Raw genomic sequence first — 57671 nt, 5'->3', positions numbered from 1 at the left:
TGCCGTTGTACTGATGTCAGGTAAAATATCCTTGATCGAACTGAGAAAACGAAACCCCGGTTCGCCCGGTAATACATGCCTTTCCCAACGGGCAGAATAGTTGATCATTTCCAGTAACAGATCATTTACCGGATAAATGCCCAGTTTATTGTAAAAAGGAGTGAGGTGGTCGTCCTGACTATAGAAATAAAGGTTTCTGGTAGTGGTAGACTTGGAATGCCTGATCTGCATATAATGTTCCTGTTGTTTTGGAATCCATATATAATGGCGTGCAGGTATTACATAAGATTTGTCAGGCATGTTGCAAAATGCGATACCTCCCTCTACATAAGTCAGCTGTCCTTTTATATGAGAGTGCATCAAAAACTTCCGCTCTACTTTCTCATGCATCACATATACTGAGTCAGGATGTACATCTATTTCGTTCAGATAGTCTGCCAGTAAGTGCATAGCGTCAAATGGCTTGAATGGACAAATAATTGGCAATTTAGATAAAAGCGTTCATATCTCCTCACAGTACCTTTGCTTCAGAATAAAGATTATGTGTACTGATATAAGAAAGGTGGTGTTGATGCTACCTTTTATGTTTTTGACAATGTGCGTAACGGCACAACAACCTCATGACACTACCAAACCGTTACATTTAACGCTCGCGCAGATATGGGAACAGGCAGAACTAAACAACAAAAGGATAGCTATGTCCCGTTTGCACGTGGAAAGTAGTGAAGAAGCATTGAAAGATGCAAAGGCAGAACGCCTGCCTGAAATCAACGCTGCAGGCGCTTATGCGCGTGTTACAAATATGCCTGTCTACGAAGACGGTCTCTTTCATACACCAGATCAATTTCCCGTACTACACAACTTTTACAAGGTAGGAGGGGAAGCTTATTTTAACATCTATAATGGTAATAAGACGAATCTTGAAATAAAGAAGGGAGCAACGGAACATGCAATAGCAGAAGAACAAAAGAACCTGACCGTATCAGAAGTAAAATTCAATGCGGCAGTCTGTTACCTGGATCTGGCGCGCAGTTGCCGGTTTAAAGAACTGATAGCAAAGGATATTGAAGAACAGGAAAGGCAACTGGCCCACATTCAGGAATTACAGAAAAATGGTGTCGTACTGAAAAGCGACGTATTGAGAGCTAATCTGAAACTGTCCCGCCAGAAAATGGGTATGATTCAGATAGAAAATGACATCGCTATTGCAAGTCAGAAACTGGACTTAATGATCGGCATTGATGAACATGTACTGATTCAGCCTGATAGTACGATGACCGCAGATTTCGCTGTACCGGGTACTTATGATGATTACCTTGCAGCTGCCGCAGAACATGCACACGAATACAAGATATCTGAAGGAGAAACCGCATTGAGAGAACTGTCATTAAAACAGGTGAAAGCCAATGTATCTCCTAAGATCGGTTTGTTCGCAGAATACAATTGGTCGTATCCGCAGATCCAGTTTTATCCTTATGGTGATGCAGTGTACGGATTAGGTATGTATGGCGTGAAAGCCTCTTTTCCTATATCCTCCTTCTATCATAATAAACACAAAGAAAAAGCTGCAAAGCTGCAACTGGAAAGACAGGAAGTAGAGCATAAAGAAACAGGCGATGTCGTAAGACAACAGGTAAACGAAGCTTACCTGCGTTATAAAGAAGCTCTTACGCGTATCGATGTAGCAGAAACCAATATCAAACAGGCCACAGAGAACCTCAGGATTGTAAATAATACCTATTTCAATCAGCTCTCCCTCGTTACAGATCTTTTAGATGCAGATACACAAATGCTGCAGACAAAATTTGACCTGGTATCAGCCAATATCGCTGCCCGCGTCAGATATTACCAGTTACAAAAAGTTATAGGCAATTTATAAATTAGTATGACAGCTAAGAAGAACAACCATGCCCGGACAGACAGGTTAATTACCACCATCACAGGATGGGTGGCAGGTATTATCCTGATAGCGCTGGCTATATGGGGAATAAGCACATTATTCGAACTGCGTAAATATGAAGAAACAAATGACGCGCAGGTAGAAGAATATATCAACCCAATCACCGCAAGGGTGACCGGTTATATCAGCAGGATCAATTACGAAGAGAATCAGGATGTAAAGAAAGGTGATACCCTGCTTATCATTGATGACAGCGAATACCAGCTGCAACAACAGGAGGCTGACGCTGCCCTGTTGAATGCACAGGCACAGGTAGAAGTGTTGCAAAGTAATGTAACGACTACTGCAAAAAATGCTGATGCGACTCAGTCACAAATCGCCGCAGCCAAAGCAAAGCTCTGGAAACAACAACAAGAGTATGACCGTTATCAAAAGCTGTATGAGGCAGAATCCGCTACCAAACAACAGCTTGAAAATGTTGAGACAGCCCTGAATGTTGCAAAAGCAGACTATCAGACTGTTATTAACAACTATGATGCTGCGCTCTCAAAAATAAACGATATCAAATCTCAGAAAGCTGTATTAGCCGCCGAAATAGAGCGCAGACAGGCAATGCTCGGACGCAATAAGTTGGATGTGTCTTATACAATTATCCGTGCACCATATGATGGAAAGATGGGACGTCGTACCATTCAGGAAGGACAATTAATACAGGCCGGACAGACATTAGCGTTTATCGTAAATCAGGCTACCGGAAAATGGATCATCGCTAACTTCAAAGAAACACAGGTCAGTCATATGCACATCGGACAGACCGCCAATATCGAAATTGATGCCTTCCCGGGTAAAACCTTCAACGGCACAATAGAATCCTTATCACCCGCTACAGGTTCAAGGTTTTCACTATTACCTCCTGATAACTCCTCAGGCAACTTCGTGAAGATCGTACAACGTATACCCGTGCGTATAAAACTCACCAGCAACGTAACAGAAACTGCTTTACTACGTGCCGGTATGAATGCGACTGTAGCAATCAGTAAGAAAAATGGCTAATAATATTCCCATATTCAAACCATGGGCCTCTGAATGGCTGATCAGAATAGTGATATTCCTGAACCTGATGCCATCCATGCTGATGTTCGGTATCTCTACCGCAAGCGGCTCCAACGCCGCTGGTTACTATGGTATAGAACCAGCAGATGTACAATACTCCATGGTGTTGTTTTATGCATCTCTGGCCGGTTTCTTCGCATTGGAAAGAAGATTCTTCATCTATATTGCCAGTAAAGAATACCTGCTGATAGGCGTTATTATACAGATTGTCACCTCTTACGGATGTTTTATTACCCGCGACCTGTATGTACTGCTACCGTTACGTTTCATTCAGGGAATGGCGAACTGTATCACCACCAGCGTGTGTATCACCCTTGTATTCAGCCGGCTGAGAACAAACCGCGCACGTGAGGTAGGCTACTCACTGTTTTATGGTGTATTGCTCGGTATCACAGCTTTTACCACATTGGTAACAGCACCTATCATAGATGCTTTTGATTTCAATGTGCTGTACAAGTGGATGATCTTTACCTATATCCCCGGTGCTATATTACTTGTTATCATCATGAACAGAATACGCCTGAACAGGAAAATACCCTTGTATCAGCTGGACTGGGCCAGTTATGTGGTATATACCACAATGCTTTGTTTAATTGGTTACATCTTTTTATACGGACAGCAATATTACTGGCTACAGGATGAAAGGATTATGGCCGCAGGTATTGCTGTAGTGGCATTACTGGTGATCCACATTATCAGACAACGGTCTTTAAAAGACCTTATCTCAGTCTGGAAGTATTCCGTTATCGTAACTATGTTATCGGCGTCAGTCTTATCACAATACTGTATGTGTGCAGAGGCGCATTCAATATCACTACAAACTACTTTATAACAGTCCTCGGACTGGATCCGAGACACCTGTCCTATATATTACTGGCGAATATTGGTGGTATAATATTGGGTGTACTCTATTCCTCCAGATGGATATTGATGAAACGTTCCGTAAGATGGATCTGGATGGCCGGATTCTCACTGCTGCTGATATTTCATTTATGGATGCATACCCTGTTTGCCACGCAGGCCGATGTGCCCACATTTATCATCCCATTGATATTACAAGGTATAGGCGTAGGACTGCTAATGGCGCCGATGATCATCTATACCATTTCGTCAGTGCCTGCACATCTGGGAGGTACTGCTTCTGCTACAGGGGTACTATTCCGTTTTACAGGATTCTGTATCTCTATTGCGCTGATCAATTACTTTCAACTGTTTTCCAGAAAAGTTCACTACAACCGCTTTCTGGACCTGGTCACTTCGCTGGATCCCCTGGTGACAGCCAAACTGGTAAACTACAAAACAGCTGTTGCTGCAAAAGGGATTCCGGCCGATCAGGCAACAAAGATTGCCAACGGACTACTATATCGCTCCGCCGATATACAGGCACAGATAAGATATTCTATGGACTATTACTATCTGATCAGCTGCGCATTGGTAGTGATCATACTGATGATTGCCTTTGTGCCTTATCTGAATAGAACGGTCATCAATCTCAGGAATAATCAACCGGCACCGGCATCTTATTAGATAAGGTGAGGATTGATATAATATAGGTTAGCTGTCAATGTGTATATATAGAGGGAAAGAAGCGCTTCAGAAATGAAGCGCTTCTCATTTTTATACCTGTCTGAGAGTAATTTAATTCTTCATCTTTTCCTGTAACACTGTTCCCAGCGATTTTCGCTTCAACTTCGCTTCTATCCACGCACTGAAGTCAAACAATTTCAGTTGTTGCCGCTCATATTTGTCTGCTCTTATTTTATCAAAACTGGCATTGATCTTCTTCCATAAAGCGGTGCGGAAAGAAGTAACTGCTGGTATTTCTCCACTTCCCAGAAATTTGATAACAGTGCGTTCAAGCATATAGGAGCGTCTGGCATCTGGCTGTAAATGCCGGCGAAAAGCTCTGGTCTCATAACGTATGTATTCGAAGTTGCCCAGCTCATATTGTATCAACAGGTGTACCAGACGACAGGTACGATATATAGGCAATGTACTGTATAGGTTACTTTGTAATACCTGTTCAAGACTGTTATGTGCATTGTTAATATCCTCATTGCCCAGATAGATAAGTGCCATATAGAGATATATTTCAGCCTGCTTGCTGATATCCATTAATGCGATATTCTTTCTGATACCAGGGGCATACTGTTGTAATAATTTTAATGCAAAACCAAAATCTCCACTATCAATATAGGCCCCTGACTCATAAATAAACAGCAATCTTTGTTGCATGATCTCAAAATAGACACCATCACTTTTCAGACGTTTGATCTTGTCGATAAAAGAGAATAGTTCTTCATAATGTTTCCCTGCACGCAAACTGTCCAATATCCCTTCAATGATGAGTAAATGATCCGCGGGTGTATCCTCAAAGAGTGCCGGATGTGTTTCCAGTAATTGATTCAGTTGATGAAAGACCTGCAATGCCGCGGGATGATCGCTGGTAGCGAGATGATAGTGTGCCTGAAAGAGCAGATGTGTTTTCAGACTGATAGCAGAATCAGATACAGGAGGTGGCATCTCCGCATGTAATACGTCTACTGATTCCTGTTGACGGATAGTACGTGCACTGCCTCTGTATAGCAGTGTATGCCGCAAAGTTTCGTATAAGGATGTCTGCTGACGCACCTGCTGCATCACATCCAGCGTATGCTGAATGGCCGATTGCTTATTAGAAAGTTCCTCTGCGGTGATACCTGAAAAGTTCAATTGCTGCAGAAGTTGGATCTCCTGTTGCTGTGCCCACAACAATAACAACTGCTTTTCATTTGTAGCAGACGTTGCCTGTATTTTTTGTAGTTGTTTCAATGCATCTTCATGCAGGGAACGTTCAAACAGAATATCACATTTTAGTATGCCCGCAGTCAGCATAGCGGTAGACTGCTTCTGCAATCGCAGATGCAGCAGGCAATCCAGCAAGACTTTATAGAGATACTTACTACATACATCATAACTACATCCTGCATACTGTTGTTGAAAAGCGAGTTTTACTTCCGCTGTACTTTTAAATGATTGGTGTTCCATCAGGTCAAACAGATTCACATAATCCTTGTTGCCTTGCTGAAGCGCAGTGTACATACGGAAATACCTTTTTTCAGCCTTCGTAAGTGTATTTATAAGTCTGCTAAGCATGTCAGCTTTAGCCATAGTCCTAACGGTTTTAATTTATAAGGCCCCCAAACTTTCCATTTTTTCAATAACAGATCTTGGTTGATATGGAACAAAATAAGTTAAATAACGAATAGTAAGTAGTGCACTGTCAGATGGCATATTTATGCTTTTGGATTATCTGAAATGTATGTAAATTATATTTTATTTATCTGGTCTATATAATACTAACTAGTTGATTGTTAATTATAAAAGCGTGAAGTGAATTATTTCAGAATTCAGCATTACTTAAATTGGGAATGTCTATTCTTTATAAAAAAAGGTTAAAAAGTTATCAGACGGCTCATTATATTTGAATCGTAATGAAGGCACAAATGCAAACAGCATTGTCCGGTATGTTATAAATTCCCGTTAGCGAGCCCTGATGAAATTGAAGAAGTTTAGTTAATCGCACTATATTCAACCTAATAATCACCGTAGAAAAATTGTAGCAGGATCTAAAAAATTTGAATTAACAGGAGTATAAGTAACCAGCAACTTCGCAAAGCATCAACAGCCAAAATCATTTTTTTCTAAAACCTAAACACAATTTATTTTAATGAAAAGCACTAGCTAAAACGTTTTATACAACAGTTAGGAGATACTATCCCAATGCAGAAAAACTGCATCATCATCTATTTCACGTTATAGTTTCCACGGGTCCGGAGCGTATTGTTCACCCTGATCTCTAGTATAAACACCTCTTTTAGCACATGCTGATGGAAGGCTCAATGACTTTGGTTGTGCGCTTCCGGCAATCCAGTTTATAATACATGATGTAATCGATTACTCATCGCTATGCGCTGATGTGATCAACTCTGCCTGTCTTAAATTATTTACCTTATGCGTGTACTTGTACGGATCTTCATTTCGTGCCTGGCACTGTATTGCCCAAACCTTTTGTCAGGGCAGGATACAGCGAAATTACACAGACCACAGGTCCGTGTAACAAAGGCCGATTCTATTTCAGTGGAGCGTGAAAATACTTATCCATATTCCTCACTACATCAGTTGCTGAAAGGCAATGCAGCGGGTGTGTATATACAGGAACCAAGTGGAGAACAGGGCGCTTATAGCAGTATAGCATTGAGGGGTGCTGCCATCCCCTTCATCAGTAGTAAAGATATTTATGAGTCGCAACCTACAGTTATACTCGATGGTATTCCATTGATCATGGACCATCCCTTTACTTTTGATATCCAACTGTTTGGTTATAATCACCTCGGACCTAATACCAACCTGCTTTCATCTATAGATCTGAACAACATCGAAAAGATCGAAGTGGTGAAAGACTTTGGACGCGCAGCCATGTACGGACCGCGTGCAGTGAATGGCGGTGTCATACTGCTTACTACAAAAGCTCCGGTAGTAGGTCGCCGGAGAATAAGTTTCAACACCTATTTTGGTATGGTGCAGCGGCCGCATGTCTACACCACCAACGCTAAATTTGAAAACGATTTCCGGCAGCGTTTCTATGATAAATATGCGACTACAGAACAACTGCAGACATATCCACTCTATCTGCGCGATTCCACCAATAATGCCTACTATGGCCCGTCCAACTGGACAGACCTCTATTTTAAAAACAGACCGGTATATGGTGTAAACGCCAGTCTTTCCAGTGGAACAGACCGCGCTAATTTCATGTTCGCAGCAGGTAACCAACGTTCCGCCAATACAGCCGATGACAGCAAGATGGATCGCTACAATGCCATGTTTGAAATAAACATGGTCCCACTGAAAGGATTGACCATATCATCTATGATCAGTGCCTCCCGGTTGGAAAGAACCCGTAGCTCATGGTTGCGTGACCGCTTTGCAGAAATGCAATACATACCTGATCTCAGCAGTCCTTTGCCTCCCAATAAAAACTACTACAGCCAGTACCTGAATGAGTTTCAGAAATCATTCGATGACAATAAAACCAATGAAGTAAATGGGTATTTCAAAGTAAATGTTAAACTGGGCGATAGCTGGCAGGTGAACTCCATGTTCGGTTTTGATTATAACGAAGGACTGCGTGATCTCTTCTATCCAAGCACCTTGCTGGAGAAAGTGAATTATCTGTCTAACTACTTCGGATATAATCAACGGGTGTTCTTCAATAACAATATCCAGTACAATCATACCTTCAATGAGAAACATCGCCTCAGCGTAGAAGCTGGTCAAGGCTTTCAGGCAGATTATCATCGCTACAACTATGCATACGCATACAAAGGTCCGAATGACCTGATCCGTATCAATCTGCTGCATTCCGATATCCTCAAGTCAGAATATCTGTCTCCAAAATCCTTCAACCACGCCCTGATCTTCTCTTTTCTGGATAAACAACGCGCGCGTTTGTTGTCATTCTACGGTCGTGCCGCTTACTCCTACAACGATCAACTGGATGTCTCCGTATTGGTCCGCGCAGATGGTTCTTCCAGTGCACAGCCGGACAACTGGTGGTTATACACACCTACATTCACTGCTGGTGTCAATATCAGGAATATCTGGCTGAAAGAACAGAACAGCATCGATGCCCTGAAAATGCAAGCCAGCTGGGGAAGAATCGGGCGCCTGATGCCTGATGATCGCTTCGGGGAAGGCTCACAGTACACGTCAGATATGTCCTTCAGCAACAATCCGGTTCGTTTCTCCTATAACGGTTTCCCCGGAATCAGCAGAGCATATTCCTCCGGATATATCGGTTATGGTATTACCTGGCCTTACGCAGATCAGTTGAATGTAAACCTGACGGGCGCATTCCTCAAAAACAGATTACAGGTTTCACTTGACCTCTACAACAAGGAAGATCATAACATGTTGCTTGGTGTACCATTCGCCGCCGAATACGGATACAACTTCCGCTACAAAAACGGTATGGACGTCCGCAACCGTGGTATAGACCTCGGGGTAAAAGCCAGTGTACTGCCTGCAACAAGCGCTTTGCAATGGACACCCGGTATTACCCTCAACTATAATAAAAATACCTTGCTGGCTTTACCTGATGGCAGGGAAGAACTGGTTGTAGCCAACGGCAGTAAACTACTGCGTGTGGGGCATGCGATCGATCAGTACTGGGTACTGGAAAACGATGGTATCTATAACCGCGATAGTGAAATTCCTGTCAGTGCAGAAGGAAAGAAACTGAATTATAAAGGTATTACCCTACAGGCGGGTGATCCTCGCTGGAAAGACAAGAACGGAGATTACATCATTGATGACAAAGACAAAGTGCTAAAAGGACATGTGCTACCGGTGATTTCAGGCGGCTTTAACAGTGACTTCTACTGGCGCGGGTTTACACTTGGCTTGTCCTTCTACTATACTCTGGGCCGTAAAGTAATGAATGCCGAAGTCGCCGACCGTTTCGACTTTATTAACAGAGAAGGAAAGATCGATATGAGTGCTGTAAAAGAAATTACCTTCTGGAGTAAAGTGGGCAACTACGACAAATACCCCCTGTATAATCCATGGAGCACGGTAGATGCCTATCGCATAGATCAGGATCTTTTCCTTGAAAATGGCTCATTCCTGAAACTGCGCAACCTCTCGCTGCAATATGACCTGACCACCGCAAAATGGTGGAATAAAAAAGGCAAAATCAACGGACTGGCTATCTACGCTACCGCTACCAACCTGTTCACCATCACTCCTTATACTGGTGGAGATCCTGAACTGGTGGACTTCAACGGCTTTGATACCGGCTATTCACTGCCGCTTTCCAGGACATATACCATAGGACTTAAAATGGATCTCTGATGAAAAGACTATTGCTTATAACAATTTGTTGTTGCACGACTGTGCTCACAGGATGTAACAAGTTGCTCGATATTCACTCTTCTCACGCAGTATCAGAAGAAAACTTCTGGAACTCGCATGAGGATACCCGTACAGCGCTTATTGGCGTATACGGACTCTTACGTGCCGCTATGGCAGATAATAATGCGTGGTGGATGTATGGTGAATTCCGTAAAGGAGATTTCTTCGCTATACAACGACAGGATATGAAAGCCCTCATTCGTAATGATCTTCGGGCCGCCTATCCTTTGCTGGAACAATTGTCTAACTGGCGTCGCTTCTATGCGGTGATCAATGCGGCAAACATGTTTCTCGAACATGTAGGTGAAGTCAAAGCCCGCGACCCCAAATACTCGGATGAGAATATGCGGGTAGATATCGCACAGATGCGCTGTATACGTGCCTATGTTTATTTCTTCCTCGTGTCTGTATGGGGAGATGTACCTCTGATCACCGCTTCTCATGATGGTGAATTTGCCAATAAGGCAAGAGAAAGTAAAGAAAATGTATTGGCATTTGTAGAGAAAGAACTGGTACAGTCAGCTGCTGATCTGCCTTATAAATACAGCGCCAATGATCCTCAGCAATCCGGTAGTTATTACAACGAAACGGATACCCGCTGGTCAGGTGTATTGGCCCGTAAGCATACTGCTTACGCTATTCTGGCGCATGTGGCAGCGTGGCAGGGCAAGTATGTGGATGCATCCGTATACGCGCAGTTCGTACTGGATAATTATTCAAAAGGTGGCAGCTATTATATCAATACAGATGAACTGGTTAACAGTAACGGGTTTTTCAAATGGAAAAAAGACAATCACATACTGGCTTTCAACTTTGACTGGGGACATGTAGACGCTACCTTCTCCGGACATCTCGAAGAACTGACGCTTGCAGCCCCTGTGGTGAATAAAGCACTGCCGGATATCTATGTACCCAAAGACACCATCCTTTCTGTCTTTGATCGGCCATCGGATGAACGTTTCAGTCTGGATACCCTTACCGGTGTACCCACCTCCCAACGCTACTTTGCCAACTTCAACAGCCAGATACCCATTTTCAATAAAATAAAAGTGATTCAGGATGGTAATACTTCGGATCCTTCTTTCAGGATCTATTCCAGTACGATCATCATCACCCGTCTTGAAAATATAGCCCTCCTGCAGGCAGAATCACTGGCCGTTATTGGCGAACAACAAAGAGCGATTGACCTCCTGAATACCATCAGGGACCTGCGTAAAATCAAAAGATATGATGCTGCAAGAGAAGGTGATCTGATTGACGCCATTTTCCGGGAACGTCGGAAAGAACTGATGGGAGAGGGCTGGCGCTGGTTTGACCTGATCCGCTATAACAAGATCAAACAGAATGATCCTGCTTTCATGGAACTGATCGCTAAAGGTGGCATCTATTGGCCGGTGGCAGACGATGTTATAAAACAGAACCCATTGATCACCCAGAATCCTTATTGGCAATGATTAAAAAAATAAAACACATGCTGAACATCCAAAATCTGCTGGCTCTGTGTATCTGTATCGTGCTGCTCTATGGCGGATGCAAAAAGGACAGTGGGTACTATGGTTATGAGAATCAGCTGCAGGAGTTTGATGGTACCACTTACGATTTCCTGAAAAGTCAACATCAGTACGATTCATTCCTGCTCGCAGTCGAAAGGGTACACCTGACAGATACACTGAAGAACGGTTTATATACAGTATTTGCACCTACCGATGCCAGTTTCAGACAGGCTATCGAGAATATGAATACCCTGCGTACCATACAGGGAAGAGCACATATGTTTATCAACACAATACCCTATGAACAGCTGGACACACTGGTATGCCGGTATTTTGTAAGAGATACATTCTCCTCGCACGTAATGACTTTACAGGATGGTCTCGGATTAACAACTATCCGATACAACTATCCCATGCACGGTAAGTTTAAACGCACAGATGCAGAAGGGCACGTCAGCGGCGGACCTGGTATCATCACCTACAGCGATACAAAAGGTGTGATCTATACCAATCGCTGGAGCAATGCAACTACAGTGGCGCTTGATATCGTTACTAAAAATGGTTATGTCAACGTGCTGGAAAAGGACCACATGTTCGGATTTGATGAATTCATCCCCAGAATGAACCCAACAGTTTCTTCTCCATGGAATGATTATCCATTCTATATACCGGGAGTAGTAGGATTGGAACAATACAACCGCGGTGGTAATAAAGTTGCCTATCTGGATTTCTCCCTGAATAATCAGGGTGGCCAGTATCGCCCTGCCGATCAGGTAGATATCACAACTGCCGGCGAGGGCGGACTGAAAGTAGGATGGACCGAAACCGGAGAGTGGATGGATTACACTGTAGAAGTAACAGAAACCGGCGCATATGATATGACTTTACGTTATGGTAGCGGCGGTGATGATGGTCGGGTGCATCTGGAAATGGATGGGCGTCCTGTCGTAGGTAGTTCTGTCGTGATGCCCGGTTCAGGTGGCTATGATAACTTCCGGGATATTACCACTACTGTTCAGCTGACAGCAGGCCGGCATCTGATGAAGGTCTATTTTGACTTTGCCAACTTCGACCTGCGCTTCCTCAAATTTGTATTAAAGAACGCACCCATGCCTATACCGGGAGTTATTGCTCTGGAAGATTATGACCCGGGTGGAGAAGGCGTTGGCTACCACGATACCAACACAAAGAATGAAGGTAATAAGTACAGACAATCTGAAGGTGTGGATATCGATTTCGCCAAGAATGAAGGCGGAGGTTATCAGGTGGGATGGAACTCTACCGGCGAATGGTTGAACTATACTGTCAATGTAAAAGAAACGGGTACCTACAACACATTTATACTCGTCGGTTCTGAAGGCACCAACGGCATATTCCACCTCGAATTTGATGGCAAAGATGTGACCGGACAACTAAAAGTACCTAATACGGGTGGATACCACAAACGGCAGAATATCGCTACCAGCGTCTTCCTCACAAAGGGAGTACATGTGATGCGCTTCTTTGTAGACCACGACGGCTTTGATGTGAAGTCTGTCACTTTCCGGCCTTTAAACTAAAATATCAACACCCATGCGGAAAAGCTTACTATTTTTATCATTGCTCCTGTTGCTTTTCGCCTGCCGGAAATGGGCGGCAGACGATCTCGACTTCCTCAGCCAGCGGGCAGTATATAATCAGAAGGTATTTGCTCCCATACTGGGAAGAACCACCCTGTATTCCCAGATCTTTAACACAGATAATTCAACTACACCTATCGGTTTCCGTATCCTCAATGTGCGGTATAAAAAAGATGGTAAACCAGCCAGCGATTTCGAGCAACAGGCAGATGTGCTGGTCTGGAAATCCGCTTATACCGGTGAGGAAAAGTCACTGGCAGAAATAGAAAATAAACGCGCTGTAGAGCGTCATCCCATATTTGAAATCCGGCCCACTTCCGGCGACTTCGTACTATGGGCAGAAGCTATCCAGTCGAATATGCGTCACCAGCCTGACTCCGGTTACCTGTTTGATGTAGAAGCAACCAATTCCGGTGGTACGAATACCTATAAGAATCTCTCGCTGATGCCGATGAGAGAACAGCCTTATGCGCCTTACGAGTATGATGCGGTGACCGGCATACATCGCGCCAATTACCCCAATCCCAATGACTCATCTCAGTTTGAGCTGATCTACAATCATCCGGGTGTGTATAGTATGGTGGATGATGATACCAACCTTGACCTGAAAGGCGATAGTGTAAGGGTGTTCTTCCATAAAAAAGGCACTGGCAACTCGCTGTCATTCAAGTTTATGGATAAAGACTCATTGCCTATAGATCCGGCGAAATTCAACCTGACTCCCTGGGATTCTCTGATGCATGGTTTTGATAAAAAAATGACAACAACAGAAGTCACCTATCAGGTTGCCTATCCAATACCGGCAATGCGGTTCAGAACAAGATATACCAACGGCGACGGTTCTCAGGCTTATGTGAAATTCAGTTTCACACGCGTAGCATTTGGTAATGTCCGTCAGACAGGTGTACTGGATCTCAACTTCAACATCTATCAGAAAGGTGACTGGGAAATCATTTTCTATTTCAGGAACAATCCCCGGTTCAGGGATGAATGAGTTATCAACACAAAAATCTATCGCTATGCAAGGTAAGCGTATGTATAAATTTTCAGGATGGATACTCCTGTTGCTGTTGCCGATCTTATTAAAGGCACAGGAGAAAGTGCAGATCAAAGGTATAGTAAGGGATGCCCAGACAAATGAACCGCTGGTAGGGGTGAGTATCATGGCAGGTACACCTCCCAAAGCGGTGGGTGTAACCAGTGCAAATGGTTCATTCTCTGTAGCTGTTCCGGCGGATGCCCAACTGGTATTCCGCTATATCGGCTTCTCTGATTATAAGATCAAAATGAAAGATAAACGTGATCTGGTGATCCGTCTGGTGGTAACAGAAAACAAGCTGAATGAGGCGATCGTTATCGGTTATCAGAAAAAGACAAGAGAGGTAACCACCGGTTCTGCGGTGATCGTAAGTGGTAAAGAATTACAGGACGTTCCCGTATCCAACGTAGAGCAATTACTACAGGGTCGTGTGGCAGGGCTGAATATCCAGAATAATACCGGTACTCCCGGTGGTCGCGGTCTGATACAGATCAGGGGTTTATCCAATATCAGTGTATCTGGTAATGGTAATGACGCATTTCTGTCACCAACCTCGCCGTTATATGTGATCGATGGGGTACCCGTAGAAGCGGATGCTAACTTCGAATATGGATACCAGTCTGCAGGTCCCGGTGTAAGTCCGCTGTCCCTCATCCCTCCGGAAGACATCGAAAGCATGGAGATCCTGAAAGATTCTCAGGCGACCGCATTGTATGGCTCCCGGGGTGCTTATGGTGTGATCCTGATCACCACACGTCGTGGTAGTTCTCCGATCCCACTGGTAAGATATACCGGTAACTTCTTTGTGAATAACCCACCGAAATTACGTCCTACCATCGGTGGTAAAGAAGAAAGAAGGATCCGCCTCGGTATGATCAATGGTGGCAGCAATATGGAAGACATCTACCAGATCTCTACCAAACCTTTTCTGGCAGACAGTCTGAATCCTTACTATAATAATTCTACCAACTGGCAGGATGTATTTTACGCTACTACCGCCAACCAGACGCATAACGTGAACATCAGCGGTGGTGATCCTAAATTCAACTATAAAGTGGATCTGGGATACTATCATGAGAATGGTGTGATCCGCAATACAGGCTTTGACAGGTATTCCATCAATACCAATATGCTCTATCAGCCTAATACCAAACTGCGTGTATTCACTACTTTATCCACACAGGTAGGTAGAAGAAACAAAGGGAATGGGAATGGCCTGACACAAAGTGGCGTCTCTTCTAATGCATCGGCTTCCTCATTGTTGCCCGGTCCATCATTTTACCAGAGTACCGCCGGCGTTTTAGCTGCTTTGAATACGCGTAATGATAATAAAACAGGTAACGTGCGTAGTAGTCTGGATGTCAGCTATCAGCTGGTGCCGGGCCTGAATCTCGGATCCAGTGTGAGTTATGAATACGCTTCCAATACGGAAGACCGCTTCACACCGGCGGAAGCCAATAATGACTTCTCCCAGATCTATGCGTATAACGACCGCAAGTTTACCTTGTACAACCGTAACACAATTTCTTATAACCGTGTTGTAAATACAAACCATAACTTCTTTATCTCCGCATTTAACGAATTCTATAACCGTGGCTTCCAGGCGCAGGTGATCCGGCAGGAGAAAACGCCGAATAACCAATACGAAGGACCACTCGGTTATGATGGATATGCTTCCCGTGGAGGGGGCCTCCTGGATAACTACAGCAAACAGCATGTGGCCTCCTTTGCAGGAACATTTTCCTACAACTACAAACAGAAGTATGTAGTGGACTTCAGTTACAGAATGGATGGTACATCCAGCTCCGGTTTTGAAGATCCATACTCTAAGAATCCCGCCATTGGTATCAGATGGAACTTTAACAAAGAGGCCGCTTTGAGCGATAAAAGCTGGCTGACCTATGGTTCGTTGCGCGGTAGCTGGGGACAGAACATCGTTCCGTCCGGCGACATATTTTCTATCTATGGTACCTACGATCCGAGAGGTACGTACAATGCCAATCCCCGCCTTGGTATTAACTTCAATCAGTTGCCTAATACATACCTGCAACCTACAGCGACTACACAGTATAACGGCGGTTTTGAGGCCGGTTTCTTTGACAGCAGGATAGAGGTGATCTTCGACGCTTATTATAAGACCGTGAAGAACCTCCTCCGTACAAAATCGCTGTCCAATATCACAGGTTTCAACGAGATCACCACCAATGAAACTTCACTGATCAACTACGGATATGAACTGACCCTTACTTTCCGTCCGCTGCCCCGTACCAGTGAAGTTCAGTGGACGCTCTCCCTGAATGCGGCGTTGAACAAAGACGTACTGACCAGTCTCCCGAATGGGGCAAGACAGCTGGTACAGTATGACAACTCCACCAGTCAGCATACACTCTTCCGGGTGGGCAGAAACAGTCTGACCAACTATCTGCTGAAAACGGAAGGTGTGTATGCCTCAGACGCAGATGTTCCTGTTGATCCTGCTACGGGTCAGCGTTACCGTACTTCCAATGGTACCTATTTCAAAGCGGGTGATCCTATCTGGAAGGATGTGGATGGTAACTATATCCTCGATGCAAACGATTATGTAGCTGCTGGTAATTCACAACCCCTGATCACCGGTGGTATACAGTCCTATGTGAACTGGAAGAATTTCTCCCTGAACATCAGTACCTCTTTTACCCTTATCCGCGACATTCTGAACAATGCATTTGCTGAAAGAATGCAGTTTCTGGGAGACCCTTACAATCCTAAAGCAATGGTTGATTTCAGTGATGTGGATTATTGGAAAGGCCCCGGTTCTACCGCACATTATCCGAATCCTTTTGACTACAAACGTTACAATGATATCAGGCCTTACCGCTATGACCAGACACTCATACAGGAAGACGGCTCGTATTTCAAGGTCAATACCATGACGATTGCTTACCTCGTGAACAGGAAATTTACCAACCGCTATGGTATCAATTCTGTGCGCATGTATATGTCAGGCAATAACCTGATCACCTTCTCGCCATACAGCGGCCCTAATCCGGAGAACGTATCCGCAATGGGACGCGATCAGTCAGGAGGTTATCCGATTGCCCGCAGTTACAACGTGGGATTGAATGTAGAATTCTAAAGTTTTAAATGTATTGCTATGATCCGGAGGTTTATTTATATCACGACCTGTTTACTGCTGATCAGTCAGTACGGGTGTAAAAAATTCCTGAATGTAGAGCCACTGGACCGGCTGTCAGGAAATACCTTCTTCAAAACAGCGAAAGATGTAGAAGACAATGCCTGGGACATCTATGGCCTTTTCAGAGATGTAACGGGTTCCTGTCCTCTGTTCGCTATGGCAGGAGAAGCCCGGGGAGGTATGCTGGCGATGTCGCCCAAAGGGGATGGAGCTGACAGGACCTTTGTGGAGTATATCGCCAAGAATGACCTTATTTCCGTTATCTACAGACCCGCAGGGAAGGAATTCTGGGACATTTTCGATCTGTATAATATGGCAGACTGGAAGCCCTATTATCGTGTCATACAGGCCTGTAATATCCTTATTTACGAAGTAGACAGGCGTCAGATACCTGATCTGACAGAAGCCCGTAAAAAGGCTTATAAAGCAGAAGCAACATTCATGCGTTGTCTGAGCTATTTCATCATGGTGAGAATGTGGGGCGATGTGGTTTATTATACAGACGCCTATCATGAAGCACCCTTGCCAAGGGAGAAAATGGTCAACGTTGTTAATAACTGTATCTCTGAGCTGACTGCCGTGCTGGATGATATGCCATGGTCATTTACAGAACCTGCCTATCAGGGAGCAAGAGCCAGTAAAGGTGCAGCTATTGGTCTGCTGATGGAATTACACATGTGGAACGCCGGATTCGATAAAGCCAACGCACAACAACATTATCAGGCTACCGCCGATCTGGGTGATCAGATGATCAAAAGTGGTGCTTATACATTGCTGCCTATTGAAGAGTCATTCACCATCTTCAAAGGCCGCTCAAGAGAAAGCCTGTTTGATATCGTGATCAGTTCCAACTACGGAGAAGGACTGGCAGAAAAATGGAATGATCTGTCTGAGTTTGTCGTGCATTACCCGTATAAACGCCCGGCCTACAATCACCAATACAGTTTTACCTACTTCCGCGCAGAGTACCTGCGACGCCTCTATCCTTCAGGTATACCTGATGCAAGAATAGAGATGTGGTTTGACTCACAGATGTTTGCCAATGACGGCACTTTCATGTTCCTCAAGTATAACAGCCTTTATGAACAGGGTAATTCAGACGTGAATGTGGATAACAACCTGATCGTATTGCGGTATGCAGGGGCCATTCTGCTCAGAGCTGAAGCACTTGCAGAACTGGGCGAGACACAGACTGCCGAAGCCATCAGGATGATGAATATGATCAGGCAGCGTGCCAAAACACCTGTATATCAGGGTGGCGGCGGACAAGCACTCAAGGACGCCATCTTCACAGAAAGAGCAAAAGAACTGATGATGGAAGGTCATTACTATTTCGATCTGGTACGTACTGGTCGTGTTATGAATCAACAATGGTGTTACTATCCGCTCACACAGGCGCAGTTTGACAATGGTGGCTGGACATGGCCTATCAATACCAGCGCACTGGATAATAACCCTTATATGCAACTGAACAACTATTGGTTAAGATAAAAACTGTTTTATGCGGACAATACTCTGTTTAATGACAGCCTTTTTTATGGTATTCACTGCCTGTAAAAAAGATGAATACTTTCAGGATTCAGGCAAGCATGATCCTGCTTTTAAAGGAACAACCATGGATTACCTCGATGCGGTTCCGCTCTATTTTGATTCACTGGCCACAGTAGTGAGACTGGCAGGAATGGAAGAGGTATTCAAAAGTGATACCCTGACCTTTTTTGCCCCGACCGATAGAAGCATACTCCGGTTGGTACGTGAACTGAATTACAACCTGTATTATCAGGGATATGACACAATAAAAACGCTCGCTGATGTACCACAGCGCATCTGGCAGAAGTATCTGCAGATGTACATGTTCCACGGTGCCAATGAGCTGAAAGATTATCCACAGATAGATTACAACCTGTTGAATACCTATCCCGGACAAGGATACCTGTCATGGTTTGGTACACCTATGAACATCGGTGTTATCTATAATGATGATAATGGGGTGAAATATGTTGGCTACCGCCAGTTGACGCTTGCATGGATACCGGATCCGGCAAAGCCAAAGGAAAACTGGATCATTGAACGTATTGCTTCCTGTAATATCACCACCTATAATGGTGTGGTGCATACGATCAATGACAATCATCTTTATTTCGGTTTTAGCTCATATCTCTTTGTCTCCGATGTGATCGCTGCAATGGAAAACGGAGGTTAATAAAAAAGTCAGTATCACATGAGAAGAATAACAACAGCAGTGCTGCTGATGCTTGCCATTGGCGCCTGCAAGAAAGATGAAAAATACGAAGATCCTTATGCTGGTGGAAAGGAACCACTGGGTGTACAACTCAGTACGGAAATACCAGCGCCTTCAGAAGCAGCACCGGGTACGGTGATCACCTTTAAAGGGAAAGGACTCGTAAAACATAAGGATGCCCTGCTTTTCAATTTCAATGGAGAACCGGGTGAAATTGTGAAAGTAGATTCCGCCGGCATACAGGTAAAGGTACCCGTTGCCGCCAGTACAGGCGTAACTTCCGCTACCATCGGAGACCAGATTTTTTGGTCCGCTCTTCAGAGTAAGAGGTAATCTGGATATTGACCCTAACTACAAAGTAGTGGTAGGCGCCAACAACTGGGTGAATGATGTGTATCGTTATGCAGACGGCCGGCTTTTACTGATAGGAGATTTTCTGGATTATGAACGTAAAGGCATTGTAAGACCTATCAGCCGGATCGTACTCACTTCCAGAGATGGAGAAATGGATCGTAGTCTGCAATCAGGAAGAGGCGCCGATGGTTCCCTGAATAGTATTGCAGCTTTGCCTAGTGGTAAACTTGTAGTGGGCGGCAATTTTGCCTCTTATGATATTCATCAGGCGGAGATCCATAATATCACAGTACTAAACAGCAATGGCTCAATCGATTCTGTGAGCGTGACCACTTTTACAGGCAAAGACACCGTGCCAGCTTTCAACGGTGGTACTGACGGCCGTATCTCTAAACTGTTTGTCCATAATAACCGCATTACCGCAATAGGTGGCTTCAATTACTACCTGCAGTTTATATATGGTAAATCTGATTACCTGAAAGAAAGAGATTCCCTGATCACAGACAGTGTGCTGGTACGCCAGCTGGTTCGTTTCCTTCCGGACGGTTCTCTGGATTCATCCTTCAATTATGACCTGACGCGCCATAGAAGTTTTGATGGCCCTAACGGCCCTATTGCAGATGCTTATCAGCAGGCAGACGGGAAGATCATTATTGTAGGACGTTTTACCCGCTATAACGGGCAACCGGCGCCATATATCGCCCGCATCAATGTAGATGGAAGTCTGGATCCCGGCTTTGGCGGTGGTGGGGCAGATAACTCTATTCTCTCTATCCGTTTCAATGAAACTACGCAGCGGTTCATCCTATCCGGCAGTTTTATCAAGTTTGATAATGCGCCTGCCAGTGGATTGGTTATGCTGAAAGCAGACGGTACACCTGATCCGCAGTTCAATGTGCGGGGTAAAGCCAGTAATGAAAATTATTGGTGCGCACAGCAGCTGAGTAATGGCATGGTGATCGTCAACGGTAATTTCAACCGCTATGACGGTGTGCATCGCAGTGGCTTCATGGTATTGGATAATACGGGCAAACTGGCTCAGGGTTACAACAATACCGGTGACTTCTCCGGCAACCTTTCCAAAGTATTCGAGACAATCAACTCTTCCGGACAAACACAGGCATTGCTCATGGGACGATTCAACCGTTTCAATGAAAAAGAGATCAGTAATGTAGTCCGCCTGTTATTTAAATGATAAAATTAACCGCATATATGAAGAAGCTCAGATGGCTGACCATCATCATCGGTGTACTTTGTGTAGCCTGTAACAAAGGCTATGACCGGATGCTGGAAAACAGGGAATATGAAGATACAACCGGTGTGACAGGCAGACAGCCTAAAATACTGTTTCTGGTCGTAGACGGAGCACGGGGTGAATCTGTAAGAAGTGCACAGGCGACTCATTTACAGATGCTGGGAGATAATGCAATCTATTCATGGAATAGCATCAGTGATACACTGAATCTGTCTGCTACCGCATGGGCAGATCTGTTGACAGGTGTGCGCAAAGAAAAGCATGGTGTGGTAAAAAGTGATTTCAGTGATAACCGGCTGTCACAGTACCCGGTGTTCTTCAAATACATCAAAGCCCGTATGCCCGATTTTCGTATTGCAGCATACAGCGCTTCCGACTCATTGGGTAAAATGCTGATCACCGATGCAGATGTGAACCGCACTTTTGCAAATGATGATGACGCGACAGAGTTGGCAATAATAGATGAATTGAAGATCGATACCGCCGGTCTCATATTCGGTCAGTTCGGACAGGTTGCCTCTGCTGGTAAAGCATATGGTTATGATGTAAGTGTACCGGAATACAAAGCCGCTATCCAAAGAGTAGATGATTACATCGGTAATATCATGAACGCATTGAAGCAGCGTAAGAACTATGCACATGAGAACTGGCTGGTGATCGTTACCTCCGGTAATGGCGGTCCGCACGAACTCAGACCGGAAGAAGATGATGGTACGATTCTCAGCAATCCTAAGATCAATACTTTCACAATCTTCTATTCTCCGCGTTATGTGCCCAATTTTATTGACCGCCCTTACACAGGTAACCGTTATACCGGTAAGTCTGTCAGACTGTATGGTAAAACTGCTGCTACCGCCGTATATGCAGATATCAATCAGGGGAAAGAAGATCTGAATCTCGGTAAGACCAATGAAATGACCATTGCTCTGAAGATCAAAAAGAACAAGACGATCTATGGCGACTATTCCTATACTTATCCTAATATCATTGGTAACAACCTGTCTGATGACTGGTGGAAGAACACCGGCTGGAGTATGTCTCTGGAAACAAATGCATGGGGTGTACACTACGGACAGAATGGTGCCGGTTTCAATATGGTGACCGGCGCTAATATCAGTGATGGTAAATGGCATGACCTGACTGCAGTATTCCTGAACAGAGATAATAAACGTTTCATCCGCCTGTTCACTGACGGTAATTTCAACACAGAACAGGAAATTACCTCTTATGGCAATTTCGACAATGGTTCGCCGCTCACATTGGGTTGGGTACCGGCTAACGTGGTGGATGATAATCGCTGGCTGAATGCCAATGTTACTGAGATTCGTTTCTGGCGCGCCGCTTTACCGGATAGTGTGATAAGGACCTATGTGTGCGCGGAAGAGCTGCCATCTTCTCATCCTTACCGGGATTACCTGATCGGATACTGGCCTTGCCGGGATGGCTTTGGCGGTGTCTTCAAAGATCAGTCGGAATACCAGCATGACTTTGTCATACATGGTGCTTATCAATGGGATGATTTTAATGATCTGATGTGCCCAAGTACCGCCACCAATCTCGCACAACTGGTGCCACAACCGGTAGATGTAGCGCGTCAGGTGCTGAACTGGCTGCAGATAGCCGCAGATACAAAATGGCAGATGGATGGAAGGGTATGGGTCACCTCTTATGCCAGCCTCTGAACATTTATTTAAAAACCGCAAATACGTTGATATGAGTCGCAATATATTCCCTGTGCTGTTGCTGCTATGTCTGTCAGGATTATGCTCCTGCAAGAAGAATGAAAAGTTTAACGACGAACAACTGTCGCCGGTAAATGTCTCCATCCGTAGTACCAACGGACGCATCACGGTGCCGTCGGGTAATAATTACACCCGGACTGTTGATAACGTCTCTATACCTGTCGGTATCGTGCTGTCTGCCACCGCGCCTAAGATATTCACAGTAGATGTACATGTGAATAATGATACGATCCGGCATATGATTGACGCCGGACAACTGGGAGACGCTGTATTACTGGAAGAGAGTTATTATCAGCTGGCTAAAACCGCTGAAGTCAGGTTTGGTATCGATACACTGTCTATTCCTTTGCAGGTTAGCATGCAGGCGATAGAAAAGTATTACGGTAAGACACTGGCGCTGGCTGTCAGCCTCGCAGATGTGGGAAAACACAATACATTGGACGCCAGCGGAAAGATGGCAATCATATTGATCAATACAACAGAAGTGATCAGACAGGAGGATATACATTATCTCTTCTTTACAGGTGGCGGTAGTGTATTGCAACAGCCTTCCGGTACGGATCACACGTTGGGTACCAGCTTTGTAGTATTGCCGGTAAGTGTAACGCTTGGTGGTGTAGCCGGAGGATCTTTTGCGGTGAATATCAGTACCAGCGCTGACACTGCGCAGGCTTTGATTGACGATGGTACACTGGCAGGATCTACATTGCTGAAAGAAGGAGATGATTATACCATTCCTTCTACTCTGAACTTTCCTGCCAATAGCAATACAGCAAGATTCGATCTGGTAGTAAAAACAGAATCACTGAAAAAGTATGAGTTGAATAAACCTGTACTGGCCTTAAGTCTGAGTAACCCTACCCGTCACCTGCTGGATGAGACACGTAGCAAAGTGGTAATGAAACTGGATCCTTCCAAACTGATAGAAACGGATATTACCAACACCAATATTGGTTATAAGACACAGTATGAGAATACCAGCAATGCAAACGAAACCTCTGGTAAATTGATTGATAACAATGTGAACTCCAAGTTCCTGTTGTTTGATTTCTCTACTTTATGGGCACAGCTGGAATTCGCTACACCGATAACTACAGGTGCTTATACCATGACTTCTGCTAATGATGCACCAGAACGTGATCCTAAGAACTGGACGCTGGAAGGGTCAGACAATGGTTCTGACTGGACAGTGTTGGATACCCGTACAGATCAGTCTTTTGGTTCCCGTTTCCTGACGGTAAAATATACTTTTTCCAATCAGGTAGCTTTTAAGTTCTATCGCCTGAATATTACAGCGGTGAAGAATGCCACCTTATTCCAGATGGCCGAGTGGAGACTTTTAAAGCGACCATAAACTTTTTCCTGTTCCCTCGAAATCAGGAGGTTTTAGATCCGCAGGCCGGCAAGTTTGCCGGCCTTTCTTTTTTCTGAATATTAAATGAATTTGCCTTCTTTAAAATTATACGTTCTGGCTTTACCGTCACTCAGGGATAGTATCAGTATTTTTCCGGCTTCGCCGTTACTGTTATCTGATCCGCCGGAAAGGATAAATAACTGTTCTTTTATCTGCAATACCTTACTGATATTACGGAAATTGGTAGGGATATGCCAGCGTTTGTTGCCACTTGTATCGACGGCTGTGATCATAATGGTGGCATTGGACGCAATAGACGCTTTGTGCAGTATGATATGACCGTCATCCGGCAGGCGCAATGCTGTCTGTGTATTTTGATTACCCTGCTGATCAGTTCATAGGCACCTTCATAAAAACCAGGTTCATTCTTATTAAAAATGCTGCTGTCAATACCTGTCGCCTTCAAAAACCACCAAAAAGAAATACATCTTCACTCATTTGTTTCAGGTCAGTAACCGGATTGGAAGCTGCTGTGGTATAGAGTGAGCGTCTTGGTGCTTCTTTGGTGCCATAAGGTGGGGCTTCGCCCTTCTGTAGTAGTGCAAGATCATTGTCATCCATAAAGGCATACAATTGCCCATTCTCTTTAGTGAACGTTACCAGTTGCCGGTGGTAATTGCTAATGGCGGTCTTACTGATCAGTTGTTGTTTCTCATTGAAGTACTTAACAATATTAATACCCGGTGCCGGACGCGTTTGCAGGGTATTTCCATCCAGCAGATATGCCAGTCCGTCGGAGCCTTTTATAACAACTGCCTGCAGGGAATCATCGTAGAGGTAGTTACTGATGAAATCAGGAAATAGTGAGCTTTCGTTCATTAACTTATCTGCTATACCTTTCAGGTCTTTATTACCGGCCACCAGTTGGCCATCTTCTTTATTGATCACATACAGTTCGTTCCGGGAGAAAAAAAGATATTTAGCAGACTGTCCCAGCAACACTGCATCTCCCCAGTTCTTCCCCAGATTATTCTTTGCGTTCAGCTTAATACTCCATAATTTTTCTCCTTTTTCCAGATCGAATGCACAGGCATAATAACTGGAGGAACCGGATACACTGGTTGTGCCGCCACCCTTACGTACAGCATGTGCGTTAAATTCTTTCAACACGGCAGCCAGCACTGTTTTACCTTCCTGTGTATAAATGACGGCATCACTTTGTATAGTTTTTCTGCTATGTTCATGCATAGTGGAAAAGATGATGTACAGTAAACCGGCGGTAAACAGAATAACCACTAAAATCGATAGAATAATTAAGAGCCTGCTGTTTTATTCATATTTGTATTTAAAAGTCGCTACAGGACCACAAGTTATTAATTTTATTAATTTGGGTGTGTTTTAAAGTATTATATCTATGTTTAGAATCATACTGCTACTGTTAACGCGAATGCCTGCAATGGCTCAGACTGACAGTCTGCGGGAGCATATCAGGGAACAGAGTCAGACGGTGAATGAGCATATCAATCAGTACAGAAAGACGGCGGTGAATATGGAGGGAACCAGTACCAGCAGAATAGTCTATTTGTGAAGACAGAGACAGATTATCTGAAAACGGCTGTAGATTTGCGTAAAGTTATAAAGACGGGCCCTTACATTCAACGGGACTGGCAATAAAACATATGACAGACATATGAAGATTACATTAATACAGGGAGATATCACCCAGATAAAAGCAGATGCCATCGTAAATGCCGCTAATTCTTCTTTATTAGGCGGAGGTGGTGTTGACGGTGCGATACACAGGGCGGGTGGTCCTGCAATACTGGAAGAGTGCCGGAGGATCAGAGATAAACAGGGTCGGTGTGCAACTGGTGAGGCTGTGATTACTACGGCAGGTAAACTGCCTGCAAAATATGTGATCCATACGGTAGGGCCTGTATGGAATAAAGGGAATGAAGAGGAAAAGAGATTACTGAGAAACGCTTATATCAATAGCCTGCTGCTGGCTGTAAAGAATGGTGTAGAGACAATTGCCTTTCCGAATATCAGTACCGGCGTATATCATTTTCCAAAGCAGATTGCTGCTGAAATTGCGGTAGCTGCGGTAAAGGAATTTCTGGCACAGGATAACAGGATCACTAATCTGATATTTGTGTGTCATGAGAAAGAAAACTATGATATTTATTCGGAGTTATTATCGAGAAATTAGGCGGGTATTGGTGTTTCAGATAACCAGTGCCCGATAAGTATAGCGCGCAGACAGATAAAAATGTCTGCGCGTTTTTCTTTTTACCACTTCATTTTGTACTTTATATATTCAAAGCAAAAGATGATGAAAAAATTCCCGTTATTATTACTTGTACTCTGCTGTTGCATGCCATTGTTTGCGCAGCAATTCAACGGTCTGGATATGAACATGGGTAACCTGTACCGTTTGTCCGATGCGAAGACCCGCTCTATCAGCCCTGAGAATTTTACCGGTGAAAAAGGAAAAGGTGGAATGGCAGTACCGCAGAAGGATGGTGCACCAAATACCGCTAATGCTTCCGGTCCGGCACGTGAACTGGGGCAGGGATGGAAGGTGAATCCTTTTGTGATCATTAAACCCGGACAAACCTTTACGATGGCCGAAATAACAGGTCCGGGCGCGATCCAGCACATCTGGATGACGCCGACCGGTGTATGGCGTTATTCCATCTTAAGGGTATATTGGGATGATGAAAAGGAACCTTCTGTAGAATGTCCGGTAGGAGATTTTTTTGGAATGGCCTGGAATGAATACGCACCGTTGAACTCAATGGCGATCACCGTCAATCCGGGAAGTGCTTTCAATAGCTACTGGATGATGCCTTTCCGGAAGAAGTGTCGTATTACCATGGAAAATATCAATACAGAGCAGATGACGTTGTATTATCAGGTTGACTATACATTAACCGAAGTACCCGATGATGCCGCTTATTTCCATGCGCAATTCCGTCGTACCAATCCGGATACAACATCAGATTATATATTAGTCGATAATATCAAAGGAAAAGGGCAGTATGTGGGTACTTTTATGGCGCTGGGTGTGAATAATTCCGGTTGGTGGGGTGAAGGGGAGATTAAATTCTTTATGGACGGAGATAACAAATTTCCTACTATCTGTGGTACGGGTACCGAAGACTATTTCTGTGGATCATACAACTTTGACCGGGGAGGAAAGTATACTGAGTTCTGCACACCATACGCCGGCTTACATCAGGTAATACGCCCGGATGGTACTTATCGGGCGCGTCAGCGATTCGGTATGTATCGCTGGCATATCATGGATCCGGTGCGTTTTGATAAAGATCTGAAAGTCACTATACAAGACCTCGGTTGGCGGGAAGGTGGCCGCTATCTGCAGCAGCATTCAGATATTTCTTCTGTGGTGTATTGGTACCAGACGGAACCGCATCAGCCATTTCCGAAACTGCCTGTAAAAGACAAACTCGAAGTTTATTGAGCCAATGCTTTGGCTAATACCAATTCCAGTTGCTTGCACAATTCACCAAAACTGGAAGGTTTGGTAAGAAAATGAGCAGCGCCCATCTCAGCAGTTTCTATACCGTCTTTTTCTCTCAACGAAGTAGAGAAAATAACAACAGGGATGTCGCGGTAGGCGTTCTTCTTTTTGATTTCAGCGAGGAACTGTTTGCCATTCATTTTAGGCATATTCAGGTCCAGAAAGATAAGGTCACATTCCAGGCTTTCATTCTCCAGCATGCGCAGTCCTTCTTCTCCGTCAGAAGCAAAATAGCAGGTGGCGTCACTGTCAACTATAGACATTGCCTCTCCGAAAAGCTCCTGATCATCCAAATCGTCGTCTACCAGTAAGATTACTTTTTTAGCCATATGTGCCGCAAAAGTAGCGATATTCCCTGTACTAATATGTATATTGAGCAGATTGTTTGTGTTTATTTGATATTACATAAATAAAATATAAGTATGTAATTTGCTACCATTAAAATTTCCTGGTGCCTTTTATATGACTACCTATTTCAGCGCGGAACAACGGCGGATATTGCGATATTCCTGGATACCTATGATCATTGTATTGTGTTGTTTTCTCTGGGTTGACCTGCTTCGCCCGAATACTGAAACAAAGGATAGTACTGCTAATTATCTCTTATCGGTATTGGCATTGTTACCATCGGCATTATTACCGGCATATGAGTTTTTAATGAGGGGAAGATACCGGGATATGATTTTGATGATACTGCTTGCCGGAGTGAGTGTAGGGATAAGATCCGTGGAATTCTGTCAACGTATGCAGCAGGGGCAGATATTATATGGCTTTAGTACATTGCTGATAGTCTTAGGCCTTAGTTTCATTATTTTAAGTCTGCGTGCATGGTTGCTGGAATTACGCAATATATGGCTTACTACTCTACTGGCTGTGTCAGCGACTTATTTTACGCAGTCTATATTCACACAGATTAATCTTTTCACTGACAATATCGTTATGCCATTTTATATGCGGGAGCTGATAACATTGCCTTTTAAAATGGCATTGCCCGTACTCTACTTCGCTGTACTTTTTCTTACAGATAATGTAACGCAAAATGCCGGTTACTGGAATAAACTCCAATCTAAATTGCAGGTGATCAATGCAAAAGAGTATTTGTTGTTGTCGCTTTGCTGTATCTATACCGGTTTCTTTGGTCCCGTGGCGCTGGGGTGGAGCCTGCTGGCCGTTTATGTTAAAATGGTGGGTGGCATTATGCCTGATATGGACTATTTCAGCATCTCTGTATTGGTTATACGAAGTCTCGTTTTTCTGGTTGCTTGTCTGTCAAAGGGATATCTGTTTCGTAATATCGTTATCAGCAGAATGATGACCACCGGCAGGAAGAACGCGTGGTGGTTCGTACTGCATTATTTGCTACCGCTCAATATCTTTACTATAATAACACTTGCAACAAAAAAGACGATACATACTACGACTGAAGAAAACCTGCAATGCTATCTTTCAGAGAGAAAATCATCTGTTGGTACAGTGCTCATGTATACAGGTTGTATAGGCAGGTTAATCATAGCAGGTTTATTGGGCATACAGGTATTCAAAAACCCTGATTTTTCCATGATGGCGATCGCTGTCACCTTGTGCTGCTGCGCGCTGCTTTATCCCTTTCTGCGCCGTCATAGCTCAGTTTTCATCACCGTTACTGTCGTAAACACTGTGCTGCTTTGCTTACTTTGTATTGCGGCAGGCTATGACACTATTGTCGGCCTCTTTTTTATGACTGTTTATCAATATGTTTTTGTGTTTCAGGAGGTTTTCTACCCCACGCCGGATAATATTGAAGGAGGAGAGGAGCAGTTTGCGCTTGTTAAATAGAGAATAAGTTTAATATAAGTATGTAACTTACACTATCAAAAATCCCTATAACCTACTTTTATGACAACCTATTTCAGCGCTGTCCAGAGACGCGTGCTCAAATTTATCTGGATTCCCGTACTCATTTATCTGGCTTTTCATCTTCCGGCCGACATTCATCAGCAGAATTTTTATAAAAGCCATTCTGGCGGGCCGGACTACCTGTCTTCTGTGTTGTTTTTTCTCCCCTTTTCATTCGCTGCAGGGTATGAATTTCTTATGCGGAAGAAGTACAAGGAAATAGCATTCATGATACTGCTCGCACTTGCCGTGGGTGGACTGGTTACGTTCGAGTTTTTTTTCCGGTTTAAGGCGAAAACTCACTCATATGGTCCCTTATCCTTAGCGCTGGCTTTGTCTGCCAATTTCTTATTGCTGGCAGTACGGGCTTATTTGCTTGGCGGTTCGAAGCTGTGGCAGCGGGCATTGGTAGGATTGGTCATTACCTATTTTACTGCTGCATTGTCCAGTCACATTTTTTCCTTTACAAATCCGTTTTATGGTATGGATTTCTGGCTGCGGGAAGTGCTCACTTTGCCATTCCGGGCCTTGTATCCTGTTTTGTATTTCACTGGTTTATTCCTTGCTGATAATCTGGTATCGGAAGAGGGTTATCTGGAAAAACTGAAGTCAAAACTGGAACGCATCAACAGTAAAGAGTATCTGGTATTGTATCTCTTTCTGTCAATGGTATGCCTTTTCGGTGCGACCGCCTTTGGCTTTAACCTCAATATGTTTCTTAATAAGGTCATGGGATATCGCTCATTTGAAACCGGCTATTATTCGGTATATGTAGTGATGGTCTTTGTAGTTTGTTATGGCACTGTATGTGCCGCTGCGGGCTATCTGCTGCGTAATATCATTATCAGCCGTATGAACACTATCGGTAGTGATAATGGCTGGCTGTATGTACTGCATTATTCTATCATATTGAATATCATTCCCGTAATAGTCTGGAGTAATGCCGCATCCGTTCATGAAACAGAAGAAGAGAATGCAGTTTTCTATCTGACCAAAACACCTTCTTCCATAGGTATGGTAATTATGTGTATAGGTACTGTCTGTGCGTTTGCGACTGGTTTTTACCTGCTGTCGGCAATGAGTAAATATCATTCTTCCAATGGTTATGCACTGGGTTTTGCTGCACTTTGTATTTTCAGTTCCCTGTTACATCCGATGCTGAGGAAGTTTAAAGAAGCCGTATATCTGGTATTGGCATTAAATGGCATCTCGATATTGTTATTTACACTGATTTCCAGAGGAAAAGAGGGTATGTATGTGGGCAGTATGATCATGGCCGTTTATCTCTCCTTTTATGTATTGATGGAAGTGTTTCATCCCAATCTGGATAAATATCAGTTGCCGGAAGAAACTTTTATGGATGAAAAAAATCCCGGTGAAGTCAGTTTTTAAGAGGCACTTAGATTTTACTGAGTCAGGAAGGTGTCTTGTACATAAGCCGTAGATACCCCGTAGATAACCCGTATATAAGCCGTATCTATAGGAATGGCTTATATACGGCTTATATACGGGATATCTACGGCTTATCTATGAAAAATCTACCTGATCAGGTAAAATGCGCACCGGATTGATGATAGCGTTTGTTGATCCCGTTTTACAATAGGAAAATTTTCCAGCCGGTGCATGAAATGCAGCAGTAGCTTTACAGGGTAGAAATTGTTGCAGCGGAAGTGTTACTATTTTAGTGCGGCATTAGCTGGCACATGATGCCTCAGCTCCTGATATTACAAATGTTAACAGCTTATAACTATTATTAATAGTTGTAACTTTTATTCGTAGAAATTTTGTAAATTCAATCGTCACATTCAGCACTGAAAGTGACCACTGCATGTGTTTTGCAGTAATGTACAAGGGACCGGCGGTATTAGTACACATGGGCATATTAAGTTAACCTGAAATGAAATGGAAGACAGTTTTCAAATACGCTTATCTGGCGTAGTGTCTTTAAACTACCTGAGTTATTTCACTTTTCAAGGTGTTCCGCTAAATGATCATCAACATGACTGCACCTTATCTGCAGTACAACCCCTAAGCTGGCTGAACCCACCTCCCGGATAGGACGGTTACAACTTATTTCAGCTCCCCTCTTCACTTTAAATAACTGACTGACATGAAACTTGATGTTAACTTTAATTCTTTACTACCTTTTCAACAATCCGAACACGTACCTGCATCTTTTGAACATTATTTGTCTTCAGAGAAGCTGCCACTATATTATACCACGCCACAATGTAGTGTGCTGATACAACAGATGCAGCTTTTTGAAAGAAGTTTCTGGTATACAGTCATTAACGCCACAGAGGATAATCTGTTATTACGATTTGATCTCACACCCGGACTAAGTAAATTATTGATTTACACCATTCAGAATGATAGCGAGATGATGTTTTTGCATCAGGATATAGGAATTGATATCGGGGAGAATGATTATTGCTATCTGGGAGGTGGCTTTCAGCCGAAAGATCTCCGCGTACTGGTGAGTAAAGGCAATTATCAGTCACTGGCTTTTCCGTTCTCTCCTGAACAGGATGACAGTGAAAGTATGAAAAGTGCAGAAACTTTTGCGTTCGTAAACAAGTTCCTTTTTGCCCTTGGTCTCATGAACACCGAGACCAGAAAATAAAGGGAAAGACCATTGTTCTTCTAAAAACCTATCCAATATGCCAATAGAGTTCCGGTTGCCTGCGCATCTGACGCAGGATGCAGCGATAACGCATGTTGTGCCCCCGCGTTACCGCAAATTACGATTACCGATACATGATACGGATACTGCTTTTGTATCTGGTAAATGGGGCGTACTACTAAAACAGCAGGTACAGGTGGCAGAAAGTTTTTATGCAGAATTGTATATAGAACCAACTGCGGATCTCAGCATTACATTAGTGGTTAACCAGCCGGTGATTATCATGCAGGCAATTGTAACAGGCAATATCCGCATGATCTATCCGGGCAGCCATATACAGCTGCAGGCTGGTAAAATGGGACTGCAATATCTGTCACCAGACGTGGAATATACCATCAGACTGACAGCAGGACAAGCATTCCGCAGTATTTATTTCCAGACACCTGTCACACTGCTGGATGAACTGGCAGACACTTATCAGCAGCTGAAAGAGATGCTGCGTACAATCAATACAGACAGCAGCTTTTCGGCGCATCTGCCTTATATCAGGCTGAGTGCATCGGTACGTACAGAGATAGAGAAAATGAAGAATTGTCCGCTGACAGGGCAGGCCCGTACACAGTATTATAATAATCGTATCAGTGACGTCGTTATCGCCTATCTGGATAATATGCATCGTATTACACTACAGGACAGCAGGTTGATATTGTTACACGAAAAAGAGATAGACGAATTTATAGAAAGTGTGGACCGCTGTCCTGAAGAGCATGTGAATGTCGAACAACGGGCGCATGCATTGGGACTGACAGAACGTGCACTGGAAAATGCATTTAAACTCAAATTGGGCAGTACGGTAAAGATCTATATACTGCAACAAAGAGTGGAAAAAGCCAAACAGCTGTTGATTGCCACCATGCATACGATCACCGACATTGCATTGGAAGTTGGTTATTCAGATCCCTCTTATTTTATCAGGATCTTTAAGCAAACTGAAGGCGTCACTCCGGGAAGGTATAGAAGCGATCACAGTGCGGCTATTTAGCTGTGTATAGGACAAAAGAGATAAAAAATCACCGGCAGTTGTTTGCCTTTGTCCTATCGTTTTTTCAGGCTGCTTGCGATATTTGTAAGGTGACTATGAGATTAACCCATAAGATAAAGTCGCAACATCAGATAGTTAATGCCACGATTGTATCAGAAAAAACCTTGTTTGTGACTTGATGGAAGGTCTTACTTGAAAACTTATCATTGCTTTGATAAACATATTTGCCTTTTCATAATAATGCGGGCTGGTGTTCTCCTGAGAATGCTGTTTTCCTCAACTACTTACTGAGTAAGGATGTCCGCAGAAGGATCAATCAGCTGATGCCCTGATCTTTGTTGATTACGAAGGTCAGGCCTCAGCTGATAACAGAGGAATGAGAAGCAATTTTTTTTAATGGTATATTGAGGATATCTAGCTGTTCTGCTTATCCAGGCGGGACATTCTCTGAAAAATATTATAACGTAAGTTATCATGGAGATGGTTCATCCTTCGGGATAACCCGTCAAAAGCGATGCTTGTTCGTAAACTCTTTTAGTGTTGGCTCTTTGTCTACCGTCTATCTTCATCCGTTCGTTAATCCACACCTAAGGTAGGCAGGACTATTGTAGCACAGTTTCAGCATGACTCAACTTTCCCTCGTTAACTTGTAGAGTCAGAATGGACTGCTAATGATCATTCCGGGAGAAGGCCTTCAGGCTTTTCCCGGAATTTGTTTTTACAGTCGCGTCTTTGTATTACTTGTCACTCATTTTCACTAATTTAGCAGTGACCAGACACCTGGCAACGTTACACCGGAGAAAACCTCAAAATATGTACAGATTGCTTTCCCTGATTAAGACGGGAACGGATGTTTTGCAGGAAAACAGGAAACGCACCACAGTCGTTATTGTAAACGTAATGGCGATTATCCCTGCTATACTGGCATTCATCATGGGACCTGTGTTATATGCCATCACCGGCAGCTGGCTGACGTGGATCTCTCCATGGATAGAAGCAGGCGTGTTAACCATCGCGGTGATGCTTAATAAAAGACATCAGTTTAACAGAGCAGCCCTGCTCACTTTTCTGGTACATTCTTTCGGACTATTTTTCTTTGGCCTGTTCCTCGGTCGTGCAGCCTGTATAGAAGGCATTGTCATCTTCATGATAGGGTTTAGTTTTTTGTTGTTTGAACGCAGAAAAGAACAGGTACTGAGTATCTCTTTTTTGCTGGTTATCGCACTGCTGCTTGAAATCAATTCATTTTATACGATAGTCGATCATCTGCCTTATCCTGAGAACGCAGGTAATCTCATGTACGGTATTATTTTCTTTCTGGTGACCTTCCTTAATATCATGGTACTCCGGTTTTATAGTCAGGACTTCTCAGACTGGATCAGGCGGCTTGAGGTAAAAAGTATGTCTAAGAGCAATTTTATCGCCAAGACAAGTCACGATCTGAGAGGATCTATCAATGTGATTGAGAGTATATTGGAAGATTGGTTTGATCCTGCTCATGCTGAACCGGGGAGCCGATTGTGGTGGATTATGATCAGGTGTCCAATATGTATTTCGCCACACAGGATGTAAAGCTGGTCATGAATGATGTATTGAGCCTGAGTAAGATAGAATCCGGCTCTTACGACGAAATTACCCGTTCTTCTGTCAGGGTACGGGAGTGGTTTGCCAAACGTACAGTCGGTTATCAGGTACTGGGTAACAGAAAAGCAGTAAAAATAGCCTGTCGCATTAATGACGACGTACCGGAATACATTATCACTGACGCTGCCAAAATGCATCGTATCGTGATCAATCTGCTTACCAACGCTATTAAGTTCAGCCGGAATGATACAACAGTCCGCCTTCATGTATATCTCCTGAACGCGGCGACCATCTGTATGGATATCACTGATGAAGGAGTGGGGATTGAAGAAAAGAACCTCGAGAAAATCTTCAGTCCTTATGTTTCCCAGCAACACCAGCAAACGGAATCCACGGGCTGGGATTGACCATTTCCAGACATTTTGCCCGTCGGATGGGTGGAAACATCACAGTCAGAAGTATTCCCGGAAAAGGCAGCACATTTACACTGACCTTACCATTGGAACAGGGCGTGGTGCCGCAGGCTAAGATCCTGCCGCCGGTATCTGCGGTAAACGGCACAAACGGACAGGAAGACCTGCTTCCTTTACACATACTGGTGGTGGATGACGATATTATGTGCAGAACGATTGCAGAAAGACTACTGCGTAAAATGGTCAGTAGTGTGATGGTAGCTGATAGTCTGGATAATGCCTTATGGCTGGCTAATGAGCAACCCCTAACCTCATTCTGCTGGATCTGAATATGCCGGGTATCAGCGGTAAGGAAATGCTGTATAAGATAAAACATCATCCCCGGCTGGCAGATATTCCCGTGATTATTTGTTCCGCAGATGCCTATGAAGAAACGATTGCCGATATGAAAAACTTCGGCGCAGACGGTTATCTGGTGAAACCTATTACTACTTCAAGTCAGCTGTATAACGAGATCATCAAATTTAGCCCTACAGTAGCAAACTGATTAATAGTCGTTTATCTCTCCCGAACTACCTGCTTCCTGATAAATGCACGCCCGGTTTTTTTTAAATTCAAAGTGATAAGAGAATCTCCTGACATTTCTAAATCACTTTGTTATGTTGTATCCAACATTCAGCATTCCTGCGTTGTATTGTCCTTTCAATTCCCAGATCAGTCCTTATGCCAGTGCCGTCGAAACCCATACCACCCAATGGGTGGAGCGGTTTGGGCTACATGAGGCCATCCGGGGATACCGTGAGGCTAAATTTGCCTATATGACCTCCCGGTTTTACCCTACAGCGGAGTATGGGCGGCTTTGTCTGGCGAATGATCTCCTCGTATTACTTTTTCTGATGGATGACATTTTTGATAACAAAGACGAAGAAGCGCAGCATCCTGAAAATCTTAAAAAGCTGCTGTATGCCTGCCTTGGCATCCTGAAAGACGGCCATTGCTATACGCTGGAAGACTGGCATAGCAGACAGCAGTCAGGTCAGGATATCGTGCATAAAAGCATTACGCAGGCAATGGTGGCAAAGGAACATGTGAATATCCTCGCAGCATTGACCGATGTATGGCAACGGGTACAGGCCTGTACCTCCGCCGGCTATCAGCAGGCCTTTGTACAGGATATGTTGAAACTGTTTAATGCGGTCAACTGGCAGAACCAGAATGTAAATGCAGACCGTATGCCCTCAGTAGCTGATTACATCGAATCCCGGCCGCTGATAGGAGGGGCGCATATTGCTGCTACGCTGATAGAACTGGCAGAACAGGTTCATCTGCCGGAGGATATCATCAACCACAAAAAACTGTCAAATCTGACCATGTTGTGCGGTCATCTGGGCTGTTGGGCCAATGACCTTTATTCGCTGGGAAAAGAGCTGGAACAGGGCGATACGCATAATCTGGTGCTGGTCATCCGTGAGGAACGGCAACTGGACATAGAAGCTGCAATCAATGAGACAGTCCGGCTGCATAATCAGGAAATGATACAATTTGAACGGATCTTCCACTCCTTACCCACATTTGACGATAAGACAGATGAAGAAGTGTACAAATATGCTTTTTGTCTGGCAATGATCGTACGGGGAAATATTGACTGGAGTCTGCAGGATACCGCCCGTTACCAGCAGCAGGTGTATGCGTGAATAACAGATGGGGACAGATCTTTTTTACAGGCGTCCCATTTCCGGAAAATAGTGGGGCGCCTGTGTGTATAACGCTGTGTATCCAGCAACTATTTTATTAACTTAATAGCCCATAAAATATCTTGTAATGAAGAATGCATTGTTTTGTCTGGCCTTGTGCTGCCTTGTTCTGCAGACATTTGCCCAGCGGGTTCACGTTATACCGGAGCCGGTTTCGGTACAGGAACAACCGGGAGATTTTGTTATCGATAACAGTGTTGTGATCATTGCGCCTTCGGCAGATAAGCAGCTGGCAGGCACCCTGCAATGGTTTAGTGACCGTATTGCGACTGCTACAGGTTTCCGCCTGAAAGAAGCTAAAACAGGCGCCAAAACGCTCCGTATTGTGCTGCAGAAAGAGGAAAAGAAGGAGGGGTATCAGCTGAAGGTAAGTCCGCAGGAGATCACCCTGACAGCAGCTGATCCGGCAGGTGTTTTCTATGGTTTGCAGACATTGCTGCAACTGTTACCGCCGGATATCGAAAGCAGCAAGCCGCTTAACCGTAGATGGTCAGTACCCTGTGTGGCTATCGCAGACTATCCGCGTTTTGGTTGGAGAGGTCTGATGTTGGATGTCAGCAGGCATTTCTATACGAAAGAAGAAGTAAAGCGTTACATCGATGAAATGGCGAAATACAAATACAATATTTTCCATTGGCACCTCAGTGATGATAACGGCTGGCGGATAGAGATCAAAAGTCTGCCGGAACTGACAAAAACCGGTGCATGGCGTGTGGCCCGTACCGGCAGATGGGGGACTTTCGAATCTCCGCAACCGGGTGAACCGGCAAAAGAAGGTGGCTTTTACACACAGGAAGACATAAAAGAGATCCTGGCCTATGCGCAGGCCCGCTATATCACCATTCTGCCTGAAATAGATGTACCGGCGCATAGTCTGGCGATGATTGCAGCATATCCGAACCTGTCCTGTACACAGTTACCTTATAGCGTCAATCCGGGCAGTCCTTTTTACAAAAAGGAAGACAATGCACTCTGTATTGGCAACGATTCTGTATACCTCGTACTCGATAAGGTATTTACAGAGATCGCGGCCTTATTTCCTTTCAACTATATCCATGTAGGTGGCGACGAAGCCTACAAAGGCTTCTGGGATAACTGTCCGAAATGCCGTAAAAGAATGCAGCAGGATCACCTGAAAAATGTGGACGAGCTGCAAAGTTACTTTGTGAAACGGATGGAAAAGATCCTGCAGAGTAAGGGTAAAAAGCTCATTGGATGGGATGAGATTCTGGAAGGTGGATTAGCCCCTGAAGCGACCGTAATGAGCTGGAGAGGTATGAAAGGAGGGATAGAAGCAGCAAAGATGAATCATCATGTGGTGATGAGCCCATGGGAATATTGTTATCTCGACCTGTATCAGGGAGATCCGGCCGCAGAACCACCTACTTATGGTATGTGCAGACTGAGTGATTCGTATAACTATGATCCGGTACCTGATGGTGTGGATGAGAATATATCCTCGGCGGACAAGGAAATCTCTGGACTGAATCCATCGCCAATTACCGGCATATCCAGTACATGACATGGCCACGTGCACTCGCATTATCAGAGGTCTACTGGAGTCCGAAATCCAAACGTAACTGGGACAATTTTGTAGAGAGAATGGAAGTACATTTTGTTAGATTGGATACAGCCCATGTTAAATACTCCCGTAGTGCATGGAATGCGATTGTAAAACCATCAAAAGATAATAACGGTCAACTGTCAGTCCGTTTGTCCACAGAGATCAAAGGACTGGATATTTATTACACCTTTGATAATTCCGATCCCGACAATATGTATCCGCAGTATACCGGACAAGCACTGGTATTTCCGGCAGGTGCGGCAAACCTGAGTATCGTTACTTATCAGAACGGAAAAAAGGTAGGAGAGCTACTTACCGTTGGTAAAGAAGAGTTGTTGAAACGGGTAAAAGATAACTGATTAATATACAGGAATGTAATACAGTAAAAGGGCGGCCGGTATATCGGTCGCCCTTTTACTGTATTACATATATAATATTTTTATTCTTTTTTCAGAAAACTATTGCTTACTTTGATAGTAATTAACTATCCGGAAAGCCTGATGACTATACCAATTAAGAGAACACTTCCCTCAGTGGCTCTCACTATTATTTATTGTCTGGTCTCAACTATTTTTATTCACGCACAGAATAACAGTATTTCGGACAACATCCAGCTTTTTCCGCAGTCTGATACAGTGGCAAAAATTGTGGACAGTGTATTTAATCAGACGCCTGATGCTGACAGTATTCCTGTTGTAATGGCTATCACTACTACAACACCGGATGGTACTTACGGTATCGGTAAAACGATTACATTTCAGATAATATTTGATCAGATTGTACATGTAAGCGGAGGATCGCCTGTCCTTCAGTTGAATATAGCAGGAAGAGCTGTGAATGCATCCTATACTTCCGGAGATAGTACCAATACACTCGCATTTTCTTACACTGTTAACCGTGGCGATACCATCGACAGACTGGATTATGCAACGGCAGATGCATTACAAATGAATGGTGCTACTGTTCGTGGCAGCCGTGGTCCACAGGCTGTATTGACATTACCTGTACCCGGTAGCCCGGGATCTGTATCTGCGCAAAGTCTGATTGTAATAGATGGGAATCCGCCTCCGGCGCCAGTTATTACTGTACCGGGTAGTAATGCAGTGTTTACACAAAGAGAAATGATGATCAGTGGTCTGGCTGAGCCGAATACATTAGTGACGATATACATCGATGGTAAAGTATTAGCAACTGTTACCACTGATGCAAGCGGCAGCTGGACAACCATTGTTACATCCACAGCTATTGCGGACGGAAATCACAATCTGCGGGCGACCGCTACAGATATGGCCGGAAATGTGAGTCCGCAGAGTACCGGTGTACCCGTTATAACAGATCTGACATTACCGGGTGCTATGTCTGTTGTTATGCTGTCCGCTAATAAAAACCCTGCTTTCGCGACCATCGGTGATGTGATTACGGTTTACTTTTCGGTAGATGATCTGATAGATCTGCCTGTAATTACCATTGGAGGTAATCCTGCTACAGTCACTGCATTGGGTCCTAAGGAATATGTTGCCAGACATACGGTGTCTGTAAATGATGCGGACGGACAGGTACCATTCAGGATAATATTCAGGGATCTGCATGGAAATGCAGGTGATACGATTATCACCACAACCGATAACAGCAAAGTATTTATAGATAAAAGACCGCCGGCAGTCACACTCAATACCATAGAGGCATCGCCTTTCAGAAGTGCTTTTCTGGTCTATATCAGCTTTAGCGAAGCTATTGCTGATTTCGATCTGAGTTATCTGCGTGTAACAAATGCCACTATTTCAGATCTCAACAGCATCAGTAACAACGTGATGACAGTACTGGTGACGCCAATGTATGATGGTCCGGTGACGCTTGATCTGGCTGCGAATGCTGCACATGATGCCGCAGGTAATCCGAGTCAGGCATCTGAACAGTTATTGGTACAGGCCCTTTTCGGTGGTTATTTTGAAAAGGTATACCCTAATCCTGCCACCAGTGTGATGCGCTTACAGTTTACGGGTACAGTGAATGAGAAGGCCACAATTACAATGGTGAGCTTCCGGGGCGTGGTGGTGTATGAAAAAGAGCTTTTCATGGATAGCAAGACCCTGACGCTGGATGTGAGTAACATACCTTCAGGCGCATATATTGTGACAATCAGGTCTAAGAATTATAGTTTTTACACGAATGTGATGGTGGTGCATTAGATACTGCCTTGTAATACTTTATCACAGGAGCGTAATATCAGATAGCAACTGATAGTTTATTCTGAACAAATTTTTTCTCTTTTCTCCGTAGTTCTTTATTGGTTTTAATTTCATATTCACGGCGCTTTCCATAACCCTGAACCAGTAATCAGCGGGAATAGCATTATTAGAATGGATTTCCAACCTTACCATAAGGTACTCGGGAGGGTCTCTTTTTTGATTAATAAGCTGGCTAAGCAATGTTTCGTCGATGCTTAACTCTTCTGCGAACAGTTTTCTTTTTATTTGCAATAAAGAAACATATTCTTTCAGAAAATAGCCGAATGATAGTTTGTGATCGTATTTTTCACTTTTTATGTATGTCTCAATCTGAAATTTCAGGCGTAATAAACCTAATATAAGTTTATCTTCTTCACTTGTTGCTGATTGTGACTTTTTTCTTGCTGCGGCAAGCTGCTCTGCGGCCTCTTGTTTTTGTTTTTTATTGAGCCTGACTGGAAATACGAACGAATCAACCAACTCTTCGGGAGATAATTCCGCTATCAATTTTTTTACGCTCATATGTAATGTTTTATGATAATTTCTTTTAATGATTTGCCCTCCAGATACATTTGCCATCCACCATCCAGCATGTTATATTTGCTCTTATAATGCTCTTTTAGCTCAGTTTTGGGAATCAGTGATACACATGCATCAATGCCGAAGGCTTCAAGTGCTATACGACAGGCAAATGCGATCAGGCATCCGGCAATTGTATCGTACTTTTTATTTCGCCCTTTGTTCTCTCTTGAAACACAAAGTAGTGCTATCTCTACTCTTTTTTCCACGGAAACTTCAATTAAACTGATAAGTCCTAATATGTCATCACCTTCTACTAAGCTGAGCTTGTACACAGTTCCTTCTTCCCTTGCCTTTTTCCAATCAAAAAAGTATCGGGACTGAGTTAACTTTTTTAAATCTTTATCTTCTAATGCAGTGATTTGAACCTCTTCATTGGTTCCGGTTTCCCTTCGGGTAATTAGCATATGCAATTTATGAAAAAGTTTACAGAATTTGTCAATTTTTTAGATATGGGAGAGGTCTTTGGGACTGATTAACAAATATATTAGCGATATTAAGTGAAGATGCAAAATAGCTTATTTTAAGCGTCCTCCATACTGTTGTTACAACATTTCTACTATTGATATTCTCTTTGTCTTTTATATATTTTCAATATAATTTTCCCCGCTAACCCGCTCCGGATAAGGATAAGCTGCTCATGCCCGGAGATAATATTTTATCCTTCACACGCAGCGCAACTACCGCCGGTCAGTTCCGGCAACGATTGCGTAAATAAAAAGTAAGAGAAGTAAATAATTCTGTAGCTTGTTGGAAATTAGTGTCACTACGACACTGTAGACAAATAGTTATTATTGATTCCATGGTTGTGCGGGGGGCTGTAGCTCAAAGACTGGTCCAGTACATATTGTCAAGTGCTTCGGTGAAGGTAAGATAGACTTAAAAATTCCTTTGGTATGAAAAATTATGCATTCCACCATCTGATTGCGCAAAAGACTTTTTGCCATCAATTATGGCAATATCGTTTCCTGAATTAAGGATACCATTACTAGTAATTCCACAATTAAAGCAGCATTTCGTTATGCCAACCGCTTAATGCGTGCTGTATTTCAGCCAAAAAATCAGCTGATGAAAGACTTTTTATTCCACAAAAAACTGTTATTGCCCGGAGCCTTGTTATTGCAAATGATGGCGTCCGCACAGCAACTGGCCGTTAATAATTCCAACGCAACGCCGCCGGCCATTGCTCAGGCAAAAGAAATTATCCTCAAGGGGAAAGTAATAGGGACAGAAGAAGGTACCGGCCTGCCCGGAGTAGTTGTACGTGTAAAAGTCGGCAACAAAGGTACGACCACTATGCCTGATGGCTCCTATACACTCAAAGTACACGAAAACTCAACCATCGTTGTATCCCTGATTGGTTACGTTACACAGGAGATCCCTGTTAACAAAAAAGAAAATATTACCGTTTACCTCGCCAAAGATGTGAAAGCACTGACAGAAACAGTGATCATCGGCTATGGTACACAGAAACGTGCGAATGTGCTCGGTGCTGTTGCAGCGGTGAATGCCAGTGACATTGAAGATCTGCCGGTTGCTAATCTGGCAACGGCACTGCAGAACAAAGTACCGGGTGTTTCAGTGGCACAGTCCTCCGGTCGTCCGGGTTCCTCTACCAGCCTGACCATCCGTAATCCGGTGACCTGGGCCGCTACAGGTTCCTCTATCGATCCTTTGTATGTAATCGACGGTTTCCAGTTGACCAAACAGGATTTTGACAATCTGGACGCTACCCAGATAGAAAGTATTACTTTCCTGAAAGATGCGGCTGCCTCCATCTATGGCGCCCGTGGTGCAAATGGTGTGGTGTTGGTGAAAACCAAAATGGGCCGCCCGGGTAAACCGCGTATCAGTTACTCCGGTTCGCATGGTATCTCTTCGGCTACCTATATCCCGGAGATGCTCACAGCACATGATCATGCTGTGCTCCTGAATAATAAGTATACAGCTCTGAAAGACGCGAATACCAATAAGTTTTACACACCGCAGGAACTGGAATACCTGCAGACGCATAACAATAACTGGATTGACAATGTATGGAAAAGCTCTCATCTGAGCCGCCATACAATCAATGTCAGCGGTGGTACCGAAAGAATTACCTTCTTCGCAGGTGGTAACTACTACTCGGAAGATGGCAACGTGGGTGATCTGAATGCCACTAAATACGGTCTGCGTATGGGGTTAAATACCAAAATCACCGACAACCTGACCGCTACCATTTCCTTTGCTACAGATAATTCAAAGATCAATCGTCCAACTCCTAAAACAGTACAGTCCGGCCTGACCGAACAGTCAGACCAGATGAGCGCCACCGTAAGCGCCCTCTTGCTTACGCCGGGATGGGTACCCATGTATATCGATGACAGACCGGTATTCTCCTCCGTACCGGGATGGCATCCGGGAGAACTGGTGAAAACAGGTAGTTACAGCCGCAGCCGTACACAAGGGCAAACCATCAACGCTGCCCTTGAGTACAAATTACCGGCTATAGAAGGATTGTCTTTCCGTGTGCAATATGCACGGAGTAACAGGACCAACTTTGGTAAGGAATTCTATGTGCCTTATTCCTTGTACAACTTTGTAAAAGAAGGTACACATGAAACCACACAGAATGTGATGTTCACCAATCAGCTGACCACAAACAATCCGACTACGCTGATCAAGAACGGTAACCTGATGACGGAATCTTACGGTGGTTCTTCCAGCTATCAGTTAAATGAGGCTATCAACTATGCCCGCACCTTCGGTAAACACGATATAGCTGTGGTCCTGGTGGCAGAACAGAGTGAATCTTCTTCCGATGCCTTTGATACCCGCCGTGAGCAGGTAGTGATACCGGGTATCGACGAACTGTTTGCTTTCAGTCAGGATAAGAGCTTTTATGATAACTCCGGTTCTTCGGGAGAGACAGGCAGGATGAGTTATGTAAGCCGTGTCAATTATAGTTTCAACGACCGATACCTGCTGGAAGCTACTTTCCGTGCAGATGCATCTCCTAACTTCCCCAAAAACTCAAGATGGGGCTATTTCCCTTCCGTAGCTGTAGGCTGGAGAGTATCGCAGGAGAAATTCTTCCATGACAATGTGAAATTTATCAATGATCTGAAGATCCGTTTTCAGGTAGGTCTGACTGGTAATGATGCTGTGAAGAACTACCAGTATAAAGAGCGTTATACACAAACAACTGGTATGCTGTTCGGTAATACAATGACCAGTGGTTTGAATAATAATGACATCCCTAACAGCAGTATTACATGGGAAAAAGCGCTGTATAAAAACCTCGGTTTTGATGGTAGCTTCTTTGACCGTCGCTTCGATTTTGCCATTGACCTTTATCATCGTTACAACTATGACATGCTGATGCAGCCGAGCAATACGGTGCCAACCAGCTTTGGTGGTGGTATTGCCGATCAGAACTATGGTCGTCTGAAGTCATATGGTATTGAGGCCGGACTGACCTACAACGGAAAAATAGGAAAAGAGTTCAACTATTATACGACTGTCAACTTTGGTATCAGTGACAATAAAGTGATCCGCAAATACTATGGTGCTGGTGATACTGCGTGGAGGAATCCGATTGGCCGCAGAACAGACAGCGGACTGGAAGGTTATAAAGCGGTCGGTATGCTGCGGACGCAGGCAGATGTAGATGCATTGCTGGCTAAAAATCCGGACTGGACCATCGATGGTGAAAAGCCTATTCCGGGATATATGAATTATGAAGATATCAATGGAGATGGCAGGATCAATGAAATGGATAAAACCCGTATTGCACCAAGGGGTAGCAGTCTGTTTGGTGTAGGCTTCAACCTCGGCGCATCGTGGAGAACATTCAAATTCAGTGTGAACATGTCCCTGCAGGTAGGTGGTCAGACGGTATATGATAAAACAGCAAGAACACCAGCTAATGAAAATCAGCGTGCACTGGCTATCTGGAAAGATTCGTGGTCACCGGAGAATCCCAATGCGAAATATCCTCTGATCAATGCACCACTGATAAAAGAAATATCAGATATCTGGATGGTCAGCGCGACTACCATGAGAGTGAACAACATGATGTTGTCTTATGGTCTTCCCCAGAACCTGTCTTCCCGTTGGAAAATACCCGATCTGAGAGTTTTTGTGACAGGTACTAATCTGTGGTCTATTATCAACCATCAGTCTTACAAAGATCCGGCTACCAATCTGGCAGTAGATTATCCTGCCCTGCGTACCTACACTTTTGGTCTGAATGTAAGTCTCTAAATTATTAAGCCATGCGAAAATTATTCAGCTATATATTACTTACTGTCAGTCTGACCGCATGTTCAGATATACTTGATAAGACAGATCTGACAGGGATTGACGAGCGTACATGGGATAACGAATCTACCGCTACACTGTACCTTAACAGGGTATATGATCTGTCAATGCCAACCTGGCCTAATCTGGCCAGTGCTGCAACACTGCCAACTGCTATTCATGACATCTCTGATGATTACAATGGAGGTGACCAGAAGATCTGGTACGGTACGTTGTCCGTCGATAATATCACTGATTTCTTCGGCGGAAATGCATCCAATAATGTATGGGCATATATCCGTAAAACCAATATTCTGCTGTCAGAAATAGAGAAAGGTCCGTTACCATTGGATGTGAAAACAAAGATCAAATCACAGGCGTATTTCCTGAGAGGATGGTTATATTTCCAGCTGATCAAACTGTACGGTGGTGTGCCTTATATCAGCCATCCACAGGACTGGGTAACAGAAAACCTGTTCGTTACCAGAAATAAAACTTCTGAATGTATTGACTCCATCGCGAGAGATTTCGATATGGCAACTGCTTTACCGGGTACCTGGGGAACAGCTGACAAGGGCCGTATCACCCGTGGTGCAGCATTGGGTGTAAAAGGCCGCATGCTGTTATATTGGGCTAGTCCGCAGTTCAACCCTAACAATGATCCTGCACGCTGGGAAAGAGCTTATAAAGCGAACAGGGCGGCATATGATACATTAGTACTGGACGGCTATGGATTGTTCTCCAACTATGCGAATATCTGGCTGGATGAAGGAACCGGTAATAAAGAAGTGATCCTGCTTCGTTCTTTTGACGGAGCTACCAAAGCCAGCACATTTGATGATGCTGCCCGTCCGAACTCCGAATCCAATGGCGGTGGTGGTGCTTATCAGCCTACACTGGAACTGGTGAATACTTATCCTACTATAGACGGATTGCCGATCACTGATCCGAATTCCGGTTACGATCCTGTCTATTACTGGAAGAACCGTGATCCGCGCTTTGATGCCACTATTGCCTATAACGGTTGTATCTGGCCCCTGAGTAATAAAACCGGTCGTAAGCAATGGAACTATGTTGGCGTAACTGAAGATAAAAATAAGCCCACTGCAACAGGTTTCTATTGCCGTAAGAACGTTAATACGTCTACTATCAAGGATAACACCAAGCTGGGTAAAACAGACTGGATAGAAATGCGCTTTGCAGAAGTAATGCTGAATCTGGCGGAATGTGCCAATGCAACAGGTCGTACACAGGAAGCTTATGACATGCTGACCGCTATCCGTAAAAGAGCAGGTATCCGTCCGGGTGAAGGAAGTACATACGGTCTGAAACAAGGTATGTCTAAAGACGAAATGTTTGAGACGATTATGAACGAGCGTCGTATAGAACTGGCATTCGAAGGAAAACGTTATGACGACCTGCGCCGTAACAAATTGTTTGATAAACTGAATGGTAAGAAACGTTCTATCCTGAAGATCACTATCAACGCACCTTATACAGTGGCTGATCTGGAAAAACCAGACGCGACAGGTATACCACTGCGTGATAAACTGGATCTGAACGGACCGGATTATACTACGTATTTTACAGCTACAGTTGATGTACTGGATACGCAGAAGCCGATCAACTATCCATCCAACTATTATTTTTACGCCATTCCCACTACCAACATTACGAGGAACCCGAGTCTTGTGCAGACGACAGGCTGGACCAGTGGCGGCTTTAATCCATTAGACTAAAAATATAATACATACCATTATCTCTGAACGGTTAAAGTTCACAGACCATTAAACTACTCGCATGAAACATTATCTCGCCGGAACATTGCTTATTGCTGCCCTTGGAGGGGCGCAGGGTGCTTATGCTCAGTATCCTACCATACCAAAGGCCGTACAGGAAGTCAGTGACTCATTGCTGGAAGGCGCAAAAAGACATTCAGATGCTGCATGGGAAAAAGCATTACCTATCGTAAAAGAGGAAGCCCGTCAGGGGAAACCTTATATTCCATTCGCCTCCAGACCAACTGATCTGCCACAGGCACAGATCCCTGCCTTCCCGGGTGCGGAAGGTGGTGGTGCCTATACTTTCGGTGGAAGGGGCGGAAAGATCTTTGTAGTCACCAGCCTCGAAGACAGTGGTCCCGGTACTTTACGTGATGCCTGTGAAGCGGGTGGTGCGCGTACGATTGTATTCAACGTAGCGGGTATCATTCATCTGAAAACGCCGATCATCCTGATGGCGCCTTATGTTACCATTGCCGGTCAGACGGCTCCGGGGGATGGTGTCTGCGTAGCAGGAGAATCTTTCTGGATCAATACACATGATGTTGTCATCCGTTATATGCGTTTCCGTCGTGGAGAAACAACTGTCGGACGTAGGGATGATGCATTGGGCGGGAACCCGATCGGTAACATCATTATCGATCATTGTTCAACCAGCTGGGGATTGGATGAGAACATCTCGCTCTATCGTCATATGTACAATCCGGGTGCTGGTTACGCGGAGGAAAAACTACCTACTATCAATATCACTATTCAGAATACCATTTCTTCTGAAGCACTGGATACGTACAATCATGCATTCGGTAGTACACTCGGTGGAGAAAACTGTTCATTCATGCGCAATCTCTGGGCATGTAATGCCGGCCGTAACCCTTCTATTGGCTGGTACAGCATCTTCAACTTTGTGAATAACGTGGTGTTCAACTGGAAACACCGTACTGTAGACGGTGGTGATTATCGTTCACAGTTCAATATTGTGAATAACTACTTTAAACCGGGTCCGATCACACCAAAAGATGATGCTGTTGGTCACAGGATACTGAAACCTGAATCAGGTCGTAGTAAACTGAAATACCGTGAATTCGGCCGGGCATATGTAAACGGCAACATCATGGAGGGCTATCCAAAAGTCACTGCCAACAACTGGGATGGTGGTGTGCAGATAGAAGATATGGATAATGCCGGTGAGTATGAAAAAGACATGCGTGTGAGCAATCCCTTGCCGATGCCGCGTATGATGATCATGTCAGCAAAAGACGCCTATCAGTATGTATTGGATAATGCCGGCGCTACACTGCCGGTGCGTGATGCTGTAGATACAAGAGTGATTGAGCAGGTAAGAACGGGTAAGATTCAATACAAGGATAATACCACATCAAAGATCGGCAGTGAATACATCAAACGCCGTCTGAGCCCGGACTCTTATAAAGAAGGTATTATCTATGATATCGCACAGGTGGGTGGTTATCCTGAATACAAGGGTAAGCCCTATAAAGACAGCGATGGCGATGGTATTCCTGATGAATGGGAAACCCGTCATAAAATGAATCCGAAAGATCCGAAGGATGCCGTACTGGATGGTAATGGCGATGGTTATACCAATATCGAAGATTTCCTGAACGACATCAAAGGCGACAAGAAAAGCTATCAGATGATTGTAACGGAACGTGCTTCTAAGATTGTATCTACCCTCGATCTCCGTGATGCAGGTAAATCTATACAGGTACAGGATATCATCGCACAGCAATATGTTGATCTGCATGATCTGGATGAAAAGAAAGATACCACGCAGATACACCAGCTGCATGATCGTTACCTGTCAAAGCTCTCTTCTGTACTGAGCACAGAACAGGTAACACGGGTGAAAGACGGTATGACCTATGGTGTTATGCCGATCACTTACAATGCTTATCTGGAAATGTTGCCTCAGCTGACCCAAAAGCAACAACAACAGATTAAAATCTGGCTGGAAGAAGCACGGGAGAAAGCAATGGATGCAGGTTCTTCAGAACAGAAGCATGCATGGTTTGGTAAATACAAAGGACGTATCAATAACTACCTGTCATCAGCAGGTATAGACATGAAAAAGGCGGAAGCCGACTGGAAGAAACGTAGGAATGACTAAGCGATTATTAACAATATGTATTGCCTGCTGGCTGCCTTTATTGGCAGCCGCACAGGCAAAGAAGCCGAAAGCGCCTTTACCTCCTGTGTCATGGGAAAAAGGACAGCTGGTGTATCAGCCGGATGAGAAAGGGAATCGTGTGCCTGATTTCTCCTGGTGTGGATATATGGCCGGCGAACAAGCATTGCCCCTGACCCCTATAAGGGTCAGGGTGCCTGTTATGAAGGGAGATGCTACCGCGACCATACAGGCTGCACTGGATTATGTAGCGTCATTACCATTGAAAGACGGTATACGTGGCGCTGTATTGCTGGATAAGGGCACTTTCGAGATCAGCGGAAGCCTGCGTATCAACGCCTCTGGTGTCGTACTGAGAGGAAGCGGAGATAGCACCGTATTACTGGCGACAGGTTACAGCCGTGCCATACTTATACACATCAGTGGCCGTAATGATAAACAATTATCTCCGGCGGTAAAGATCACAGACGCTTATGTACCTGTGAACAGTAATGTTGTACATATACCAGCAGGTGCATCACTAAAAGAAGGAGATGAAGTGGAAATCGTACGTCCCTGTACGCTCTCGTGGATACAGCAATCAGGTACCGCACATTTTGGTGGCGGTATTACTGCTCTTGGATGGAAGCCGGGAGACCGGGAGATCCACTGGTCTCGTAAAGTGATGAAAGTAACCGGAAATACAGTCACATTGGATGTTCCCCTTACCAACGCACTGGATACGGCGTATGGGGCAGCTACCGTTGCAGCTTATAAATGGCCGGGATTGATTACACAGACAGGCGTGGAAAACCTGCATTGCCGTTCAGTCTTTGATGCTACGAATCCGAAGGATGAAGATCATTGCTGGACAGCCATCGCAATAGAAAATGCCACAGATGCCTGGGTAAGACAGGTCAGTTTTGAACATTTTGCCGGTTCTGCCGTAGCTGTATTAGAGACAGCCCGCAGGGTCACCGTAGAAGATTGTATATCCACAGCGCCTGTCTCAGAGATCGGCGGACAACGTCGTTATACCTTCTTTACGTCAGGTCAGCAGACACTGTTCCAGCGTAACTATGCACAAAATGGCTACCATGACTTTGCTGCCGGTTTTTGTGCAGCGGGTCCCAATGCTTTTGTGCAATGCATGTCTGATATGCCCTATAGTTTCAGTGGTGCCATTGATAGCTGGGCTACAGGTTTGCTGCTGGATAATGTAATTGTCAACGGACAGACTTTAGGTTTCCCGAATCGTGGTCAGGACGGACAAGGCGCCGGATGGACCGCTGCGAATAGCGTATTGTGGCAATGTGCGGCCGCACGGATAGATTGTTATCGTCCGCCGGGTGCCAATAACTGGGCTTTCGGTGCATGGGCGCAGTTTGCAGGAGATGGGGAATGGTATGCTTCCAATGAATACATTCAGCCACGCAGCCTGTATTATGCACAGCTGTCCGCCAGACTGGGGGATAAAGCTGCGGAACGCGCTTACCTCCTGCCTGAATTGGGAGACGCTTCCAGTAGTCCGACTGCAGATGTTGCTGCCGCATTGTCCCGCCAGTCTATGCAAGCTGCTACTACCTTGTACGAATGGATCGGTATGGCAGCCACCCGCACACCGATTCCGGTTAATGCCAGTAATGTACGGATACAGGAGACTGTACAATCTGCGGTATTATCAGCTGTACCGGGTATGAAGGTAGTGAACGGATGGTTGGTGAATAATGGCGCAATTATGACAGGGGACCGGAGAGATGTATCGTGGTGGAGAGGGAATATCAGACCCGATGGGATACAGGAAGCGACACCACATATTACCCGTTATGTACCGGGTAGAACAGGTACAGGCTTAACAGATGATCTGGATTCCGTATCTGCGTGGATGAGCCGTAAGCACATTGTGGCGATCGATCATAATTACGGATTATGGTATGAAAGAAGAAGAGATGATCATGAGCGGGTATTACGATTGGATGGAGATGTATGGCCTCCTTTTTATGAACAGCCTTTTGCGCGTAGCGGACAAGGGACTGCGTGGGAAGGATTGAGTAAGTATGATCTGACGAAATATAACCGCTGGTACTGGTACCGTCTGCAGCAGTTTGCCTCACTGGCCGACAGGAATGGACAGGTATTGATCCATCAGCAGTATTTCCAGCATAATATTATCGAAGCAGGTGCTCACTATGCAGATTTTCCGTGGCGGCCTGCCAACAATATCAATAAGACCGGATTTCCGGAGCCACCGCCTTATGCCGGTGGTAAACGCATCTTCATGGCGGAGCAGTTTTATGATACGACCAATATTGTAAGAAACCACCTGCATCGCGCTTATATCCGTCAATGTCTGGATAATTTCAGCAATAATCATAATGTCATTCAGCTGATAGGTGCTGAATTCACAGGTCCTCTGCATTTTGTGGATTTCTGGGCAGATGTGATCAGAGGATGGGAGCAGGAAAAACAGCAGCATCCTATTATAGGATTAAGCGTAACGAAAGATGTGCAGGACGCTTTACTGAAGGATGCGCAACGTGCAGCGGCAATTGATCTGATTGACATCCGTTACTGGCATTATCAGGAGAATGGAACTGTCTATGCACCACAGGGAGGACAAAATCTTGCTCCCCGTCAGCATGCACGTTTGCTGAAACCAAAGCGTAGCAATGAGAAAGAGATCTATCGGGCAGTACGCGAGTATCGCGATCTATATCCGGGTAAGGCCGTGATGTATTCTGCCGATAGTTACGATAAATACGGCTGGGCTGTATTCATGGCAGGAGGTTCTCTCGCCAGTATTCCATCCATAGCTGTACCCGGTTTTCTGTCTGCCGCTGCTGATATGCATCCGGCAGACATGCCGGGTGTATGGGCATTGAGCAATGCGCATGGTGATTATATCATCTATAATACCGGTGCAGCAAATATCGATATCCCAGGTGCCGCAGCTGCCTACAACGCTGTGTGGATCGATGCTGCCAATGGTAAAATACTACTGAGTAAAAAGAATATTAAAGCCGGTACCGGCCATACGCTGCCAGCGCCACAAGCGGGTGCACTGGTACTCTGGCTGGTACGTAAATAAAGGACCTACTATGCTGAACAGGAATTGTATTGCGATGATCTCGTGCTGTCTGCTGCTTTGTTTTACCGCATTAACCCATGCACAACAGCGACAATTATCACCACTAAAGGTGTCTGCTAACGGACGGTATTTTGAAACCAGTGACGGGAAACCCTTCTTCTGGTTGGGGGATACCGGCTGGCTGCTCTTTACGAGACTGACCCGCGAAGAGACAGAACAATATCTTGAAAACCGTAAACAGAAAGGATTTAATGTCATTCAGGTGATGGTATTGCCAGCCGTAACCGCTGCCAATATTTACGGAGACTCTGCATTGATCGGTACCAATGTAGGTAAGCCGCTGACAACAAGCGGCAATCAACCCACAGATACTACACAATACGACTATTGGGATCATGTGGATTTTGTGGTGGCAAAAGCGGCGGAAAAGGGATTGTACATGGCACTGGTGCCGGTATGGGGGAGCCCGGTAAAAGCCGGTCTTGTTAAGGAAAAGGATGCCGTTACTTATGCTGCTTTCCTCGCAGACCGTTATAAAAAATACCCTAACATCATCTGGATGAATGGTGGTGATATCAAAGGCAGTGACTCCATGAATGTGTGGATGGCCATCGGCAATACGCTCCATCAACAGGATCCGGGACATCTGGTGACTTTCCATCCGCGCGGACGTACGCAGTCCTCCGATTGGTTTCATGACAGTTCATGGCTGGCGTTTAACATGTTCCAGTCCGGTCACAGAAGATATGATCAGGATACTACCAAAGGTGATAAAGCATATGGAGAAGATAACTGGAAATACGTAACGACAGACTACCAAAGAAAACCAGCAAAACCTGTTATAGACGGAGAACCTTCTTATGAAGGCATTCCACAGGGATTGCATGATCCGGCAGAACCATTCTGGAAAGATAATGATGTACGTCGTTATGGATACTGGTCTGTATTTGCCGGCGCCTGTGGATATACTTATGGTCACAATGCCGTGATGCAGATGCACAAGCAGACCGACGGAAAGGGCGTATATGGTGTGCGTGAATATTGGAATGACGCCATCAATGCACCCGGTGCCGGTCAGATGCAATACCTTGAAAAACTGATCTGTTCCCGCAATTACGCAGCACGTGTACCCGATCAGTCTCTGTTGGCTGATAATGGTAAAGGCTATCAGCATTTACTGGCTACCCGCGGAAAAGACTATGCATTTATTTATACCTATACCGGTCGTAAAATCGCTGTGAATATGGGCCATATCTCTGGTCGCCGTGTGAAGGCAGCATGGTATGATCCCAGAAATGGCGAAACGAAAGAAATAGGCACCTATCCCAATGAAAAAGGAACAGTTGTATTTGATCCGCCGGGAGAAGAAAAAGAAGGGAACGACTGGGTACTGGTAATGGATAGTGTTAAATAGTGCTGGTGTGTGTAACATGAAACGATTTGCTCTCTATATATCGATTATTCTGCTTGCGGCCTGCCGTAGTAACAAAGAAGTGTACATGTTCACTTCTTTTCATGAACCCGGCAAAGATGGGCTGCATTTCCTGTATAGTTACGATGGCTATAAATGGGATAGTCTTCGTGGAAGTTTCCTGCATCCTCAGATGGGAAAAGATAAGATCATGCGTGATCCCAGCATGGTGAAAGGCCCCGACGGTACTTTTCATCTGGTCTGGACGAGTAGCTGGAAAGGGGATAAAGGTTTCGGTTATACATCCTCAAAGGATCTGCAACACTGGAGGCCGCAGCAGTTTATTCCCGTAATGGAACAGGAACCCACCACTGTAAATGTCTGGGCGCCTGAATTATTCTATGATGAGGAGGGAAAGCAGTTCATTATTATCTGGGCATCCTGTATACCGGGACGTTTTGAGAAAGGAATAGAAGCGGAGGATAATAATCATAGAATGTATTACACGACTACCAAAGACTTTCAGACGTTCTCACCTGCTAAATTATTGCTGGACCCGGGGTTTAGCGTGATAGACGCCGTGATCGTACAAACAGGATCGCAGGCATACACATTGGTGCTAAAGGACAATACCCGTAATGAAAGAGATCTGAAGGTGGCTTTTGCCCAACATCCTTTAGGCCCTTATCAGGATGTCTCCGCACCATTTACCGGAAAACTGACAGAAGGACCGACCGTATTAAAAGCCGGAAAAGACTGGCTGATCTATTACGATGACTATGGCAATAAGCGCTATGGAGCCGTCGCTACTACTGACTTCCGCACATTCAGAGATATTAATGCCAGCATCATAATTCCTGAAGGACATAAACACGGGACAGTGTTTAAAGTCCGCCGTAAAATATTGGATAAGCTCAAATGACGACTATGAGGATCACTGCAATGATATGCTTACTGTTAACCTCACTGACAGCTGCTGCACAGGAAAGTATCCGCTATACCGGTAATACACTGGTGAATGTGGATTATCACCACGGACAGTTACGTCCGGTGATGGGTGTGCATAATATACAGATTATGCGGGCCAACAGAGAGCATCCTGCTATGGGTGATGATATGGGATGGACATACAATCATGCGCCTATGCTGGCTTACTGGAACAAGCGCTTTTATGTGGAATACCTGAGTGATGCAATAGGTGAAAGTATTCCTCCCGGACAAACATTGTTGTTGTCTTCTGCAGATGGTTATCACTGGGATAAACCGCTTGTGTTATTCCCTCCCTATAAGATCCCGGATGGTACTACCAAAGAAGGAAACCCCGGTGTGGCGAAGGACTTATTCGCAGTCATGCATCAGCGCATGGGCTTCTATGTGGCTAAGAATAATAAGCTGCTGGCACTTGGTTTCTATGGTATCTGTCTGGATGCAAAAGACGATCCGAATGATGGGAATGGTATAGGAAGGGTAGTCAGGGAAATATTACCAGATGGCAAATTCGGTTCTATCTATTTTATCAGGTATACAAAGAAATGGAATAAGGATAACACCCGTTATCCGTTTTACACCAGCAGTAAAGACAAAGCATTTGTTGCAGCCTGTAATGAGCTGCTGGCCACTCCATTGATGATGCAACAGTGGAATGAAGAAGCGGATAGAGATGATCCCCTGATTCCATTACAAAAGCAATATAAGGCGTTTTGCTACTATCACCTGCCTGATGGGAAAGTGGTAGGGCTGTGGAAAAACGCATTGACAGCGATGAGTAAGGATGAAGGACGTACATGGAGCACAGTGGCACGTGCACCCGGTTTTGTAAATGCCAATGCGAAGATCTGGGGACAACGCACTACAGACGGACGATTTGCTACTGTATACAATCCCTCAGAATATCGCTGGCCATTGGCATTGTCAGTAAGTGAGAATGGTCTTGATTATACCAATCTGCTATTGGTGAACGGAGAAATTACACCTATGCGTTATGGCGGTAATTATAAGTCTTACGGGCCACAATATGTACGGGGTATTGAAGAAGGGAATGGCGTACCGGCTGATAGTAATCTGTGGGTAACCTACAGTATGAATAAAGAAGATATCTGGATATCAAAAATACCAGTGCCGGTTACGGATAAAGCACCTGCACACGTTGATGAATTATTCCCGGCATTACCAGCTGCTGCTGCATTGACTTACTGGAATATTTATAGTCCGCGTTGGGCAGCTGTATCTGTTGGTAATACACCTGCTAAAGAACAACAGCTGATCCTGACAGATAAAGATCCTTTTGATTATGCAAAGGCGGAGCGTTTATTCCCGGCGGCACAGCAACTGGAAGTCGCCTTTACAGTGACGCCTGCGCAGAACAATTATGGCATGTTACAGATCGAATTGCAGGACGGTAAAGGTACACCGGGTATCAGACTGGTGTTTGATGCGGATAGTGTATTCAAGGCAAAGCAGGCGCCCGCTTTAAGAACTTTATGAAATATGCACCGGATAGTGTGTATAACATTCGCCTGAATATTAATACAACGAATCGCTTCTACACTATCAATGTTAACGGAAAAGATGTGCTGACCAGTCTCTTGTTTGCACCTGTGGATAAACTGGAGAGAATTGTATTCCGCACAGGTGAACCCAGACATTTTCCTGATGCAGACACACCTGCTGATCAGGAGTATGATCTGAAGCAGGCAGGTGAACAGGAAGCACATACCGCTACATTCTATATCAGGTCTCTCAAAACATCTCCACTGTAATGCGCTTTTATCTCTACATATTATTCTTTTTAGGAAGCATGCAGTCCTTAAAAGGGGCTGCGCCTATATCACTTTCCATGCTCCGTTGTGAGATGTTGGTTAATCCCGTTGGTATTGATGTCATACATCCCCGTTTTAGCTGGGAAATAAATGCCGGCGGAAGAAATGTTATCAGGTCGCCTATCAGATCGAGGTGGCTTCTACACGGGAAAAGTTGCAGGCTGGTCAGGCCGATCTATGGAATACCGGTAAAGTGAGTGTCAGTACCATATACTGTTCCGTATGAAGGGAAGGCTTTACAGAGCCGTCAGCATTGTTACTGGCGGGTACGGGTGTGGACAAACACCGGTGCCGCTGAATGGAGTGAGGTCAATGAATGGAGTATGGGTTTGTTTACAGGCTACCGACTGGAAAGCCCGTTGGATAGGCGCGGATAAGGCTTTCCCATGGGATAGTGCACAATCAAATTCTCCCGTCTTTCCGCCAGATATTACCGGAAGTCTTTTGATGTAACAACAGCAGGTAAACGGGCAATGGTCTATATCTCCGGCCCCGGACTGTATGAGTTATATATCAACGGACAACGTAGCGGAGCGGCTTATTATCCCAATCGCCCACTGATTATAGAAAGTCGGTAAAGTATAATACCTATGATGTCACTACTGCCGTACACAGGCGAAAATGTGATAGGAACTGTATTGGGTAATGGCCGGTATTTTACCATGCGTCAGCATTATAAACCGCATAAGATCACCACTTTTGGTTATCCGCGTTTATTGCTGC

At 44.5% G+C, this 57671-nt stretch carries 40 protein-coding genes and 3 pseudogenes (1 of these 43 running past the window's edge); 36 read left to right on the top strand and 7 right to left on the bottom strand.

The annotated features are described in order from the left end of the window. Nucleotides 1-450, bottom strand: the 5' portion of a protein-coding gene (locus FEF09_RS06635; protein WP_146304396.1) for an AraC family transcriptional regulator. 345 nt of this gene lie to the left of the window's left edge; the window shows 450 of its 795 coding nt (coding positions 1-450); its start codon is at nt 448-450; its stop codon lies beyond the left edge, outside the window. A 91-nt stretch (nt 451-541) separates the two neighbouring features. Between FEF09_RS06635 and FEF09_RS06630 the strand changes: the two genes are divergently transcribed. The 4 genes from FEF09_RS06630 to FEF09_RS32765 are packed head-to-tail and all read left to right on the top strand — an operon-like array spanning nt 542 to nt 4540. Then, nucleotides 542-1879, top strand: coding sequence for a TolC family protein (locus FEF09_RS06630; RefSeq protein WP_261387370.1), 1338 nt, complete (start codon nt 542-544; stop codon nt 1877-1879). Between the two features lie 6 nt (nt 1880-1885). Next, a complete protein-coding gene (locus FEF09_RS06625) occupies nt 1886-2953 on the top strand; it encodes an HlyD family secretion protein (protein ID WP_146304395.1) in 1068 nt (355 codons plus the stop codon). Beyond that, complete coding sequence (locus FEF09_RS32770; protein ID WP_261387369.1) at nt 2946-3845, top strand: hypothetical protein; 900 nt, start codon at nt 2946-2948, stop codon at nt 3843-3845. The genes FEF09_RS06625 and FEF09_RS32770 overlap by 8 nt, the downstream gene beginning before the upstream one ends. After that, nucleotides 3803-4540, top strand: coding sequence for a hypothetical protein (locus FEF09_RS32765; protein ID WP_261387368.1), 738 nt, complete (start codon nt 3803-3805; stop codon nt 4538-4540). Before FEF09_RS32770 ends, FEF09_RS32765 begins: the two co-directional genes overlap by 43 nt. A gap of 111 nt (nt 4541-4651) precedes the next feature. Here the strand turns inward: FEF09_RS32765 and FEF09_RS06615 are convergent, their stop codons facing one another. Next, nucleotides 4652-6094: a hypothetical protein gene (locus tag FEF09_RS06615; protein ID WP_146304394.1), complete on the bottom strand. Its 1443-nt coding sequence runs from the start codon at nt 6092-6094 to the stop codon at nt 4652-4654. Between the two features lie 912 nt (nt 6095-7006). On the opposite strand from FEF09_RS06615, the gene FEF09_RS06610 reads away from it, so the two are divergent. The 11 genes from FEF09_RS06610 to FEF09_RS06560 are packed head-to-tail and all read left to right on the top strand — an operon-like array spanning nt 7007 to nt 24240. After that, the gene (locus tag FEF09_RS06610; RefSeq protein WP_146304393.1) at nt 7007-9907 is read left to right on the top strand and encodes a SusC/RagA family TonB-linked outer membrane protein; all 2901 of its coding nucleotides are present in this window, start codon (nt 7007-7009) and stop codon (nt 9905-9907) included. Continuing rightward, nucleotides 9907-11421 carry a RagB/SusD family nutrient uptake outer membrane protein gene (locus FEF09_RS06605; protein WP_146304392.1) on the top strand — a complete coding sequence of 505 codons (1515 nt, stop codon included), beginning with the start codon at nt 9907-9909 and terminating at the stop codon, nt 11419-11421. Before FEF09_RS06610 ends, FEF09_RS06605 begins: the two co-directional genes overlap by 1 nt. Before the next feature lie 17 nt (nt 11422-11438). Then, a complete protein-coding gene (locus FEF09_RS06600) occupies nt 11439-13019 on the top strand; it encodes a carbohydrate-binding protein (protein WP_186774224.1) in 1581 nt (526 codons plus the stop codon). A gap of 13 nt (nt 13020-13032) precedes the next feature. Next, on the top strand, nt 13033-14073 hold the full coding sequence (locus FEF09_RS06595) for a DUF5007 domain-containing protein (protein WP_146304390.1): 1041 nt from the start codon (nt 13033-13035) through the stop codon (nt 14071-14073). A 25-nt stretch (nt 14074-14098) separates the two neighbouring features. Beyond that, entirely contained in the window at nt 14099-17233 is a 3135-nt protein-coding gene (locus tag FEF09_RS06590; RefSeq protein ID WP_261387367.1) for a SusC/RagA family TonB-linked outer membrane protein, read from the top strand. A gap of 18 nt (nt 17234-17251) precedes the next feature. Then, nucleotides 17252-18784 (top strand): RagB/SusD family nutrient uptake outer membrane protein, encoded by a 1533-nt coding sequence (locus FEF09_RS06585; protein WP_146304388.1) that lies wholly within the window; start codon nt 17252-17254, stop codon nt 18782-18784. 31 nt (nt 18785-18815) lie between these two features. Further along, nucleotides 18816-19496, top strand: coding sequence for a hypothetical protein (locus FEF09_RS06580; protein ID WP_146304387.1), 681 nt, complete (start codon nt 18816-18818; stop codon nt 19494-19496). A gap of 18 nt (nt 19497-19514) precedes the next feature. After that, on the top strand, nt 19515-19868 hold the full coding sequence (locus FEF09_RS06575; protein ID WP_146304386.1) for a DUF5008 domain-containing protein: 354 nt from the start codon (nt 19515-19517) through the stop codon (nt 19866-19868). A gap of 28 nt (nt 19869-19896) precedes the next feature. Beyond that, the gene (locus FEF09_RS06570; RefSeq protein WP_146304385.1) at nt 19897-21084 is read left to right on the top strand and encodes a delta-60 repeat domain-containing protein; all 1188 of its coding nucleotides are present in this window, start codon (nt 19897-19899) and stop codon (nt 21082-21084) included. A 17-nt stretch (nt 21085-21101) separates the two neighbouring features. Next, nucleotides 21102-22826 carry an alkaline phosphatase family protein gene (locus FEF09_RS06565; RefSeq protein ID WP_186774223.1) on the top strand — a complete coding sequence of 575 codons (1725 nt, stop codon included), beginning with the start codon at nt 21102-21104 and terminating at the stop codon, nt 22824-22826. A 31-nt stretch (nt 22827-22857) separates the two neighbouring features. Continuing rightward, entirely contained in the window at nt 22858-24240 is a 1383-nt protein-coding gene (locus FEF09_RS06560; RefSeq protein ID WP_186774222.1) for a discoidin domain-containing protein, read from the top strand. 80 nt (nt 24241-24320) lie between these two features. On the opposite strand, the gene FEF09_RS06555 is transcribed toward FEF09_RS06560, so the two are convergent. Then, nucleotides 24321-24599, bottom strand: a complete 279-nt coding sequence (locus FEF09_RS06555) for a hypothetical protein (RefSeq protein ID WP_146304382.1) — start codon at nt 24597-24599, stop codon at nt 24321-24323. Between the two features lie 103 nt (nt 24600-24702). Next, entirely contained in the window at nt 24703-25536 is an 834-nt protein-coding gene (locus tag FEF09_RS06550; RefSeq protein ID WP_315898148.1) for a PA2928 family protein, read from the bottom strand. Nucleotides 25537-25654: 118 nt separating this feature from the next. On the opposite strand from FEF09_RS06550, the gene FEF09_RS30630 reads away from it, so the two are divergent. The 3 genes from FEF09_RS30630 (at nt 25655) to FEF09_RS06540 (ending at nt 27724) form a co-directional block, all read left to right on the top strand. Continuing rightward, nucleotides 25655-25828 carry a hypothetical protein gene (locus FEF09_RS30630; protein WP_186774221.1) on the top strand — a complete coding sequence of 58 codons (174 nt, stop codon included), beginning with the start codon at nt 25655-25657 and terminating at the stop codon, nt 25826-25828. Nucleotides 25829-25930: 102 nt separating this feature from the next. Then, a complete protein-coding gene (locus FEF09_RS06545) occupies nt 25931-26449 on the top strand; it encodes an O-acetyl-ADP-ribose deacetylase (RefSeq protein ID WP_146304380.1) in 519 nt (172 codons plus the stop codon). A gap of 120 nt (nt 26450-26569) precedes the next feature. Then, entirely contained in the window at nt 26570-27724 is a 1155-nt protein-coding gene (locus tag FEF09_RS06540; RefSeq protein ID WP_222596929.1) for a glycoside hydrolase family 172 protein, read from the top strand. Here FEF09_RS06540 and FEF09_RS06535 read toward each other — a convergent pair. After that, entirely contained in the window at nt 27718-28113 is a 396-nt protein-coding gene (locus FEF09_RS06535; protein ID WP_146304379.1) for a response regulator, read from the bottom strand. The genes FEF09_RS06540 and FEF09_RS06535 overlap by 7 nt on opposite strands. A gap of 190 nt (nt 28114-28303) precedes the next feature. Between FEF09_RS06535 and FEF09_RS06530 the strand changes: the two genes are divergently transcribed. The 11 genes and pseudogenes from FEF09_RS06530 (at nt 28304) to FEF09_RS06480 (ending at nt 40828) form a co-directional block, all read left to right on the top strand. Further along, nucleotides 28304-29599 carry a hypothetical protein gene (locus FEF09_RS06530; RefSeq protein WP_146304378.1) on the top strand — a complete coding sequence of 432 codons (1296 nt, stop codon included), beginning with the start codon at nt 28304-28306 and terminating at the stop codon, nt 29597-29599. A 60-nt stretch (nt 29600-29659) separates the two neighbouring features. Beyond that, complete coding sequence (locus FEF09_RS06525; RefSeq protein WP_146304377.1) at nt 29660-31051, top strand: hypothetical protein; 1392 nt, start codon at nt 29660-29662, stop codon at nt 31049-31051. A gap of 718 nt (nt 31052-31769) precedes the next feature. Then, a complete protein-coding gene (locus FEF09_RS06520) occupies nt 31770-32282 on the top strand; it encodes a hypothetical protein (protein WP_146304376.1) in 513 nt (170 codons plus the stop codon). Between the two features lie 37 nt (nt 32283-32319). After that, nucleotides 32320-33324 carry a helix-turn-helix transcriptional regulator gene (locus FEF09_RS06515; RefSeq protein WP_146304375.1) on the top strand — a complete coding sequence of 335 codons (1005 nt, stop codon included), beginning with the start codon at nt 32320-32322 and terminating at the stop codon, nt 33322-33324. A gap of 813 nt (nt 33325-34137) precedes the next feature. Beyond that, nucleotides 34138-34896: a hypothetical protein gene (locus FEF09_RS06510; protein WP_146304374.1), complete on the top strand. Its 759-nt coding sequence runs from the start codon at nt 34138-34140 to the stop codon at nt 34894-34896. After that, nucleotides 34872-35650, top strand: a pseudogene (locus FEF09_RS32760) (ATP-binding protein). The gene FEF09_RS06510 and the pseudogene FEF09_RS32760 overlap by 25 nt, the downstream one beginning before the upstream one ends. Nucleotides 35651-35652: 2 nt before the next feature. After that, a complete protein-coding gene (locus FEF09_RS06495) occupies nt 35653-35868 on the top strand; it encodes a response regulator (protein WP_146304371.1) in 216 nt (71 codons plus the stop codon). A gap of 112 nt (nt 35869-35980) precedes the next feature. Then, on the top strand, nt 35981-37015 hold the full coding sequence (locus FEF09_RS06490) for a terpene synthase family protein (RefSeq protein ID WP_146304370.1): 1035 nt from the start codon (nt 35981-35983) through the stop codon (nt 37013-37015). A gap of 127 nt (nt 37016-37142) precedes the next feature. Then, nucleotides 37143-38581, top strand: a pseudogene (locus FEF09_RS06485) (beta-N-acetylhexosaminidase); the annotation flags it as partial. Nucleotides 38582-38593: 12 nt separating this feature from the next. Further along, entirely contained in the window at nt 38594-38998 is a 405-nt protein-coding gene (locus FEF09_RS32755) for an FN3 associated domain-containing protein (protein ID WP_261387365.1), read from the top strand. 288 nt (nt 38999-39286) lie between these two features. Beyond that, the gene (locus FEF09_RS06480; protein ID WP_186774218.1) at nt 39287-40828 is read left to right on the top strand and encodes an Ig-like domain-containing protein; all 1542 of its coding nucleotides are present in this window, start codon (nt 39287-39289) and stop codon (nt 40826-40828) included. Nucleotides 40829-40849: 21 nt separating this feature from the next. Here FEF09_RS06480 and FEF09_RS06475 read toward each other — a convergent pair whose 3' ends face one another. Further along, the gene (locus tag FEF09_RS06475) at nt 40850-41389 is read right to left on the bottom strand and encodes a hypothetical protein (RefSeq protein ID WP_146304368.1); all 540 of its coding nucleotides are present in this window, start codon (nt 41387-41389) and stop codon (nt 40850-40852) included. After that, complete coding sequence (locus tag FEF09_RS06470) at nt 41386-41853, bottom strand: N-acetyltransferase (protein WP_146304367.1); 468 nt, start codon at nt 41851-41853, stop codon at nt 41386-41388. The genes FEF09_RS06475 and FEF09_RS06470 overlap by 4 nt, the downstream gene beginning before the upstream one ends. Before the next feature lie 661 nt (nt 41854-42514). Here FEF09_RS06470 and FEF09_RS06465 point away from each other — a divergent pair. From FEF09_RS06465 to FEF09_RS06435, 7 genes and pseudogenes are all read left to right on the top strand, one after another. Beyond that, nucleotides 42515-45691, top strand: a complete 3177-nt coding sequence (locus tag FEF09_RS06465; protein WP_186774217.1) for a SusC/RagA family TonB-linked outer membrane protein — start codon at nt 42515-42517, stop codon at nt 45689-45691. Between the two features lie 11 nt (nt 45692-45702). After that, entirely contained in the window at nt 45703-47466 is a 1764-nt protein-coding gene (locus FEF09_RS06460) for a RagB/SusD family nutrient uptake outer membrane protein (protein ID WP_146304365.1), read from the top strand. Between the two features lie 61 nt (nt 47467-47527). Next, a complete protein-coding gene (locus tag FEF09_RS06455) occupies nt 47528-49633 on the top strand; it encodes a DUF3826 domain-containing protein (protein WP_146304364.1) in 2106 nt (701 codons plus the stop codon). After that, nucleotides 49626-52718, top strand: coding sequence for a DUF6298 domain-containing protein (locus FEF09_RS06450; protein WP_146304363.1), 3093 nt, complete (start codon nt 49626-49628; stop codon nt 52716-52718). Before FEF09_RS06455 ends, FEF09_RS06450 begins: the two co-directional genes overlap by 8 nt. Nucleotides 52719-52728: 10 nt before the next feature. After that, nucleotides 52729-54132 (top strand): glycoside hydrolase family 140 protein, encoded by a 1404-nt coding sequence (locus FEF09_RS06445; protein ID WP_146304362.1) that lies wholly within the window; start codon nt 52729-52731, stop codon nt 54130-54132. 16 nt (nt 54133-54148) lie between these two features. After that, a complete protein-coding gene (locus tag FEF09_RS06440; protein WP_146304361.1) occupies nt 54149-55051 on the top strand; it encodes a glycoside hydrolase family 43 protein in 903 nt (300 codons plus the stop codon). After that, a pseudogene (locus tag FEF09_RS06435) lies at nt 55048-56888 on the top strand (exo-alpha-sialidase). Before FEF09_RS06440 ends, FEF09_RS06435 begins: the two are co-directional and overlap by 4 nt. Nucleotides 56889-57671: the final 783 nt, after the last annotated feature.

The sequence above is a fragment of the Chitinophaga pinensis genome (genome assembly GCF_007896845.1).
In the GTDB taxonomy this organism is placed as follows: domain Bacteria; phylum Bacteroidota; class Bacteroidia; order Chitinophagales; family Chitinophagaceae; genus Chitinophaga; species Chitinophaga pinensis_C.
The sequence above is the reverse complement of the archived record's forward strand: the minus strand, read 5'-3'. Positions and strand labels throughout refer to the sequence as shown.

Excerpts from the sequence above, each read along its gene's own strand:
- FEF09_RS06630 (WP_261387370.1), top strand. The coding sequence starts at position 542 with ATGTGTACTGATATAAGAAAGGTGGTGTTGATGCTACCTTTTATGTTT.
- FEF09_RS06625 (WP_146304395.1), top strand. The coding sequence starts at position 1,886 with ATGACAGCTAAGAAGAACAACCATGCCCGGACAGACAGGTTAATTACC.
- FEF09_RS32770 (WP_261387369.1), top strand. The coding sequence starts at position 2,946 with ATGGCTAATAATATTCCCATATTCAAACCATGGGCCTCTGAATGGCTG.
- FEF09_RS06615 (WP_146304394.1), bottom strand. The coding sequence starts at position 6,094 with ATGTACACTGCGCTTCAGCAAGGCAACAAGGATTATGTGAATCTGTTT.
- FEF09_RS06610 (WP_146304393.1), top strand. The coding sequence starts at position 7,007 with ATGCGTGTACTTGTACGGATCTTCATTTCGTGCCTGGCACTGTATTGC.
- FEF09_RS06605 (WP_146304392.1), top strand. The coding sequence starts at position 9,907 with ATGAAAAGACTATTGCTTATAACAATTTGTTGTTGCACGACTGTGCTC.
- FEF09_RS06600 (WP_186774224.1), top strand. The coding sequence starts at position 11,439 with ATGCTGAACATCCAAAATCTGCTGGCTCTGTGTATCTGTATCGTGCTG.
- FEF09_RS06595 (WP_146304390.1), top strand. The coding sequence starts at position 13,033 with ATGCGGAAAAGCTTACTATTTTTATCATTGCTCCTGTTGCTTTTCGCC.
- FEF09_RS06590 (WP_261387367.1), top strand. The coding sequence starts at position 14,099 with ATGCAAGGTAAGCGTATGTATAAATTTTCAGGATGGATACTCCTGTTG.
- FEF09_RS06585 (WP_146304388.1), top strand. The coding sequence starts at position 17,252 with ATGATCCGGAGGTTTATTTATATCACGACCTGTTTACTGCTGATCAGT.
- FEF09_RS06580 (WP_146304387.1), top strand. The coding sequence starts at position 18,816 with ATGACAGCCTTTTTTATGGTATTCACTGCCTGTAAAAAAGATGAATAC.
- FEF09_RS06575 (WP_146304386.1), top strand. The coding sequence starts at position 19,515 with ATGAGAAGAATAACAACAGCAGTGCTGCTGATGCTTGCCATTGGCGCC.
- FEF09_RS06565 (WP_186774223.1), top strand. The coding sequence starts at position 21,102 with ATGAAGAAGCTCAGATGGCTGACCATCATCATCGGTGTACTTTGTGTA.
- FEF09_RS06560 (WP_186774222.1), top strand. The coding sequence starts at position 22,858 with ATGAGTCGCAATATATTCCCTGTGCTGTTGCTGCTATGTCTGTCAGGA.
- FEF09_RS30630 (WP_186774221.1), top strand. The coding sequence starts at position 25,655 with ATGTTTAGAATCATACTGCTACTGTTAACGCGAATGCCTGCAATGGCT.
- FEF09_RS06545 (WP_146304380.1), top strand. The coding sequence starts at position 25,931 with ATGAAGATTACATTAATACAGGGAGATATCACCCAGATAAAAGCAGAT.
- FEF09_RS06540 (WP_222596929.1), top strand. The coding sequence starts at position 26,570 with ATGATGAAAAAATTCCCGTTATTATTACTTGTACTCTGCTGTTGCATG.
- FEF09_RS06535 (WP_146304379.1), bottom strand. The coding sequence starts at position 28,113 with ATGGCTAAAAAAGTAATCTTACTGGTAGACGACGATTTGGATGATCAG.
- FEF09_RS06530 (WP_146304378.1), top strand. The coding sequence starts at position 28,304 with ATGATCATTGTATTGTGTTGTTTTCTCTGGGTTGACCTGCTTCGCCCG.
- FEF09_RS06525 (WP_146304377.1), top strand. The coding sequence starts at position 29,660 with ATGACAACCTATTTCAGCGCTGTCCAGAGACGCGTGCTCAAATTTATC.
- FEF09_RS06520 (WP_146304376.1), top strand. The coding sequence starts at position 31,770 with ATGAAACTTGATGTTAACTTTAATTCTTTACTACCTTTTCAACAATCC.
- FEF09_RS06515 (WP_146304375.1), top strand. The coding sequence starts at position 32,320 with ATGCCAATAGAGTTCCGGTTGCCTGCGCATCTGACGCAGGATGCAGCG.
- FEF09_RS06510 (WP_146304374.1), top strand. The coding sequence starts at position 34,138 with ATGTACAGATTGCTTTCCCTGATTAAGACGGGAACGGATGTTTTGCAG.
- FEF09_RS06495 (WP_146304371.1), top strand. The coding sequence starts at position 35,653 with ATGCCGGGTATCAGCGGTAAGGAAATGCTGTATAAGATAAAACATCAT.
- FEF09_RS06490 (WP_146304370.1), top strand. The coding sequence starts at position 35,981 with ATGTTGTATCCAACATTCAGCATTCCTGCGTTGTATTGTCCTTTCAAT.
- FEF09_RS32755 (WP_261387365.1), top strand. The coding sequence starts at position 38,594 with ATGACATGGCCACGTGCACTCGCATTATCAGAGGTCTACTGGAGTCCG.
- FEF09_RS06475 (WP_146304368.1), bottom strand. The coding sequence starts at position 41,389 with ATGAGCGTAAAAAAATTGATAGCGGAATTATCTCCCGAAGAGTTGGTT.
- FEF09_RS06470 (WP_146304367.1), bottom strand. The coding sequence starts at position 41,853 with ATGCTAATTACCCGAAGGGAAACCGGAACCAATGAAGAGGTTCAAATC.
- FEF09_RS06465 (WP_186774217.1), top strand. The coding sequence starts at position 42,515 with ATGAAAGACTTTTTATTCCACAAAAAACTGTTATTGCCCGGAGCCTTG.
- FEF09_RS06460 (WP_146304365.1), top strand. The coding sequence starts at position 45,703 with ATGCGAAAATTATTCAGCTATATATTACTTACTGTCAGTCTGACCGCA.
- FEF09_RS06455 (WP_146304364.1), top strand. The coding sequence starts at position 47,528 with ATGAAACATTATCTCGCCGGAACATTGCTTATTGCTGCCCTTGGAGGG.
- FEF09_RS06450 (WP_146304363.1), top strand. The coding sequence starts at position 49,626 with ATGACTAAGCGATTATTAACAATATGTATTGCCTGCTGGCTGCCTTTA.
- FEF09_RS06445 (WP_146304362.1), top strand. The coding sequence starts at position 52,729 with ATGCTGAACAGGAATTGTATTGCGATGATCTCGTGCTGTCTGCTGCTT.
- FEF09_RS06440 (WP_146304361.1), top strand. The coding sequence starts at position 54,149 with ATGAAACGATTTGCTCTCTATATATCGATTATTCTGCTTGCGGCCTGC.